Consider the following 56,210-nt stretch of genomic DNA (forward strand, 5'->3'; position numbering starts at 1 on the left):
GAGGAACTCGCTCAGACGGGCGGCGAGATCGGGGGTGAAGAACCGGCGGTCGTCGACGACGAGCATCGAGGTGAACACCCGGAACGGATTGCGTGCCAGCTCGTCTCGATCCACCGGCCGGAACGCGGTGGAGACCACCGGCACCGCCGCGGCCGTCTCGCGCAGATCGTAGAACCCCACGGGATACATGCCGAGGGCGCCGAAGACGGTGGCCACGGCGGCGAGCTCGGCCGGAGTGCCCACCCGGATCGCCCCGTGGCGCTCGGCCGTGACCCGCTCGATCGACCCGAGCCGCTGCGCCTCCGGGCCGCGGGCGGCCAGAACGTCGGCGTTGACCTCGCGGGCGACGTCGACCAGCGTGGTGTACGCGGGCACCTCCCGCCCGTACAGCGCGGAGAGCCGGGCGGCGAACGCGGTGCGCAGCGCGCTCGCGTCGTACCGGTCGCGGTGCGGCGATCGAACGGTCATGGCCGGCAGCCTGTCACGTCGCCAGCAGTGCCGCCGCGTGATCCATCAGGTCCAGCAGCGGTTGCGGAACGACGCCGAGAAGGACGGTGACGATGGCGGCCGCGCCCACGACCACGATGACGCCCGGCCCGGCGTCGACGGTGGGCGGGGACTCCTCCGCCGGGGTGAAGAAGAGCACCACGATCACCCGCACGTAGAACGACGCGGCGACGGCGCTGGACAGGACACCGACCACCACGAGTGCGGCACCGCCCTCCGACAGCGCGGCCTCGAACACCGCGAACTTGCTGGTGAAACCGCTCGTGAGCGGGATGCCGGCGAAGGCCAGCAGAAACAGGGCGAACGCTCCGGCCAGCAGTGGCGACCGGCTGCCGAGGCCCGCCCAGCGGGAGAGGGTGGTGGCCGGGCCGCCGTCGTCGCGCACGGCGCACACCACCGCGAACGCGCCGAGCGTGCTGACGGAGTACGCCGCCAGGTAGAACAGCGTCGCGGCGATGCCCGCGTTCCCTGCGACGACGCCGGTCAGCAGGAACCCTGCGTGTGCGACGGACGAGTACGCCAGCATGCGCACCACGTCGGTCTGGGTGACGGCGACGACGGCGCCCACCACCATCGTCGCGATCGCCACCGCCCACAGCATCGGCCGGATCTGATCCTCGAGGGCGGGCGCGGCGACGACGAGGACGCGGACGAGGGCGCCGAACGCCGCCACCTTGGTGGCCGCCGCCATGAACGCGGTGACGGGAATCGGCGCGCCCTGGTACACGTCGGGAACCCACGAATGGAACGGCACCGCACCGACTTTGAACAGCAGCCCGACGGCCACGAGCCCGACGCCCATGACCCCGAGCAGTGGGTCGGTGGCGGATCCGGTCGCACTCGCCTCGGCGATGCCCGCGAGATCGACCGTCCCCGCGTACCCGTAGAGCAGGGCCACCCCGAAGAGGAAGAACGCCGACGAGAACGCCCCGAGCAGGAAGTACTTGAGCGACGCCTCCTGGGAGAGCAGCCGTCGTCGCCGCGCCAGTCCGCAGAGCAGGTAGAGAGGCAGCGAGAGCACCTCGAGGGCCACGAACATCGTCAGCAGATCGGCGGAGGCGGGCAGCACCATCATGCCGCCGGCGGCGAAGAGGGTGAGCGGATAGACCTCGGTACGGGTGAGCCGGGCGGTCACCGCGCGCGCCTCGGCGAGGCTGCCGGGGACGACGGACGCCTGCGGTGTGAACGCGTCCACCCGCTCGGCTTCCGGGTGGTCGAGGGTTCGGTGCGCGACCAGCGCGACGGCGCCGGCGGTGACGACCAGGATGATGCCCTGCAGCGCCAGCGTGACGCCGTCCACGGCGAGCGCTCCCGCGACGACGAGGTCTTCGGCTCCGGCCAGCGCGACGACGGCCGCGAGCGCCGCGGCGAGCGCACCGAGGGAGAGGACGAGTTGGGTCCGGCGCCGCGCCTCGGCCGGGACGAAGGCCTCGACGAGCACTGCGATCACCGCAGCGGCGAGCACGATGATCATGGGGGACAGGAGGGCGTACTCGACGGACGGAGTCGGAACGGTCACGGTGCTGCCACTCCTTGCTCCGCCGGCTGGACCGAGGTCCGGTCCACGGCGGGGGTGATGACGTCGAGCATCGGCTTCGGGTAGACGCCGAGTCCCACCACGAGCACGAGAAGCGGTGCGACGACGACGAGTTCACGCGGGACCAGATCGCGGATGCGGCGGTCGGCCTCGGTGGTCGGTCCCGTCATCACCCGTTGGTAGAGCCAGAGGATGTACACCGCGGACAGGACCAGCGCGACGGCGGCGACCACCGCCGCGACCTCGTACCGGGCGTACGTGCCCACCAGGACCAGGAATTCGCTGACGAACGGGGCGAGTCCCGGCAGGGACAGGGTGGCCAGGCCGGCGATCAGGAACGTGCCGGCCAGCACGGGCGCGGTGCGGCCGACCCCGCCGTAGTCGGCGATCTCGGCGGTGCCCCGACGAGCGACCAGGAAGCCGGCCACGAGGAACAGTGCGGCCGTGGCGATGCCGTGGTTGAGCATGTACAGCGTCGACCCGGCCTGGGCCTGCGCGGTGAGGGCGAAGATGCCGAGCACGATGAACCCGAAGTGCGAGATCGACGTGTAGGCGATGAGGCGCATCATGTCCGTCGAGCCGATCGCGAGGATCGCCCCGTAGACGATGCCGATCACCGCGAGCCCGACGATCCACGGTGCGAACGTGGCCGACGCGTCGGGGAAGAGCTGCAGGCAGTACCGCAGCATGCCGAACGTCCCCACCTTGTCGACGATCGCCATCATGAGAACCGCAGTGGCCGGCGTGGATTCGACGGCGGCGCCCGGCAGCCAGGTGTGCAACGGCCAGAGCGGCGCCTTGACGGCGAAGGCGACCAGGAAGCCGAGGAAGATCGCGTTGATCACGGCGGGGCTCGCGCCGAGGTCGCCGGTGGCGGCCGCGTCGGCGATCGCCCGCACGTCGAACGTCCCGGCCGAGAACGGTGATGCCTCGGCGGCGGTGACGGCGTACAGGCCGATGACGGCCGCGAGCATCACCAGACCCCCGGCGAGGTTGTAGAGCAGGAACTTCACCGCCGCTGCGCGTGCAGCACCGACGCGCGGACCGAAGCCGCCGATGAGGAAGTACATCGGCACCAGCATGGCTTCGAAGAACACGTAGAACAGCAGGATGTCGAGGGAGAGCAGGGAGACCAGCACCATCGACTCGACCACGAGGATCAGCGCCACGTAGGTGTGCGGGCGGCGTGACGCCGCGCCGCGGCCTTCGACGTCTCGCCACCCGGCGAGCAGCAGCAGCGGCACCAGAACCGTGGTCAGCAGCACCAGGGTGAGCGCGACACCGTCGACACCGAGGACGTACCCGGCGCCGAATCGCGGTATCCAGGTGGCGGATTCGACGAACTGGTAACCCATGGCGCCGGGGACGAAGCGCACGGCGACGACCACGGACAGGGCGAACGCGGCGAGGGAGGCCAGCAGCGCGACCACCCTGGCCGCGGAGGCGGACCCGCGCGGGGCGATCAGGGCGGCCACGGCGCCGAGCAGGGGCAGGACCCAGAGAGCGGTCAGCATGTCAGGACCCCGATCCGAGTGCGAGCGTGACGGCGAGGACCAGGACGGCGCCGCCGAACATCGACAGGGCGTAGGTGCGGACGAACCCGTTCTGCAGCAGTCGAAGTCGGTCCGAGGCGGAGCGCACTGTGGTCGCCACCGCACCAACCGCCCCGTCCACGCCGACCTCGTCGAGACGGACGATTCCGGCCGTGAGGCGCTGACCGGGGCGCATGGCGATCGCCTCGTTGAGGTCGTCGCCGTAGAGATCCCGTCGTGCCGCGCGGGTGAGGCGGCCTCCGGCCGGGGCCACCAGCGGCACCTCGCGTCGGGCGTACTGCCGGACGGCAAGACCGACGCCGACCGCCACGGTGGCGAGCACGACGGCCGTCACCACCCACACGGGAACGAGATGCGCGGGCTCGTGCTCGCCGACCACCGGGGCCAGCCAGCCCGAGAGCCGATCTCCTACGGCCAGAACGGCTCCCGCGCCGACCGATCCGATCGCGAGGATCACCATCGGCGCGGTCATCGACACCGGCGCCTCGTGCGGATGTACCTCGGCGGCGTCCCAGCGGGGGCGGCCACCGAAGGTGAGGATCATGACCCGCGTCATGTAGAACGCCGTGATGCCGGCGCCGAGGATGGTGGCGCCGCCGAGCAGGACGCCGCGCACCCCGCCCTCGTCCAACGCCGCCTCGATGATGCCGTCCTTCGACCAGAACCCGGCGAACGGGGGCACGCCGATGATGGCGAGGTAGGCCAGACCGAACGTGACCGCGGTGACGGGAAGTACGCGTGCGAGCCCGCCGTACCGTCGCATGTCGGTCTCGTCAGTCATCGCGTGCATCACCGAACCGGCGCCGAGGAACAGTCCTGCTTTGAAGAAGCCGTGCGTCAGCAGGTGCATGATCGCGACGGCGTACCCGGCGGGGCCGAGGCCGGCGGCGAGGACCATGTAGCCGATCTGGCTCATCGTCGACGCCGCGAGCGCCTTCTTGATGTCGTCCTTCGCGCAGCCGATGATCGCGCCGACCAGCAGCGTCACCGCGCCGACGGCCACCACGGCCGTCTGCGCCGCGGGCGCGGCCTCGAAGATCGCGCCGGACCGGACGATCAGGTAAACCCCGGCCGTCACCATCGTGGCCGCGTGGATCAGGGCGGACACCGGGGTGGGGCCCTCCATCGCGTCACCGAGCCAGGACTGCAGTGGAACCTGGGCCGACTTGCCGCACGCGGCGAGGAGCAGCAGCAACCCGAGCGCCGTCGTGGTGCCCTGGCCGAGCTCGGTGCCGGCGGCGGCGAACACCGCGTCGTAGGAGACCGACCCGACCTCGGCCACCATGATCATGAGGGCGACGGCCAGGCCGATGTCGCCGACCCGGTTGACGACGAAGGCCTTCCGCGCCGCCGTGGCCGCCGACGGCTTGTGGGACCAGAACCCGATGAGCAGGTACGACGCGAGCCCGACGCCTTCCCACCCGAGGTAGAGGCCGAGGAAGTTGTCGGCCATGACCAGGACGAGCATGGCCGCGACGAACAGGTTGAGGTAGGCGAAGAAGCGGCGTCGGTGCGGGTCGTCGCGCATGTAGGCCGTGGAGTAGACGTGGACGAGACCGCCGACCCCGGTGATGAGCAGGACGAAGCAGATCGACAGTGGGTCGAGGGCCAGGCCGAAGTCGACCGACAGCTCCGGTGCGGGGACCCAGGAGAACAGGACGGCGCCGACGCGGCGCTCGTCGACCGGTCGGTCCAGCATCGAGACGAACGCGGCCACCGCGACGCCGAAGGAGGCGAACACCAGCGCGGTGGCGAGGACGTGTCCCCACCGGTCCGTCCGACGACCGCCGAGCAGCAGCGCCGCGGCGCCGAGCAGCGGCAGGCCGGGGAGCAGAGCGAGCGTGGTGCCCACGTCAGAACTTCAGCAGACTGTCGTCGTCGACCGAGACGGATCGACGGGATCGGAAGATGGCCATGATGATCGCCAGACCCACCACCACCTCGGCGGCCGCGACCACCATGGTGAAGAAGGCGAAGACCTGACCGTCGACCTCGCTCCGGGTGCGGGCCACCGTGACGAAGGCCAGGTTGGCCGCGTTGAGCATGAGCTCCACGCACATGAACACCACGATGGCGTTGCGCCGCAACAACACTCCGGACGCCCCGATGGTGAAGAGCACTGCGGCGAGGTACAGGTAGTGGTCGGGGTTCACGGCAACCTCCCGTCGGTCTTCTCCGCCGGCGTGTCGGGGGACGTGCGGAACTGGCGTCCCACCGACATGGGAGCCGGAGCGCCGTCGGGCAGCCGCGCGGGCCGATCCACCCCGTTGTGCCGGGCGTAGACGCCGGGGCTCGGCAGGGGCGTCACGCGGTCGCCGCGTCGGAATCGCTCCTGCGACAACTGCTTCTGTGTCTTCGCAGAGCCCACCTGGTCCCGGTGCGTCAGCACCATCGCGCCGATGGTGGCGGTGATCAGCAGGGCGCCGGTCAGCTGGAACGCCCAGACGTAGCGGACGAAGATCAGCTCGGCCAGGGCTTCCACCGTGCCGGCGCCCGCCACGGCGTCCCCGGTGAACCCGGTGAACCCGGTCAACGACGCGTTGCCCAGGCCGCCGATCAGCAAGATCCCGAACCCGAGCCCGATCACCACCGCCGCGGCGCGGTGCCCGCGCAGATTCTCGGTCAACGTGTCCGAGGTGTCGACGCCCACGAGCATGAGCACGAAGAGGAACAGCATCATCACCGCGCCGGTGTAGACGACGATCTGCACCACGCCGAGGAAGACTGCGCCCTGAACGATGTAGAACACCGCGAGCATCACCATGGTCGAGGCCAGGAACAGCGCCGAGTACACCGCCTTCGCGGACGCGACCACTCCGAGCGCGGCGATCACGGTGAGGGGAGCCAGAATCCAGAAGACCACCGCCTCGCCGGTCACCGCACGGTCCCGCGGTAGTAGTCGTCGTCGGTGGCACCGTCGGCCATCGGGTGCGGCGGTGCCTCCATGCCGTCGGCGAGCGGGGCGAGGAGCTTGTCCTTGCCGTAGATCAGGTCCTCGCGGTTGTCGTCCGCCATCTCGTAGTCGTTGGTCATCGTCAACGCGCGGGTGGGGCAGGCCTCGATGCAGAGGCCGCAGCCGATGCACCGGAGGTAGTTGATCTGGTACACCCGCCCGTACCGCTCACCGGGTGAGAAGCGTTGCGCCTCGGTGTTGTCCGCGCCCTCGACGTGGATTGCATCGGCCGGACACGCCCAGGCACAGAGCTCGCACCCGATGCACTTCTCGAGTCCGTCCGCGTAGCGGTTCAGCTGGTGCCGCCCGTGATAGCGCGTGGCGGTGGGGCGCTTCTCCTCCGGGTAGGACTCGGTGTGCGCCTTCTTGAACATCGTCGAGAAGGTCACGCCGAATCCGGCGAGCGGGCCGGGTCCGTCAGGGGGCATCTGCTCGCTCCTCGGGTCGGGATGCGGTGGGTCGGGACGTGGTGGTTCGAGACGCCGTGGTTCGAGACGCCGTGGTTCGAGACGCCGGCTCACGGGCGATCCGTGAGGGCAGGGGCGGCACCGGGAAACCCCCGTCGGCGAGGTGCGTGTCCTCGACGGCGCCGGGCTCGGCCACCGTCCGGGGCAGCCGCGCCCGGCGCAGCCGCGTGCGAAGCACCAGAGCTAGGGCGAGCGTGAAGACGAGCGACACCACGACGGTCGCCGGCCGCACGTGCGGCGAGTCCACGAGCAGGACCCGCACCGCGGCGACCACCATCACCCAGAGCAGGGCGGCCGGGATGAGGACCTTCCAGCCGAAGGCCATGAACTGGTCGTAACGCAGGCGCGGAAGGGTGCTGCGCAGCCAGATGAAGACGAACAGGAACATCCAGACCTTGATCGTGAACCACAGCACCGGCCACCAGCCCTGGTTCGCCCCCTCCCACCAGCTGACGGGGAACGGCGCGCGCCACCCGCCGAGGAAGAGGGTGGTGGCCAGGGCGGAGACGGTGACCATGTTGACGTACTCGGCGAGCATGAACATCGCGAAGCGCAAGGAGGAGTACTCGGTGTGGAAGCCGCCCACCAGTTCGCCCTCCGCCTCCGGCAGGTCGAACGGGGCGCGGTTGGTCTCGCCGACCATCGACACCACGTAGATGAGGAACGACGGCAGCAGCATCACCACGAACCACAGGCGCTCCTGAGCGGAGACGATGCCGGACGTGGACATGGTGCCGGCCAGCAGGAACACCGCCGCGAAGCTCAGACCCATCGCGACCTCGTAGGAGATCACCTGCGCGGTCGAGCGCAGGGCCCCGAGCAGCGGGTAGGTCGACCCCGACGACCACCCGGCGAGCACGATGCCGTAGACCCCGATCGACGTCACCGCGAGCACGTAGAGCACCGCAACCGGCATGTCGGTCAACTGCAGCGGCGTGACATGGCCGAACACCGACACCGTCGGACCGAAGGGGATGACGGCGAACGCCATGAAGGCCGGGACCACCGAGATCACCGGCGCCAGCAGGTAGATCGGGCGATCGACGCCGGCGGGCACCAGGCCTTCCTTCAGCGCCAGTTTGATGCCGTCGGCCAGGGACTGCAGCAGCCCGAACGGCCCGGTGCGGTTGGGCCCCAACCGCATCTGCATCCACGCCATGACCTTGCGCTCGGCGAGGATACACAGCAGCGGGGTCAGCACGAGGAACACGAAGACCGCCAGCGCCTTCGCGACGATCAGCCAGATCGGGTCCGTTCCGAACAGCGCCAGGTCGGGAGCCTCGGGGGTCATCGGGCGCCTCCCGCCACCCGAACCGTCGCACCCGGGCCGACGCCGAGATGGTCCTGCAGCGCCGCCCCGGGGGCGTGCAGCGGCGCCCACACCACGCGGTCCGGCAGGTCCGCGATCTCGAGGGGGAAGGTCACCGCACCGTGATCGGTGGACAGCGTCACCGGATCGCCGTCGGCGACGCCGACCTCGGCGGCCGTGGCCTCCGACAGCCGCACGACCGGGGTGCGCGCCGTCCCGGCGAGGGCGTCCTCCCCGTCCTGCAGGCTGCCGCCGTCGAGCAGCATCCGCCACCCGTCGAGCACGGCGGTGCCGGCAGCGGCGGTCGGACGCGGGGGCGACACCGGGGCGACCATCGGCCGGTCCGTCGGATCCGACCCCAGCCGATCGAGTTCGGCGAGCGTCGTCACCGGATCGCTCGTCCCCAGCGCGTGGCCCATCGCGTCCGCCAGCGCGTCGAGCACGCGGCCGTCGGGGAGCAGCGACGCCGTGGGCAGCGCCGCGGGGAAGGTGCGCCGTCGTCCCTCCCAGTCGACGTAGGTGCCCGCTTTCCCCGTCACCGCCGCGACGGGGAAGACGACGTCGGCCCGATCGGTCAGCTCGGAGCGGCGGATGTTCAGCGCCACCACGAAGTTCGCACGATCCACCGCACCGCGGAGGGCGTCGGGATCGGGTGCGTCGACGGCGTCCACCCCGCCCACGACCAGGGCGGCGTACGACACGTCCGCCATCGCGGCGACGTCCCGGCCGGGAGCCGACGGCAGGTCCGCCACTCCCCACGCCTCGGCCACCGCTCGACGCGCGTCGTCGTCGTCGACCCGTCGCCCACCGGGCAGCAGGGTGGGCAGCGCGCCCGCGTCGAGTGCGCCGCGATCACCGGCCCGACGGGGGACCCAGGCCGACGACGCCCCGGTGGCGTCGGCCGTCTCGGCGGCCGCGGTCAGCAGGCCGGGACGGCCGGCGGCGCGCTCGCCGATCAGGATCACCGCATCCGGTGTCGCCAGCAGCGCCCGGACGTCGTCGGGAAGCGACCGCAGGGCGTCGGCCTCGGACCCGGGCACGGCCTGCACGACGTCGGCGGACAGTTTGCGCGCCCCGTCGGACCGGTGCGACGCCACGGCGACGACGCGAGTTCGGCCGGTGCGCACCGCTTTCCGCAGGCGGAGGAAGATCATCGGGCTCTCCTCCTCGGGTTCGAGTGCGAGGAGGAGGACGATCGGCGCGGCGGCGAGGTCGGCGTAGGTGACTCCGAGCCCGCGCCCCGCGACGCGGGCGGCGAGGAAGTCCGATTCCTCCTCCGAGACCGCGCGCATTCGGAAGTCGACGTCGTTGGTATCCAACGCGACCCGCGCGAACTTCGCGTACGCGTAGGCGTCCTCGACGGTGGAGCGTCCGCCCACCAGCACGCCCGCGTTGCCGCGGGCCGCGGTCAGGCCGCGTGCGGCGACGGCCAGGGCCTCGGGCCACGACGCGGGGACGAGCTCACCCTCCGGCCCGCGTATCAGCGGGGTGGTGAGACGGTCGGGCTCGGTGAGGTAGGCGAACGCCCACCGGCCCTTGTCGCAGTTCCACTCCTCGTTGACCTCGGGATCGTCGCCCGCGAGGCGACGCAGGACCACCCCGCGACGGTGGTCCGTGCGCTGCGCGCAGCCTCCGGCGCAGTGCTCGCACGCACTGGGCGTGGACACCAGATCGAACGGCCGCGCCCGGAACCGGTACGCGGTGTTGGTGAGCGCCCCGACTGGGCAGATCTGCACGGTGTTGCCCGAGAAGTAGGATCGGAACGGCTCCGCGCCGTAGATGCCGACCTGTTGCAGCGCACCGCGTTCGAGTAGATCGATGAACGGATCGCCCGCCACCTGCTCTGAGAACCGCGTGCAGCGCGCGCAGAGCACGCACCGCTCGCGGTCGAGCAGGACCTCGGTGGAGAGCGGGATCGGCTTGGGGTACGTCCGCTTGGTCTCGGTGAAGCGGGACTCCGTGCGGCCGGTCGACATCGCCTGGTTCTGCAGGGGGCACTCGCCGCCCTTGTCGCAGACCGGACAGTCCAGCGGGTGGTTGATGAGCAGGAGTTCCATCACGCCGCGCTGTGCCTTCTCGGCGACCTCGGAGCTGTGCTGGGTCCGGACGACCATGCCGTCGCTGACCGTGGTGGTGCAGGAGGCCAACGGCTTTCGCTGTCCTTCGACGTCCACGAGGCACTGTCGGCACGCCCCGACCGGGTCGAGCAGCGGGTGGTCGCAGAACCGCGGCACGGTGATGCCCAGCATCTCGGCGGCGCGGATGACGAGGGTGCCCGCGGGGACACTGATCGGGATCCCGTCGATGGTCAGGTCCACCGTCCGGGTCTCCGGCGCGGCCGTCATGCGAGCGCTCCGGCCATCAGAGTCGAGGCGTGGGGGTCGAACGGGCACCCACCGCCGCGCACGTGCTCGAGGTACTCCTCCCGGAAGAACCTCACCGACGACACGATGGGGCTGGACGCGCCGTCGCCCAACGCGCAGAACGATTTTCCGAGGATGCTGTCGGCCACGTCCAGCAGCTTCTGCAGGTCGTCCTCGGACGCCGTTCCCTCCTCCATCCGGGCGAGGATCTGCACCAGCCAGTAGGTGCCTTCCCGGCACGGAGTGCACTTGCCGCACGATTCGTGCGCGTAGAACTCGCTCCACCGACGGACCGCGCGGACGACGCAGGTGGTCTCGTCGAAGATCTGCAGTGCCTTGGTGCCCAGCATCGACCCGGCCGCGGCGACCCCTTCGTAGTCGAGCGGGACGTCGAGGTGCTCCGCGGTGAAGATCGGCGTCGACGACCCGCCGGGCGTCCAGAACTTCAACTCGTGGCCGGCGCGCACTCCCCCGGCGTAAGTCAGCAACTCGCGCAGGGTGATACCGAGCGGCGCCTCGTACTGGCCGGGCCGTTCGACGTGTCCCGAGAGGGAGTAGAGGGTGAACCCGGGCGACTTCTCGCTGCCCATCGAGCGGAACCAGTCCACGCCGTTCGCCAGGATCGACGGCACGCTCGCGATGGACTCGACGTTGTTGACCACCGTCGGTCCGGCGTACAGGCCGGCGACCGCGGGAAACGGTGGGCGCAACCTCGGCTGGCCGCGTCGACCCTCGAGCGAGTCGAGCAGCGCGGTCTCCTCACCGCAGATGTAGGCGCCCGCGCCCGCATGGACCACGAGCTCGAGATCGAACCCGGATCCGAGGACGTCGGTGCCCAGGTACCCGGCGTCGTACGCCTCCGCCACGGCGGTCTGCAGGCGACGCAGGACCGGCACCACCTCGCCGCGCAGGTACACGAACGCGCGGGCGCACCGGATGGCGTACGCCGCGATGATCATGCCCTCGACCAGTGCGTGCGGCGTCGCCATGAGCAGCGGCATGTCCTTGCAGGTCCCGGGCTCGGACTCGTCGGCGTTCACCACCAGGTAGTGGGGCACCGACTGGTCCGCCGGCGTCGGTCCGTCCTGCGGGATGAAGCTCCACTTGACGCCGGTGGGGAACCCCGCCCCGCCGCGACCCCGTAGTCCGGCGTCCTTCACGAGCCCGATCACCTCGTCGGGCGTCCGTGCGAGAGCCGCGGCCAGCCCGTCGTAGCCGCCGTGGTCGCGGTAGGTCTCGAGCGTCCAGGACCGGGGGTGGTCCCAGTACCGGCTGAGCACCGGAGTGAGCGTCATCGCGGTTCCTTCCCGGGAACGTCGGCGGACGGCGCGGGCGCCGGCTCGTCGGGAGTGGAGTCGGTCGGGACGTCGGGGACCCCGGTCGTCGTCTCCTCGGCCGAGCTCGGATCGGGTGCCGTGGAGCCGGTTTCGCGTGCGGCGCGCAGACCGGCCAGCGTCGCGTCGCCCGCCGTGGCGGCGTCGTTGGCACCCGGCCGGGGGTCCGGGAATCCGGCCAGGATGCGCGAGGTCTCGCGGAACGTGCACAGTGTGGTGCCGCGGGTGGGAGTGACCGGGTGTCCGGACCGCAGGTCGTCGACCAGGGTGCGCGCCGATTCCGGCGTCTGGTTGTCGAAGAACTCCCAGTTGACCATGACCACCGGCGCGTAGTCGCAGGCCGCGTTGCACTCGATGTGTTCGAGGGTGACCGACCCCGGATCGTCGGCCAGATGCTCGGTGAGCGCGGCGTGGATCGCGTCGCCGCCCATCACCGCACACAGGGTGTTGGTGCACACGCCCACCAGGTAGTCGCCCGTGGGCTCGCGTCGGTACATCGAGTAGAACGTGGCGACGGCGGCCACCTCGGCTCCGGTGAGATCGAGGGTGTGCGAGACGAAGTCGACGGCGGCGGGGGTGAGGTAGCCGTCCTCCGCCTGGAGAAGATGCAGGAGCGGGATGATGGCCGAGCGGGGCCGCGGGTAGCGGGCGACGACGGTGGCCGCGTCTCGTTCGAGCCGCTCCCGGACCTCGGCCGGGTACGTCCGACGAGCACCGGGCTGCACCAGCTGGACCCGCTCCTCGGGGGCCGGGCCGAACGGCACCAGCACCGGTTCGCGCGCGCTCATCGGTCCACCCCGCCCATGACGGGATCGATGCTCGCCACCGCGGCGATCACGTCGGAGACCATGCCGCCTTCGCACATGGCCGCGACCGCCTGCAGGTTGGTGAACGACGGATCGCGGAAATGCACTCGGTAGGGCCGGGTTCCGCCGTCGGACAGCAGATGTACCCCAAGCTCGCCCCGCGGTGACTCCACCGCGGAGTACACCTGGCCGGCCGGGACGCGGATGCCCTCCGTCACCAGCTTGAAGTGGTGGATCAGCGATTCCATGGAGCCGGCCATGATGGTGCGGACGTGATCGCGGGACTGACCCAGCCCGTCCGCCTCGGACACCAGGTTCGCCGGCCAGGCCATCTTGCGATCGGCGATCGTCACCGGCCCCGGGTGCAGCGCGTCCAGACACTGCTCGACGATCTTCAGCGACTCCGCCATCTCGTCGACGCGGATGAGATAGCGGGCGTAGCAGTCGGACTCGGTCTCGGTGATCACGTCGAACTCGTAGTTCTCGTAGCCGCAGTAGGGTTCCGCCCGACGCAGGTCGTGCGGCAGACCCGTCGCGCGCAGGCACGGCCCGGTGACCCCCAGCGCCACGCATCCGGTGAGGTCGAGGAAGCCGATCCCGCGGGTGCGGCCCTTCCAGATGGGGTTGTCGTCGAGCATGGCGCTCATGTCGCGGAGCCGAACCGGCAACAGCTGGAGCAGTTCTCGGATCTTCGGGACGGCGTCGCTCGGCAGGTCCATCGCGACACCGCCGGGGCGAATGTACGCGTGGTTCATGCGCAGGCCGGTGATGGTCTCGAAGATGTCGAGGATCAGCTCGCGCTCGCGGAATCCGAAGAGCATGGCCGTGACCGCGCCGAGTTCCATACCGCCCGTGGCGAGGGCGACGAGGTGCGAGGAGATCCTGTTCAGCTCCATCAACAGAACGCGGATCACCGACGCCCGCTCGGGGATGTCGTCGGTGATGCCGAGCAATTTCTCGACCCCGAGGCAGTAGGCCGTCTCGTTGAAGAACGGGGACAGATAGTCCATGCGCGTGACGAAGGTGACCGCCTGCGTCCAGGTGCGGAACTCGAGGTTCTTCTCGATACCGGTGTGCAGGTAGCCGATTCCGCACCGGGCCTCGGTCACCGTCTCGCCCTCGATCTCGAGGATCAGGCGGAGCACGCCGTGCGTGGAGGGGTGCTGCGGGCCCATGTTGACGATGATGCGTTCGTCCCCGGCGGCACTCGCAAGGTCCGCGATCTCGTCCCAGTCCTGCCCGCCCGCGGTGTAGACCCGGGGTTCGACGGGCGCGTCGGTGACCTGCTGGTGCGGTGTCATCAGGAGTAGGACCTCCGCTGGTCGGGGGGTGGAATGGTGGCGCCGTGGAACTGAACGGGGATGCCGCCCAACGGATAGTCCTTGCGCTGGGGATGCCCCTCCCAGTCGTCGGGCATCTCGATGCGGGTCAGCGACGGATGACCGTCGAACAGGATCCCGAAAAAGTCGTACGTCTCGCGCTCGTGCCAGTCGTTGGTCGGGTAGATACCGCACGACGACGGCACGTGCGGATCGGAATCCGGGACCGAGACCTCCACGCGGATCCGCCGTCCGTGGGTGAGGGAGGACAGGTGGTACACCGCGTGCAGCTCGCGACCCGTGTCGGCGGGCACGTGCACTCCGCTGACGCCGAGGCAGAGCTCGAAGCGCAGGGACTCGGTGTCCCGCAGCGCCGACAGCACCGCCGGCAGGTGGTTCCGGGCGACGTGGACGGTGAGTTCGCCGCGGTGGGTCACCACCCGTTCGACGGCGTCGGTCGTGGTGGGCCCCAGCGCGTCCTCGAGGGCGTCCATCACGGTGTCGAACGGCTCGCCGTACGGCCGGGACGCGGTGTCGGACCGGGCTATCGGTGGGGCGAAGCGGCCGTACCCGGACGTGTCGCCGGAACCGCGCACGCCGAACATGCCGCGGGGCATCGTGGGGTCGGTCGGCCCGGTCACCGCGGCACCGCCGGCAGGTCGAGGAACGTCGGGTCCGCGCTGGGCGCCGCGGTCGACACGGCGGCGCCGGGCGCCGCCAAAGCCGCAGCTTCCGCCTCCCGCACGGCACGCTCGCGGTCGACGCCCAGGGGCATGCGGGCGATCGACGCGTGCAGGGTGAGAATCGCGTTGATGAGCATCTCCGGACGCGGCGGGCAGCCGGGGAGATAGATGTCCACGGGCACCACGTGGTCGACACCCTGCACCACGGCGTAGTTGTTGAACATCCCGCCGGAGGACGCGCAGACCCCCATGGCCAGAACCCATTTCGGCTCCGCCATCTGGTCGTACACCTGCCGCAGCACCGGCGCCATCTTCTGACTGACGCGTCCGGCCACGATCATGAGGTCCGCCTGCCGCGGCGACGCGCGGAACGCCTCCATGCCGAACCGCGCGAGGTCGAACCGGCCCGAGGTGGTCGACATCATCTCGATGGCGCAGCAGGCGAGTCCGAAGGTCGCGGGCCACAGCGAGCCCTTGCGAGCGAAGCCCGCCAGCCCCTCGACGGTGGTCAGCAGAAAGCCGCTCGGCAGCTTCTCCTCGACGCCCATGCGCACCTCACCTCTCGCGGGTCGTCGGGACCCGCGTCCGGTCGATCACTCCCAGCTGAGCCCTCCGCGTCGCCACTCGTACGCGTAGGCGACGGAGACGTTGACGATGAACAGCCCCATGGCGAGCAGCCCGAACACGCCGAGCGCCTCGTAGTGCACCGCCCAGGGGTAGAGAAAGACGATCTCGATGTCGAAGATGATGAAAAGCATTGCGGTCAGGTAGAACTTGACCGGAAAGCGGCCGCCACCGGGGCGCTGCGGGGTGGGCGCGACGCCGCATTCGTACGCCTCGAGCTTCGCTCGGTTGTAGCGCCTCGGGCCCACCGCGGACGCCACGAATACCGAGAACACCGCGAACGCAACGGCTATCGCACCGAGAACCAGAATCGGAACGTATGCGTCGGCGTTCACCGCTCACTCCTGCCCGTGTCGAAGGTGGTGACCTCTTCTCACGTGATCCGAGTCACACACTAGGACGTTCCCGTCGCGGGCGGTCCGGTTTCGACACTCGGGTTCGCGGCGGTGTCGGATCGTGATCCCCGCGCGACCTCGCGGGTCAGCTGTGCTGTCGCAGGAGCGCGGTGACCGCGCGGCCGAGCTCGAACGGGTCGATGGGGTGCGAGACGATCGCGTCCGCCCGCGACCAGTCCGCCAGCCAGGCGTCCTGCGGCCGACCGGTGAGGACCAGGAGCGGCGGGCAGACCTCGACCTCGTCGCGCACCTGCTTGGCCAGGCCCATGCCGCCCACCGGGGCCGCCTCACCGTCGAGGATCGCGAGGTCCACGGTGCCGGCGTCGAGATGGCGGACCACCATGGGGCCCGTCGCGACGTCGAGATACGTCACGGGCGGCAGGTCGGGATGCGGACGGGTGCCGAGGGCGGCGTGCACGAGGGCGCGCGTGTCGGCGCGACTGCTGTAGACCAGCACCGTCACCGACTCGTCCGTCACCCGCCCGACGCTAGCGGACCGGCCGGCATTTTCGGTGCAGTTCTCCACGCTCACGGGGGATTTCTGCACCGAACCGTGATTGGATTCGTGGTGTGACGCACGAAATCTGGCCTGCGCTCGAGGTGGAGTCCTGGCAGGACACCCGTGACACCCTGCATCTCTGGACGCAGATCGTCGGCAAGGTGCGGATGGCGCTCGCGCCGCCGGTCAATCACTGGTGGGGCGTCACGCTCTACGTCGACGCCACGGGCTTGACGACGTCGCTGATGCCCTACCGGGACGGCGGCCTCGAGATCCGGTTCGACTTCGTCGAGCACGCCCTGATCGCCACGACGACGCGCGGCGACACCCACCGCGTCGATCTGCGGCCCATGTCCGTGGCCGACTTCCATCGAGAGTTCGACGCGATGCTGGGGGCACTCGACGTCCGGGTGACGTATCTGCCCGTGCCCGTCGAACTGGAGACCGCGATTCCGTTCGCCGACGACACCGTCCACGCGAGTTACGACGCCGAGGCGGCGCACCGCTTCTGGCGATCCCTGGTCTCCGCGGATCGGGTCTTCTCCCGGTTCCGCGCCGAGTTCGACGGCAAGTCCAGCCCGTCGCACTTCTTCTGGGGTGCTTTCGATCTGGCGGTCACGCGGTTCTCGGGGCGGCCGGCGCCGACCCATCCCGGCGGCATCCCGAACTGCCCCGACTGGGTGATGCACGAGGCCTACCGCGCCGAACTCTCGAGCGCCGGCTACTGGCCCGGCGGCGCGTCGGAAGGGGTGTTCTACTCCTACGCCTATCCGCAGCCCGAGGGGTTCGCCGAGGCCGCCGTGACCCCGGCCGCCGCCCACTGGGACGCGGCGCTGGGCGAGTTCGTCCTGCCCTACGCCGACGTCCGTCGGGCCGAGGATCCCGACGCACTGCTGCTGGAGTTCCTGCGCAGCACCGCGGCCGTCGCCGCGGATCTCGCCGACTGGCCTCGCGCCTGACGGGGTGGGCCCGACGATGGCGTAGGTCACCGTGACACCGGTGCCCGCCGCCTCCCCGTCGTAGCCGCGGGAGCGTTGACGTGGCGAGCCAACGCGCACTCAACGCAGACTGGGACAAATCGCCCACTTCGTCGCAGCTGTTGCCGACGTGCACCCCGTCTCGTAGCGTGTGGTCTGTACTTACCGACACGAACTGTCATCGCACGGTGATCTCGGATGCGCGCTCTTGCGCCAAGTTTCGACACATTCACCTGAGCGGACGAACCGGCTTCGATCTCGCCGTCACCGTATTCGAGTCGGGCAATGTGAGGAGATGGTGCCGTGAACCACGGTGACGAAGTGTTGTTGGCTGTCGAGTCCGTATCGAAAGCCTACAGCGGCACAACAGTTTTCGACAACGTGAGCTTCGATCTCGAGTCGGCATCGGTGACATGGCTGCGGGGCCACAACGGATCCGGGAAGTCCACGTTGCTCAACTGCATCCTCGGTGCCGACGAAGTCGACACCGGAACCATCTCGTGGAAAGGCCACCCCCGTCGCGAGACCGACGCCGCATTCCGTGGCGCGGTCTCTGCCGCGGTGGACTCCAACTCGTACTTCTCCGATGTCAGCGTCATCGAGCACCTTCGACTGATCGCCGTGTGCAACGGGGTGCGGGGCAGTGACGAGGCGGCGCTGCACTGGTGCGACCGGTCCGGTCTCGCCGCCGTCTCAGATGCCCTCCCGGGAGCGTTGTCCAGTGGCCAACGGCAACGGATGGCACTGGCGATGGCGATGATCCGACCGTTCGAGCTGCTGGTACTCGACGAACCCGAACGGCATCTCGATACCGAAGGATGTGCGTGGCTCGCGGACACCCTCGCCGAGTTCGTCGCGGCCGGACGTGCCGTCCTCGCTGCCACCCACGACAGCGCACTGGCCGACTCCATCGCCGGCACGACGATCGAGCTGGGTCAGTGATCGTCGCGTCCACCGTCGAACCCGACACGGCACCCGCGCCGACACCACCGAGCGCCGCGCTCCGACGTGCCCGCCGCCGAAGCGCGGGGCGCCCCGCGACACGGCCGCTGACGACGATCGGGGAGAACGCCGTTGTGTTCGTCGTCCTCATCGGCGTCGCGATCCAGGGGTACCGGGGCTTCGTTCATCTGATGACGCACCGCGCGGTCACCGTCGGTGTCCTTCCGGAGCTTCTCGTGCTCGCCGCACTCCTGACCGTGATGCTGACGTCGTTCGCGGTCGTCGGGCCTCTCGCCGCCAGCAAGCCGTTCTCGGATCTGATCGTCTCGACGGCCGCGGGCCGCGGCCTAGTCCTGAGGCGCCGCTTCGTCGGCTTGGTCGCTGCCGTCTTCGTTTCTACGTCGGGCCCCACCTGGCTCGCAGCGACGACTCCGCTGAGCGTCCTCGCGTCCCTGACGGCGGTAATCGTCGGCTGCGCGTCGATGATCGTCGTAGCAGCCGCGGTGATCATCCAGTCGTTGCCGGTCTCCGGCGACAGTGTCGTCAGGTGGTCGTCGATCGGGGGGTCTCTGACGACCGTGGCCGCAGCGATCGCGGCTCACCACCCGTCGCCGTTGTCCGTGCCCGCGGCAGCGGACCCCGGGGTCTGGTTGGTGAGCGTTGCGCTCGCGGTCCTGGCGCTTGCAGTGAGTGCCGTCGCAGGTTCGCGTCTGCACTGCATCACCCGCCGTGCTCTCGACGATTCGGGATCGGCTGCGGCGGCCGTAGGGGCGAGCCTGCAGTGGATGGACGGATCGCTGCTCTTCGGGGTCATCGAGGATCGGTGGTGGCGGCGGGTCGGTTGCGTCCGCAGTGTCCGGTTGCCCGAGTCCACTGCTCTTGCACTCGTGCGACTCGACCTCGCGCGGCCGCTGCGCCGACCCGGTTGGGTGTTTGGTTGGGTCATCGTCGCCGCCGGCGCCCATGCCTTGTGGTTCGGGGTCTCCCCGCTATTGGGACTGCTCGCCGCGGTCGGGTTCGGGTACACCGCCGTCTCGCCGTTCGCTCGGGGGCTCCGGCAGGTCCACACGAGCCCGGCGCTGCGCAGGTTATTCGCGCACTCGAACCGCTACCTGTATCTCGTGCATTCGGTCGTCCCCACCTTCGCCGCCATCGTCTGGGCTGCGCTCATGTGCCTGGTGACACCCATCACGGTGGGGATGGCAATGCTCATCGCGGCGGGGCTCGCGGGATCCGCGCTACGCGCCGCGACCCGGCCGCCGGTCGACTTCGGCGGCCCCGTCGTGGACAGCCCATTCGGCCTGCTACCGGTCTCGCTCATCGCAAGCGTCACCCGAGGTCTCGACCTGTGGTTGGTGACGATGGCCGTCGTCACCGCCCTGGCTCTGACGACGGGATTGGCATGAGTGAATTGCTCATCTCGAAACGGGACTCACGGCTGATCGACGAATCCAATGAGATCCTGGCGTTGCTGAACCACCTCTCGTAGAGCGGGCCTCGCGGGTCGGTGCGGCCGCGATGACCGTTGCCGGGTTCTGGCTGGGTGTTCTGCTCAATGGTCGTCCGTGCCGGACTGGAATGTGGCAAGTTCGTCCATCGGTGGGGCGTCCTGTTGTCCGAGAGCATGGAGCATCCATCGGCCGTCGCGGTGGTGCATGACCAGCGGGACGATGAAGCTCAATTGGTTCGGATGCCACACGCCGTCGGCAAGGGCGGAGGTGTCGTGCAGAAAGAGTGCTTCCAGGCTCGGTCCGAGGAGGCGGGTGTGCGCTCCGATTCCCCAGTCGTCCGGATCCGGCAGTGCGGCGCGAAAGCCGCGAACATGCACTCGCTCGAAATGAACCCAGAGTGGGTGTGCAGGGGTCGGTTCGGCCAGCGCGCGGGCGACGGCATCATGGTCCCACCCATCGGCCGTCAGGGCCGCTGCGTTGTCGTTTATCCAGCGAGTAGCCAGGGTCATCCGATAGTCGGGATCGACACTCGGCCACGCAGCACGGAGGTCGCCGTCTCTGCAGGCGGTATACAGGAAGTCCCACGCGGCGTTGACCAGGGGAATGTGCCCGAGAAAGCGGGCCCGTTCCGCCGGGTCCTTGTCGCGTAGGTGCAGGTACGCGGCACGCTGATCCTCGGGCATCGCACCGATCTGTTCGTCTGACAGTTCCGGTGGATCCGCACCGTTCTCGATACTGATTGCGGGACCGTCCGGTCGGAGCATGTCGAGTAGGGCGGCGGTGAACTGCGGCGTCTGATCCCTTAGGGAATCGATCAGCTCGACCAAGTCTCGGGGAGGTATGCGGTTGCGTTCCAACATTACGTTCAGGGCGTGAAGCACGGTGTCGGGATCCAGGTCGAGCTGGTCGCACAGAAACTCGTCAGGGCCGAGGATCTCGATGTCGAACGGGTCTGCCGCGGCGGCGGGGAAGTCGTCGAGGTTCGAGGTCACGATCACTGCGGCGTTGGCGCGCACCGCGGCGGCCAGGACGTGCCGGTCCTTGGGGTCGTTGGACATGGCTGCGATCAACTCGGTGTAGCCCCGTGTCTCCTCCTCTGCCAGTGGGAAGGCGGCGCGCATCGCTGCTACGCGGTAGGCCGCTTGCGTGGGCGTCTTCCGGAACCGGGGTCCGGAGAGGTTGCGCTCGACCTCGTCGAGGAGGTCGGGGGACCACAGCGGCCGAAACAAGTCTTCGTCGGCGATGCTGAGGAGAACATCACACAGCGTCTGCGGCAGCAGAACGCATGCATCGAGGACAACACGGAACGTCGCCATCGGTAGCGAGTCCTGAATCAGCGAGTGGTGATCGGGCCCCGGACAGCGTCCTGTGGGTCCGGTGTTGCCTGGTCTGCCATCGCGTCGAGTACCTGCCGCCGTGTCACCTTCTGGTCATCGCGGTAGGCGAGCACGTCCGCGAGTTCGACACGGCGGTGCCTCCCGGGCGTGGTGAACGGGATCCTCCCTGCATCGAGAAGCCGCACGAACGTCGGACGAGTGATGCCCAGCAGGTCCGCAGCTTCCTGCGTGGTCAGAACCGTGCGGTGAGGCTCGACAGTGACGGCGTTGCCTCGTGCCAATGCGGCCACCGCGTCGACGAGGACGGCACGCAGCTCGTCAGGGAGACGTACGCCGGCGGACTCGCCTTCTGCGGACACGTAGACCTCGTGATCGCCGGACAGTGCTACGCCGAGAGCATCGAGAACATCTCGGTCACCCGCAGGGGAGGGCAGAACGGTGCGTGTCATCAATGCGGTCATGACTCAGCATAAATCGAAAGAAACGAAAGCGGCAACCCGGGTTCAGCGTCCCGCGCGGGTGCCCGAAAGATCCCGTCCGGTGACGAGAGCTGTTCCGCCGGTGTAATCGATCGTGACGGTCACGGTCGCGTGAACAGCATGGGCACGTGGTCCATGCCCGCCTCGAGGTAGTTCTCCCCCGTCCGGACGAACCCGAAGCGCCCGTACCAACCCTCGAGGTAGGCCTGCGCGGAGATGGCGACGTCGGTCCCTGCGTGATCGAGTGCGGCCCGCACCAGGTCGGCCGCGAGACCGCGGCCGCGGGCCTGCTGCGCCGTCGCCACGCGGCCGACATGCGCCGGCACGTCGTCCTGGAGCAGTCGCAGGGTGGCCAGGACCTCCCCGTTCTCCTCCACCCAGAACAAGGTGGTGGTGTCCTCGAGGTCCCGACCGTCGATCTCCTCCTCGTCAACGATGCGCTGCTCGTGGACGAACACCTGTGTCCGCAGACGCAGAATGCGGTACAGCACAGCAGGATCGGCGTCCCGGACCGTCGCCCGGCCGATGGTGACCACGTCAGTCGGTGCCTTCGCGCGCTTCGGTCTCGGCCACCTCGGGCGCGTTCTCCCGGGTCGCCATGCCGCCGGCGCCGCCCTGGTCCGCCGGACCCGGACGGCCGCCCTTGGGTTCGGACGACGTGGGCTCGGACGACGCAGTTGAGGAAGAATTCTCGTTCTCGGCCATGACGCCAGGCTAGTCCGCGCTCACGACGCGCCGGAGAACTCGCCCGTGGCGAGGAATCGGTCGATGCGGTCGTGCTCGGCGGCGAGGTCCCACCCACGCTCGGCCACCCAGTCGTCGTCGTAGTAGGTGTGCTCGTACCGTTCTCCGCCGTCGCAGAGCAGGGTGACGATGCTGCCGCGCTCCCCCGCCGCGCGCATCTCCGAGATCAGGCGGAACGCGCCGATCAGGTTGGTTCCCGTCGACCCGCCCGCGTGCAGTCCGGTGACGCGACCGAGCATGCGCGCGGCGGCGACCGACGCGGCGTCCGGCACGCGCTCCATCCGTTCGATGACCGCGGGGACGAACGACGGCTCGACGCGCGGGCGACCGATGCCCTCGATGCGGGATCCGGTGCCGACGACGTCGCGACGGCCGGTGAGCCAGGCGTCGTGGAAGGCCGAGCCCTCGGGATCGACGACGCAGACGCGCGTCGGGACGCGGCGGTAGCGCACGTACCGGCCGATGGTGGCCGACGTGCCGCCGGTGCCCGCGCCGACCACCACCCACGACGGCACGGGGAACCGCTCCAGGGACATCTGATCGAAGATGGAGGCGGCGATGGAATTGTTGCCGCGCCAGTCGGTGACCACCGAGGCGTTGGTGAACTGATCGAGGTACAACCAGTTCTCCTGTGCGCCCAGCTCTTCCGCGACGTCGTACACCGCGCCCGAGGACTCGACCAGGCGACAGATGCCGCCGTACCGCTCTATGAGGGCGATCTTGGCGGGCGAGGTGGACGCCGGCATCACGGCGACGAACTCGAGCCCGATCAGGCGCGCGAAGTAGGCCTCGGACACCGCGGTCGACCCGGACGACGCCTCCACGAGGGTGGTGCGGGGGCCGATATCGCCGTTCGCCAGCCCGAACAGGAACAGCGAGCGCGCCAGGCGGTGCTTGAGCGAACCGGTGGGGTGCACCGACTCGTCCTTGAGGTAGAGGTCGATCCCCCACGACGCGGGCAGGGGGAACGGGTGCAGGTGGGTGTCCGCGCTGCGGTTGGCGTCGGCCTCGACGATCCGCAGCGCGTTCTCCACCCAGTCACGATCTTCGATGCGCATGCCCGCCATTGTCGCGGTGGTTGGCGATGCGGTGGGCGGGAACCCCGGTGGGGTGAGTCCCACCACCGCCTACGTCAACGCGATCTCCACCGCGGTACCCGAGTACGACGTGCACGACGACTTCGTCGAGTACGCCCAGAACTCCTTCGACGAGCGGCGCAAGCATCTGCTCTTCCGTCGGATGGCCGAGCGTGCCCAGATCTCGCACCGGTGGGCGGCGTTCCCGTCCGTCGCGAGTTTCTACGGCGACGATCCCAATGCCGTCGACACCGAGACGCGCATGATCGAGTTCGAGCGCAGCGCACCGGACCTGGCGGTGCGCGCGGTGGACGGGCTGGGACTGGGCACCGGCGCCGCGGACATTACCCACCTGATCGTGCTGACCTGTACCGGATTCTACTCTCCCGGAATCGATTTCGAGATCATGCGTCGCTGCGGCGTCCCGACCACCGTCGAGCGCACCCAGGTGGGCTTCATGGGCTGCTTCGCCGGCATCAACGGTCTCAAGCTGGCGCACCACATCGTCCGGTCCGAGCCGACCGCGCGTGTCCTGGTGGTCAGTGTGGAGCTGTGCTCGCTGCACATGCAGTCCACGCAGGACCTCGAGACGATGCTCTCGTTCCTCGTCTTCGGCGACGGCGCGGCGGCGGTGCTGGTGACGGCCGACGAGCAGGGTCTCGCCCTCGAGTCGTTCCAGGCGCTGATGATCGAGGATTCCCGCGAGCTGATCACGTGGCGGATCGGCGGGATGGGCTTCGACATGGTGCTGTCCGGCAAGGCGCCGGGCTCCCTGTCACGCGCGCTCGACGCACCCACGATGAAGACGGTGCTCGCGGGCGCGGAGCCGTCGTCGATCGACCTCTGGGCGATCCACCCCGGGGGACGGTCCATTCTCGACGCGGTGGAGGGCGCCCTGGAGCTGACACCGGACCGGTTGTCGGCGTCCCGGACGGTCCTGGACGACTACGGCAACATGTCCTCGGCCACCGTGCTCTTCGTGCTGAAGGAGATGATGGACCGCGGCGACACCGGGCGGGGGTGCGCGATGGCGTTCGGTCCCGGCCTCACGGCCGAGACCATGCTCTTCCGAGCTTGACGAGTCCCGACTACCGCGCGAACCGCTCCCGCAGCTCCACCTTGCGCACCTTGCCGGTCACGGTCATCGGGAACTCGTCGAGCACCTCGACGTACCGCGGAATCTTGTAGTGCGCCAACTTGCCTCGGCAGAACTCCCGCAGGTCGTCCGCGGTGAGGTTTGCCGCCCCGTCGCGCAGCCGCACGCAGGCCAGCAGCTCCTCGCCGTACTTCGCGTCGGGAATGCCGACCACCTGCGCGTCGAGGATGTCGGGATGGGTGTAGAGGAACTCCTCGATCTCGCGCGGGTAGATGTTCTCCCCGCCCCGGATCACCATGTCCTTGATGCGCCCGGTGACCGCGACGTAGCCGTCGTCGTCCATGACGCCGATGTCGCCGGTGTGCATCCACCGCTCGTCGTCGATGGCCTCGGCGGTCTTCTCCGGGTTGTTCCAGTAGCCGAGCATCACGGAGTAGCCGCGGGTGCACAGCTCGCCCGGCTCGCCGCGCGGCACCGTCTCCCCGGTGACGGGATCGACGATCTTCACCTCGAGGTGCGGGCCGACGCGGCCGACCGTGGACACCCGCTGCTCGAGGGTGTCGTCGGAGCGAGTCTGCAGGGAGACCGGTGACGTCTCCGTCATTCCGTACGCGATGGACACCTCGGTCATCCCGAGGACCTCGATCACCTGCTTCATCACCTCGGTGGGGCACGGCGAGCCGGCCATGATGCCGGTGCGGAGGGTGCCGAGGTCGTAGCCCGCGGCGGTGCCGCTCTCGTCCTCGGCGGCACTGTCGCCGAGGGCCGCGAGGACGGCGATGAACATGGTCGGCACGCCGTAGAGCGAGGTGCATCGCTCCGCCGACACGGCCCGCAGCACCGCCGCGGGGTCGAACGACGGGCCCGGAATCACCATGGCCGCACCGTGCGAGGTGCAGGCGAGATTGCCCATCACCATGCCGAAGCAGTGATAGAACGGCACCGGAATGCAGACGCGATCCTGCTCCGTGTAATGGCAGAGCTCACCGACGAAATAGCCGTTGTTGAGGATGTTCCGGTGGCTCAGGGTGGCGCCCTTCGGGAACCCGGTGGTGCCCGAGGTGTACTGGATGTTGATCGGGTCGTCCGCTGTCAGCTCGGCCGAGCGGGCCGCCAACTCCTCGGCCGACACCGTCTCCCCCGCCTGCGCGACCGAGGCCCAGTCGTCGGTGTCCATGAACACCACGCGGCGCAGCTCGGGGCAGTCGCCGCGGACCTCCTCGATCATCGCGGCGTAGTCACTGGACGCGTGGGCGGTGACGGCCACCAGGATCGACACCTGCGCCTGCGTCAGCACGTACTGCAGCTCTCGCGCGCGGTAGGCCGGGTTGACGGTGACCAGCACCGCGCCGATCTTGGCGGTGGCGTACTGCAGGATCGTCCACTCGGGCCGGTTGGGTGCCCAGACGGCGACGCGGTCCCCCACCGCGACCCCGTCGACCATCAGTCCGCGGGCGACGGCGTCGACGTCGCGACGCAGCTCGTCGTACGTCCAGCGGCGTCCCGACGCGACGTCGATCAGTGCGTCGTTCGACCCGACGCGGGCGACGGTGCGGTCGAAGTCGTCACCGATCGTGTCGGTGAGCAGCGGTGTGGTGGTCTCACCGGCGGACAGGGACGGCTCGGGCACGGGATCCTCCGGGGTGGGTGGGCGGTCGGTGCGCCCGACGCTAACGCAGCGCACCCCACAGCGGGCCGGTTTCGGTTAATCGTCATTCATCGAAATGCTCGTCGCGCGCCGGCCGCCTAGAGTGACCGCCGTGCCGCTCGCGAGACGACTCGGAACGTTCGACGCGGTGGCCATCGGGGTGGGATCGATGATCGGGGCGGGGATCTTCGCCGCGCTGGGTCCGGCCGCGGCGGCTGCCGGGTCCTGGTTGCTGCCCGCCCTGGCGGTTGCCGCCGTGGTGGCCTTCTGCAACGCGACGTCCACGGCCCAATTGGCCGCGCAGCATCCGACGTCGGGCGGTGTGTACGCCTACGGCCGGGCCGAACTGGACGACTGGTGGGGGTTCGCCGCGGGCTGGTGCTTCCTGGTGGGCAAGACCGCGAGCTGCGCCGCGATGGCCTGGACCGTCGGCGCCTACGCCTGGCCCGACCACGCGCGGCCGGTCGCCGTCCTGGTGGTCGTCGTGGTGACCGCCATCGACCTCGCCGGCATCACACGCACGGCCTTCGCCACACGCGTCGTGGTGGCGGTGGTGGGCGCCGTCCTGCTGGCCGCGGTGGTGGCCGGAGCGTCGTCGTCACCCGACCTGGCCGCCGTCGTCCCGACGGGCGGCCCGAGCCCCGCCGGGCTGCTGGGGGCGGCAGGGATTCTGTTCTTCGCCTTCGCGGGATACGCCCGCATCGCCACCCTCGGTGAGGAGGTGCGTGATCCGGCGCGAACCATCCCGCGGGCCGTCGTGATCGCCTTCGTGGTCGTGATCATCGCGTACACGGCCGTCGCGGTGACCGTGCTCGGCATTCTCGGGGCCGACGGTGTGGCCGGGTCCCCGGCTCCGCTCGCGGCCGCCGTCGCCGAGCTCGGCCACCCGGCGCTGGACGCGGCGGTGCGGGGCGCCGCGGTCCTCGCGTCCTCGGGTGCGTTGCTGGCGCTGCTCGCCGGACTCTCCCGGACCACCCTGGCCATGGCGCGCGAGGGCGATCTCCCGGCACGACTCGCGCGCATCGACGACGCGCGATCGACACCGCGGGCGGCCACCCTGGCGATCGCAGCGGTGATCGTGATTCTCGCGGCGACGGTCGATATTCGCGAGATGATCGGATTCTCGTCGTTCGGGGTGCTGCTCTACTACGCGGTGGCCAATATCGCTGCGGCGCGGCAACGCGGCACCGCGCGGCGGTATCCCCGCATTCTCCAGGGGGTGGGGCTGCTCGGCTGCGGTGCGCTGGTGGTGACGTTGCCGCCGGCCTCCGTCGCGACGGGCACGGCCGTGGTCACCCTCGGGCTGATCGGACGCGTCCTCGTTCTGCGGCACCGGCGGGGTCGCCGAGGTTACTGAGCCGCGTTGTAGGCCTCTTCGACGTCGGCGGGAATGCGGCCGCGTGCCGAGACGGTGTATCCGTTCTGGCTCGCCCATTCCCGGATGGCCTTGGTCTGCAACGGATCTCGGGTCGACGTGGTGGACGCCGCCTTCTTCGCGCTCGCCTTCTTCGTGCGCCCGTTCAACTTGGTGGCGTAGCCGGTCCAGTAATCGAGCTGCTTCCGGAATTCCTTGGCATTCTTGGTGCCGAGATCGATTTCGTAATCGACGCCGTCGACGGCGAATCCGATGGTTTCCCCTTTGCCTGATTTGATGGGCGAACCGTCGATGTCGTCGACCAATTCCACGTAGACCTGCTTCGCCATGACGGCCTTTCTGTTCGACGTGATGGAAACTCCCCGACCGAGACCGACCACGACGGGCCGACAGGTCGGACGGGTCGGGTGGAATACGGTTCCGACCCGGAGTTTATCCATGCTGCCCGGAACAATGCGAGAGCGGGTTTGTCGTCGGCGATTCGGGCGCGTCGGAACCGAGCGGTAGGTCCGGGGAACAACGGAGACACCCCCGCGGTTGCAACCCCGAGAAGTCGCTATCGAAAGGTGTATCGCCGTGGTCGTGTCGCTGTCCGTTCTGGATCTCGCCCATATCGCCGAGGGCCGTACGGCCGCCGACAGTTTCGCGGCCAGCGTGGCGTTGGCGCAGGCGGCGGAGGAATCGGGTTATCGCCGGGTCTGGTACGCCGAGCACCACAACATGCCCTCGATCGCCTCGTCGGCGACGTCGGTGGTCATCGCACACGTCGCCGCGTACACGTCGACCATCCGCCTGGGCGCCGGCGGTGTGATGCTGCCGAATCATTCCCCGCTGACCATCGCCGAGCAGTTCGGGACTCTGGAGACTCTGCATCCCGGCCGCATCGACCTCGGTCTCGGCCGCGCACCGGGATCGGACCAGAACACCATGCGGGCGTTGCGCCGGGATCCCTCGTCGGCCGACACCTTCCCGCAGGACGTCCTCGAACTCCAGGCGTACCTCGCGGGCACGAGCCGGGTCCCGGGCGTCGCGGCCGTCCCCGGAGCCGGGACGAACGTACCCCTCTACATCCTCGGCTCGTCGTTGTTCGGCGCGCAGCTCGCGGCTCACCTCGGCCTCCCCTACGCCAACGCGTCGCACTTCGCACCGGATTCTCTGGGCGAGGCCGTCTCGGTGTACCGGGAGACGTTCCGCCCCTCGGCGAGCCTGGCCGAGCCCTACGTCATCGCCGGCGTCAACGCCGTGGTCTCCGAGAGCGCCGCGCGGGCCCACGAGTTGCTCGAGCAGGGCATCCGCCGACGCGTGGTGCAGATGGTCGGCCGCGGGCAGACCTTCACGCCGGAGGAGGTCGACCTCATCATGGACTCGCCCGCCGGGCGGCAGATCCAGGGGATGACCAAGTTCACCGCCGTCGGTACGCCGGCCGAGGCGTCGAGCTACATCACGCAGTTCGCGGACCGCTACGGAGTGGACGAGGTCATCGTGGCCAGCGGCATCGACGACACCGAGGAGCGTCTCGCCTCGTACCGCCTGCTCGCGCAGGAGCATCTGCACGCCGCAGTGGCCTGAGACCCGGGTCCGACGGTCAGCCCGGGTAGGTGGCGGGCAGCCCGAAACGCTCGAACAGGTCGAGGTCGAAGAAGCACGTCACGTGCGCGACCTGCCCGTCGACGATCTCGAGGACGTGCAGCTGGAACGCGCGGTGGACCCCGTCCTCGCCGAGCATGTAGAGCCCGAAGGCCGGCTGACCGTTGGCGACGGTCTCGACCATGCGCATCGACTCGGGCCCCGTGGCCGGGCACTTGGTGGAGATGAGTCCGCCGATGTCGGTCGGCCCGCGGTACCAGCCCGTGAACGGCGGCATCTCCCAGACCGCCTCGGCGGCGAAGAGCTTCACGATGCCGTCGATGTCGTAGGTCTCGAAGCCCTCGACGTAGCGCTGCAGGAGTTCGCGCGTCTCCGGTGATTCCGGCTCGTCGACGTCGTCCTCGCTGGGCATGATCTGCTCGATCTGACCGCGGGCACGCTGGAGCAGGCTGTTGACCGCCGCGGTGGACGTGCCCAGCAGCTCGGCCACCTCCGCCGCCTTCCACTGCAGCACCTCGCGCAGCACCAGCACCGCGCGCTGTCGAGCCGAGAGGTGTTGCAGCGCAGCGACGAACGCCAGGCGCACGGAGTCGCGGGTGACGGCCGTCGTCGCCGGGTCGTCGTCGGAATCCCGGCTGGGGAACGGCTCGAGCCAGGCGATCTCGTGACGCTCGACCAACTCGTCCGAGGGGTCGGACGAGGGCGCGCCCAGTCCGGACGGCAGGGGACGGCGGGAGCGACCCTCGAGCGACGTCAAACAGGTGTTGGTGGCGATGCGGTACAGCCAGGTGCGTAGCGACGAGTCGCCCTTGAAGTTTCCGTACGCCTTCCACCCGCGGACGAACGTGTCCTGCACCAGATCCTCGGCGTCGTGGATCGACCCGGTCATGCGGTAGCAGTGCGCCAGCAGCTCGCGCCGGTGCGGCTCGGCGAGGGTCATGAACTCGTCGGCTCGGCCGGGTGTCGCCGCTCGCCGCGCACCGTCCTGCATCACGGTCATGCGCGAGAGACTAGTCCGGTTCGATGCCCTCCGCCGGGGGAACGGACCGCTCCGTCACCGCGGACCGGAATCGGCGCAGGCGCAGCGAATTGGTCACCACGAACACGGAACTCAGTGCCATGGCCGCACCGGCGAACATGGGATTCAACATGCCCGCCGCGGCCAGCGGAATCGCGGCGACGTTGTAGGCGAACGCCCAGAACAGGTTGGTCCTGATGGTCCGCAGGGTCGCGCGGGACAGGCGGACGGCGTCGACGGCGGTGCGCAGATCGCCGCGCACCAGCGTGAGATCCCCCGCTTCGATGGCGGCGTCGGTGCCGGTGCCCATCGACAACCCCAGATCCGCCGTCGCCAGAGCCGCCGCGTCGTTGACGCCGTCGCCGACCATCGCGACGACCCGGCCTTCGCGCTGCAGATCGGCGATCGCCGACACCTTGCCCTCCGGCAGAACCCCTGCCAGCACGCGGTCGATGCCCACGCGCGTGGCGACGTCCTGTGCGGCGGCCGCGTTGTCGCCGGTCAGCAGGATCGGCTCGAGGCCGAGATCCCGCAGTCCGCGGATCGCGTCGGCCGAGGTGTCCTTCACCGTGTCGGCCACGGCGACGACGGCCGTCGGCCGATCGTCCACCGCGACGACGACAGCCGTCGCGCCGGCGGTCTCGGCTGCGGCGACGGCGTCGGCGAGGGTCGAGGGCAGCCCGCCGACCAGGTCGGGCCGACCGACGGTGACTCGGCGACCGTCCACCGTCGCGCGGACACCGAGGCCGGGCAGGTTCTCCACGTTCGTCGCGGCCGGCACGGTCCGGGCGGCGCGCACGATCGCACGCGCCACGGGATGCTCGGAGCGCGACTCGGCTCCGGCGGCCAGGCGCAGGGCCGCCGCCGAGTCGAGGCCGAGGGAGTCGTCCGTGACCACCGACCGCACCGTCATGACGCCCGTGGTGACCGTGCCGGTCTTGTCGAGCACCACGGTGTCCACCCGGCGCGTCTGCTCGAGGACCTCCGGACCCTTGATGAGCACGCCGAGCTGGGCACCGCGCCCAGTGCCGACGAGCAGGGCGGTCGGCGTCGCCAGACCCAGGGCACACGGGCACGCGATGATCAGCACCGCGACGGCCGCGGTGAACGCGGCGGACCAGCTGCCGTCCAGCAGCATCCACCCGAGCAGCGTGGCCGCGGCGATCGCGATGACGACGGGAACGAACACGGCGGAGACCCGGTCGGCCAACCGTTGCGCGTCGGCCTTCCCGTTCTGGGCGTCCTCGACGATGCGCGCCATGTGGGCCAGGGCCGTGTCGGCTCCGACGCGGGTGGCCGTGACCTCGAGCGCGTTGCCCACGTTGACGGTGCCGCCGGTGACGGCGTCGCCGGGCTCGACCGTCACGGGGACGGACTCGCCGGTGATCGCCGACGCGTCGATCGACGACGTGCCCACCGCGACGACGCCGTCGGCCGCGATCTTCTCGCCGGGACGCACCACCAGGACGTCGCCGACCACCAGGTCGTCGGCGCGGACGGTGGTCTCGCGCCCGTCACGCAGGACGGTGGCGTTCTTGGACCCGACGTCGAGCAGGGCGCGCAGGGCCGCGCCGGCGCTGCGCTTCGAGCGCGCCTCCAGGTAGCGACCGGCGAGCAGGAAGGTGGTCACGCCCGCGGCGGCCTCGAGGTAGATGTTGCCCGCACCGTCGGACCGCTCGACGGTGAACCGGAAGGCGTGGGTCATCCCCGGCATCCCGGCGTGTCCGAGGAACAGCGCGTAGAGAGACCAGCCGAAGGCGGCGAGAGTGCCCACCGACACCAGGGTGTCCATGGTGGTGGCGCCGTGGCGGAGGTTGGTCCAGGCGGCGCGGTGGAACGGCAGGCCGCCCCACACGACGACGGGTGCGGCCAACGTCAGCGACAGCCACTGCCAGTACTCGAATTGCAGCGCGGGAACCATCGCCATGGCGACGACGGGCACGGTGAGCCAGGTGGAGACCACCAGGCGAGTCCGCAGCGGGTCGGCCGCCGGCGGGGACGCGGATTCGGACTCGGCGTCCGGCTCGGGATCGGGCGACGGCACGGTCGCCGTGTAACCGGCCTTCTCGACGGTGGCGACCAACTCGTCGGTGGTCGCGGTGGCGGTCTCGACGACGGCCTGCTCGGTGGCGTAGTTGACCGTCGCCGTCACGCCGTCGAGTCGGTTGAGCTTCTTCTCGATCCGAGCGGCGCAGGACGCGCAGGTCATGCCGCCGATGTCGAGGCGGATCACGGGCGCGACGGCCGGGGACGTCGGCGTCGTCGTCACGACGGCGCGATCTCGTACCCGGCCTCGTCGACGGCGGCGGCGAGTGCGTCGGCCGGCACGGGGGCGGCGGACTCGACGTCGACCCGGCCGGTGGCGAGATCGACGGTGACTCCGGTGACGCCGTCGAGGGCGCCGACCTCCTCGGTCACGGCGTTCACGCAGTGTTGGCAGGTCATGCCGGTGACGGTGATGCTCGTGGTGGTCATGCCTCCAGGGTACCCCCCAGGGGTATCACGTCAACCCGGCCGATCAGCGTGTGCTGAGCTGCCCCAACGCGTCCTGCACCCGCCGCAGGTGCCGGCTCATCGCGGCCGAGGCGGTGTCGGCCGACCCCGCCTCGATGGCGTCGACGATGTCGCGGTGTTCGGCGTTCGAGGCGGTCACCCGGTCGGGGAGCAGGTTGACGCGCTCGGACTGGCCCGCGAGTGCCTCGCGGATCTCGGCGAGCACGGCGGAGAAGACGTCGTTCCCGCTCGCGGTGGCGATGCGCAGGTGCAGCTCGCCGTCGAGGCGCACCCACTCCTTGGGGTCGGCCTCACGTTCCATGCGCCGCAGCAGTTCGCGCAACGCGTCGACGTCGTCGTCCGAGCGACGTTCGGCGGCCAGCGCGGCGGCGGGGATCTCGATGTGCGGGCGAGCCTCGCGCAGGGATTCGGCGGAGTGATTGCCGAAGACGGCGTCCGCCTCGACACGCGTCGAGACCACGAATGTGCCCTTGCCGGTATGGGTTTCGGTCAGCCCGAGGGCGGTGGTGGAGCGCAGTGCCTCGCGCACGACCGAGCGGCTGACGCCGAACCGGGTGGCCAGGGAGGCCTCCGACGGCAGGCGGGTGCCGACACCGAGCTCACCGCCCTCGATGGCCGAGCGCAGCTCGCGCAGCACGGCCTCGGCGGCCCCCACTCGGGTGACCGTGGCCTGTTTGCTGGCCCAACTGTCCGACAGCGTCATGGCGCCACTGTAGTCGGGGCCCCGGGGTCTGTCGGGCCGTATATCGGACTCTAGTCCTCGTCCGAGAAATAGATATATCGACCTGTGGTCTTGCCCGACCCACCGCATCGAGTCTTTAGGATGGCGTCCGTGAACGGCCCGCCCGAGCCCTGCCCCTGCACCTCGGGCCGAGCGATGTCCGCGTGCTGCGGTCCGGTCCTCGCCGACCCGCGCGCGGCACCGACGGCCAAGCGGCTCATGCGCTCACGCTTCACCGCCTTCGCGACGGGGAACGTCGCGCACCTGCTGGCGACGTGGCATCCGTCGACCCGGCCGAGAACGCTGGATCTCGACGACGGTCGGGTGTGGACGTCGCTCGACGTCCTGTCAACGACGGCCGGGGGCCCGTTCCACACCGAGGGTACGGTGCAGTTCGAGGCCGGCTTTCGCGACGGCCGGCGGACCGGCCGGCTGACGGAGACCAGTACCTTCACCCGCGTCGACGGGCGGTGGGTCTACGTCGACGGGACCTAGCGGGAGGCGAGTCTCGCCGGCGCCGCCCCGCGACCGGCGGTCGATGCGCTCTCGACACTGTCGACGAACGTGGTGGTGATGCGGGCGATGTCTCGCGGGTGGGAGAGCGGCGACCAGTGGCCGGCGTCGAGGTCCGTGCGGGAGAGGTCGCGGACCCAGAGATGGGTGTCGTCGTAATGGAACGGGCGCACGGCGGCGTCCCGCGTGTTCACGATCAGGTGGACCGGGACGTCGACGTAGCGACGCCGCGGGCGTAGCAGGCGTGGGATCAGGTTGGCGCGGTAGCGACGCAGCCCGTTCCAGGCGTCGTCGAGCAGGGTCGGTGACTCGACCGCCATCGACGCCGGCACGCCGGAGAACTCTCCGATGAACCTGGTCCAGCCCTTGCGCTTCATCCGCCACATGCGCACCCGTGCCAGCGGCGGCACGTGGAAGGTGGCCGTGTACCAGGAGGCGCGGATCTGGGCGAGGACCTGCAGGACGCCGCGGGGGCGAGGCCTGCGCAGCCGGGATCGCGTCCATCGGCCGAGGTGGTCCAGATTGGGTCCGGATACAGAGGTGTACGACGCGATGCGGGTCGGCGCGTCCGCCTCGGCCACGGCTTCCCAGGCCTCGACGGCGCCCCAGTCGTGCGCCAGGACGTGCACGGGGGCGGTCGGGGAGACGTGGTCGATCACGGCCCGGAGGTCGGCGGCGAGTTCGGGCAGGCGGAAGTCGCGCGTGCGCGTCGGGGTGGTCGACGCACCGGCGCCGCGGGCGTCGTACGTGACGACGCGGAACCGATCGGCGAGCAACGGAACGACGTGCGTCCACAACTCGTGGGTGTCCGGCCACCCGTGCATGAGGACGACGGTCGGGGCGTCGCGGCGGCCGGTGACGAACACCGCCAGGTCGACGCCGGGGCGGGAGACGGTCGATCGCTCGGTGGGCGGCATCGCGGAACCCTTCCGTGGACTGCGGGCGTCGGACTCGGTGCGTCGGACCCTCGGTCGTCGATCAATTTCTATGACAAACGGTAACAGTAATCGACCGGGCAGCGTGTGCGACTCCACAGTACGCGGGAGGACTGCACACCGAACGGAGGGGGAACACCGAAGAAAAGGTAGAGGCGGCTCGGGGGTCGGCGGAGGGGAAGGGAACCACCAGTGAGCGACATGCAGAAGCGCAGGAGCCGACAGATGCGCCCGGTGCACGCCGCCGACAATCCTCTGGTCCGGCCCGTGGACCGAGCCGAGGCCCGCGTGCACCGCACGACGCTGACGTTGTTCCTGCTGGTCGTGCCGTTCGCCGTCGTTCTCGGTGTCTTCGGCTTCGGCCAGCTGGCTCGGTCGGCCGACGCCGCCGCCGCGAACCTGCGCACCGTCGAGGCCACCACCACCGCGGAAGCGCCGTCGGCAACGACCGCAGCCGACGTCACCTCGGGCGCCTCGAGTTCGCTCGCGACGCCCGCGACGTGGACGCTCGACGGCCGCGAGCACGAGGGCACGGTCGCGGTGCCGCCCCGGACGCCGACCGGCACCGGCGTCTCCATCACGGTCGACGCCGCCGGCAACCGCGTGGCCCCGCCCCCGAGCCACGCCGACACCGTCGTCGCCGGGGCGTTCCTGACCGTGCTCGTGCTCACCGCCGCCGGCATCGTCCTTCTCACGATCCGCGGGGCCGCGACCCGCCGCTACGCCGAACGCCGAGATCGCGAGTGGGACGAGGCTCTCGCTCGACTGTTCGCCGAGGGGTGCTGAGAACTACGCCGTCGGGCTCCGAGAACTACGCCGTCAGGTTGGCGGCCGCGACGAGAGCGCGGGCCGTGGACTCCGCTGCGTCCGCTCCTGTGCCGGTGGCCCACTCCGTGCGGCGATCCTGCTGGGCGCGCAGATCGGTGACGACGCCGGCCGCCGTGGTGCGCTGGTGGAATTCGTGGATCTCGAGTCGGATACCGGCGCGGTACAGCAGTGTGGTGACGGCGTCGGCCGGCCCGTGGGTCCGCACGGTGTCCCGCAGGATGGCGTCGCCGACGGCGAGAGTCAGGGTGTAGTCGGCGCGGCCGGCGCGGCGATCGGAGATCTGCAGCGAGCCGAAACGGACGGCCGTGGGGGCGGTCGGGGCAGCCCCCGAGTGGGACGACGTGGCGAAGGCGATGCCGGGGATGTCTGCGCTGATGCTCATGGGAATCGGTTCACTTCCGAGGGAGGGAGGTGGACCGACCGGGCGCTCGTTCGACCCGCAGCGAGGGGTCGGTCCGAATCAGACCCCGCTGCGGCGGCGAACTACGAGCATGCGCGACATACCCCGATGGTAGGTGTGACGCGGGATGGACGGCAAGGGAAATTCGTCGGAACATCGTGCCGCGACGGAAGAGGGCCCACCCGTCGGCCCGGCGGCGACTGGGCCGCTTGCCGACTATCGATGGTTCTAGGACACGCGCTAGAAAGAGCGATAAAGACCTGACGAGGTTGCTACCGTCACGCCATGGACCCCGTGCGGAACCCCTACGCCCCCGGTGCCGGCCAGCGCCCGCCCGAGCTCGCCGGGCGCGGGAAGCAACTCGACGCATTCGACGTGGTGCTCGAACGCATCGCGCGGGGCCGCCCCGAACGCAGCGTGATGCTCACCGGACTGCGTGGTGTCGGAAAGACCGTGCTGCTCAACCATCTTCGGTCCGCGGCGATCTCGCGGCGGTGGGGGACGGGCAAGATCGAGGCGCGGCCGGACCAGGAGCTGCGCCGTCCGCTCTCGTCCGCGCTGCACATGGCCGTCCGGGAAATCGCCGTCGCGCATCGGGATCCGGACCGCGTCGAGCAGTTCCTCGGTGTCCTCAAGTCGTTCGCTCTGCGGGCCTCGCAGGACAAGGGCATGCGCGACAAGTGGCAGCCCGGCATCGACGCGCCGGCGGTGAAGGGGCGCGCGGACACCGGGGACATCGAGATCGACCTCGTCGAACTCCTGCTCGACGCGGCATCGCTGGCCCGGGACGTCGGCGTCGGCATCGCGATCTTCATCGACGAGATGCAGGACCTCGGCGCCGCCGACATCTCCGCCATCTGCGGCGCGTGCCACGAACTCAGTCAGGACGCGGCCCCGTTGATCGTCGTCGGGGCCGGGCTGCCGCATCTGCCCGCCGTGCTGTCGGCGTCGAAGAGCTACTCCGAGAGGCTGTTCGGGTACCACCGCATCGATCGACTCGATCGCGCGTCCGCCGATCTGGCCCTGATCGCGCCGGCCGAGCGCGAGGACGTCGAGTACACCGCGGAGGCACTCGACGCGCTCTACGCCGCGGCCGACGGCTACCCCTACTTCGTGCAGGCCTACGGCAAGGCCACCTGGGATCACGCCGCGGACAGTCCCATCACCGCCGACGACGTCCGCGTGGCCGCCCCGACCGCGGAGGACGAGCTGGCCGTCGGATTCTTCGGGTCGCGCTACGAGCGCGCGACGCCCGCCGAGCGCGAGTACATGCGGGCGATGGCCGAACTCTCCGGCGACGACGGGCCGGTGTCGACGGCGAGCATCGCCGTCGAACTCGGTCGCAAACCGGCGTCGCTGTCCCCCGCGCGCGACGGGTTGATCAAGAAGGGCCTGATCTACTCCGCCGAGCGGGGGTCCATCGGGTTCACTGTCCCGCACTTCGGCCGTTACCTGCGGGGTCAGTCGGAGGACTAGTCCCCCGGCCCGACCCCGCAGGGGGCGTCAGTTGCCGGGGACGCGGAGGATCAGGGCGTCGCCCTGGCCGCCGCCGCCGCAGAGTGCGGCCGCGCCGGTGCCGCCGCCGCGGCGCTGCAGCTCGAGGGCGAGGTGCAGGGCGATGCGGGCACCGGAGGCGCCGAGGGGGTGTCCGATGGCGATGGCGCCGCCGTTGACGTTGACCTTCTCCGGGTCGAGGCCCAGTTCGCGGGTGGAGGCGATGCCCACGGCGGCGAAGGCCTCGTTGATCTCGACGAGGTCGAGGTCGGTGGGGGCGATGCCGTCCTTGGCGCAGGCAGCGGCGATGGCGTTGGCCGGCTGGGACTGCAGCGAGGAATCGGGGCCGGCGACGACACCGTGGGCGCCGATCTCGGCGAGCCAGGTCAGGCCGAGCTCCTCGGCCTTGGCGCGGCTCATCACCACGACGGCGGCGGCGCCGTCGGAGATCTGCGAGGCGGACCCGGCGGTGATGGTCCCGTTCCGGTCGAACGACGGCTTCAGGCGCGCCAGGGACTCGGCGGAGGTGTCGGGGCGGATGCCCTCGTCCTCGGTGACGACGATCGGATCGCCCTTGCGCTGGGGGATGGTGACGGGGACGACCTCGTCGTCGAAGACGCCGTTCTTCCACGCGGCGGCCGCGCGCTGGTGCGAGGCAGCGGCGAAGGCGTCCTGGTCCTCGCGGGAGACGAACTTCTCGTCGGCGTTGCGGTCCTCGGTGAGGGCGCCCATGGCCTGGTCGGTGAAGATGTCGTGCAGTCCGTCGTAGGCCATGTGGTCGGCGAGGGTGACGTCGCCGTACTTGAAGCCGGTGCGGCTCTTGGACAGCATGTGCGGGGCCTGCGACATCGACTCCTGACCACCGGCGACGACGATGTCGAACTCGCCGGCGCGGATGAGCTGGTCGGCGAGGGCGATGGCGTCGACGCCGGACAGGCACACCTTGTTGATGGTCAGGGCAGGCACGGTGAGCGGAATGCCGCCGGCGTGGGCGGCCTGGCGGGCGGGGATCTGGCCGGCGCCGGCGGTGAGGACCTGGCCCATGATCACGTACTGCACCTGATCGCCGGAGATGCCGGCCTTCTCGAGCGCGCCCGCGATGGCGACGCCGCCGAGGTCGGACCCGGAGAGGGTGGACAGCGATCCGAGCAGCCGACCGACCGGCGTGCGGGCGCCCGCCACGATGACGGAGGTGGGGGAAGTCGGTGCGGTCATGGCGTGGTCCTCGCTTCTGATGGGGGTGGGGCGGTGGGGTGCGCGGTGGCCGGGGGCGTGGTGCCGTGCACGCCCAGGGCTGTCAACGACATGGTGGACAGGGTCTGTTCCAGGACCGGGGTCGGGACGCGACCCACGGAATGCGGGGTGGAGTTGAGCAGGCCGAACGCGGCGTGCGCGCGGATGCGGGCGTCCTCTTCGGACCGCGACGGGTCGAGGTCGCGGAGCGCGCCGACCCACGTCTCGACGTAGGCGCGCTGGAGGGAGCGCACGCGATGCCGCGCGTCGTCGGGCAGGTTGGCGAGGTCGCGGAACTGGATCTCGATCAGGCGCGGTGAGGTGAGCGCGAACTCCAGGTGGAAGTCGACGAGGGCGCGGACGCGCGCGGCCGGATCGGGCTCGTCGACGGCCTGTCGGCCACCGTGGTGCAGGTACTCGGACACCCCGACCAGCAGCTCGACCAGGACGGCTTCCTTGTTGGGGAAATGGCGGTACACGGCCGGCCCGCTGATGCCGACGGCGGCGCCCAGGTCCTCGAGGCGGAGCCCGTGGTAGCCGCGGGCCGCGACCAACTCGGCGGCCGCGTCGAGCAGGTTGCTGCGGCGTTCGGCCTTGAGGCGAGAACGCTCGGTCTCGGTGCCGCCGCTCCTCTGGCCCACCCGCGTCGCCCTCTCGTTCGATGCCCGATCCGCAGCGTACCGTATTCGGTTAACGACGGTTCACCAACTTCGGTGGGGCCGATACGTGCGGAACGGGCGGTTCGTGGTGACAATGAACGAGTCGGAGGTCACGGGAAGGCAGCACTGCTCGGTGCCGGGAGGTGGTCCATGACGTCGTTCTGGTCCACACGCGTCCTGATCGGGGGCGCCGTCGTCGTGCTCTCGTACGGCCTCCTCGCCCCCGGCCCGGTGGCCAGCGCCGTCTATGCCCTCGTCGCCGCGTCGTCCGTGATCGCCGTGGTCCTCGGCATCCGGGCGGGCTTCAAGAAGGACACCACACCGTGGTGGTTCCTGGCGGCCGGGTTGACCGCCTGGACCGCGGGTGACGTCTACACCGGGATTCTCGAGAACACGCAGGGCGGTGCCCCCTTCCCGTCGTGGGCGGATGCCGGCTACGTCGTGGGGTACGTGCTGGTCGTGGCGGCGCTGCTGGTCGCGCGTGACCTGTTCGGCCGTCTCGTCGCCCCCGTCGACGTGCTCGACGCCGCCATGATGACCGCCGGCATCGGCCTCGCATCCTGGGTCGTCGTGTCGGCGCAGTTCGGGGACACTCCCACGTCGGTCTGGCTCGGGCTCTTCTACACCGAGATCGACGTCTTCGTGCTCGTCGTCGTTCTGTCGATCTTCCTGCGTCGACGAGCCACCACCGTCACCCTCGTCCTGCTCGGTGTCGGTCTGGCGATCATGGTGATCGCCGACTACGGCTCCTACGTGTGGAGCGCCGGACCGGCGCTGAACCTGGTGTTGAACATGCTGTGGCTGACGGCGTACGTGCTCTTCGCCGCCGCGGCGGTGCGGCCGGAGAGCCCTCCGCCCGAGCCCACCTTCTCGCGGCGCAGCACGGGACTGTCACGACTCGCGCTGATGACCCTCGCCGTGGCCCTCACTCCGGTCGCGATGACCGTGCAGCTCGCCCGCGGGGTACCGGCGTCGGACTGGGGCTCGGTCGCGGTGGTGGCCACCGGGATCATGGTGGCGATCGGCGCCGTGCGGGTGTGGATGTTCCTGCAGTTGCTGGGCCGCCAGGCCCAGGCCCTGCGCGAATCCGCGACCACCGACCGGGTGACGGGCCTGGCGACGCGCAACGAGCTCGAGCGGCGGCTGTCCCGCCGTCTCGCGACCGACCCGTGGGTTGGACTGGTGCTCGTCGATCTGCACGGGTTCGCCGACGTCAACGCCACGTTCGGCTACACCGACGGGGACCGCATGCTGAAGATCATCGGTGCGCGACTGTCGGACGCCGTGCCGCCCGGGTCGGTGGTCGGTCGTCTCGGTGGCGACGAGTTCGCCGTCGTCGCCGGCCCGCTCGACGAACGGTCCGCGACCCGACTCGCCGCCGTCGTGCGCGCGGCGGTGACCGCGCCGATCGAGATGCGCGACATGCGGGTCACCGTCGACTGCAGTATCGGCGTCGCACTCCGTGCGTGCGACGGGTCGGGGACCGGCGGGGCAGGAATCACAACGGCGGAGGGCATGATCCAGCGCGCGCACGCCGCGGTCGGGGAGGCGCAACGTCGACACCCGCGCGTCGCCGTGTACGACCGGACCATGGAGACCGACCAGGCCAACCGGGTCCGCCGGCTCGGCGAGCTCGAGGTGGCGATGCGGTCGGGCCAGCTCGAGTTGTTCTACCAACCGCGCCTCGATCTACGGTCGGGTCGGGTGTCGGGTCTCGAGGCGTTGCTGCGGTGGCGTCATCCGGTCGACGGCCTCCTGGGACCCGCCGATTTTCTCGCGGGGGCCGAAGCGACCTCGGTCATCGGGGTGTTGACGTCGTTCGTCCTCGACAGGGCTCTCGAGGACTGCGCGGGGTGGCGGTCGGCGGGGCTGGATGTCGACGTCGCGATCAATCTCTCCGTGCGGAACCTGGTGGATTCGACTCTGCCGGAACAGGTCTCGGAGGCCTTGGCGAGGCACGCCGTGCCGCCGTCGGCGGTGGTTCTGGAGGTAACCGAAACCTCCGCCATGACCGACCCGACGCGTTCGGTGATCACGATGACGGCTCTGCGCGCCCTCGGCGTGACGCTGTCCATCGACGACTTCGGCACCGGCTACAGCTCCCTGGCGTACCTGTCGCGGCTGCCGGTCCAGCAACTGAAACTCGACCGGTCGTTGGTGGCCTCGATCGTCGACGACGAGGTCGACCGGGCGATCGTGGCCTCCACCGTCGACCTCGCGCGGCGGATGCGTCTGCACCTGGTGGCCGAGGGCGTCGAGAACGCCGAGTCGTTGGAGATGCTGCGGCAGTGGGGATGCGACGCGGTGCAGGGCTTCTTCGTCAGCCGACCGGTCCCGGTCGACGAGGTGGTGCCGGTGGTGCGGGCGCTCGACGCGGCGCGCGTGTGACGCTCGGCACGCGTGTGGTTGTCTGAGGGCGTAGAGCAGTTCCCGACGAAAGGACCCACGGCGTGCGCGCAGTACAGGTGACCACTCTCGACGGGCCGGACGCGGTGTCCGTCGCCGACATCGCGGAACCGACCGGCGACGGCGTGCTGATCGACGTGCACGCGGCCGGCGTCGCGTTTCCCGACGCGTTGCTCACCCGGGGGCTCTACCAGTACAAGCCCGACCTGCCGTTCGTGCCCGGCAGCGAGGTGGCCGGCGTGGTCCGCTCCGCTCCGGAGGGATCCGGTCTCGCCGCGGGCGACCGCGTGGCCGCGCTCACCGGCATCGGCGGCGGCATGGCCGAGGTGGTGCTCGCGACGCCGGATCTGGTGTTCCCGCTGCCGGACCGGGTCTCGTTCGAGGCCGGCGCCGGGGTGCTCTTCAACGACCTCACCGTGCACTTCTCGCTCCGCGAGCGAGGACGTCTCGCCGAGGGCGAGACCGTGCTGGTGCACGGCGCCGCCGGCGGCATCGGCACCTCCGCGCTGCGTTTGGCCCCGGTGCTCGGTGCGTCCCGCACCATCGCCGTCGTCAGCACCGAGGAGAAGGCCGCGGTCGCGCGCGCCGCGGGAGCGACGGACGTCGTGCTCGTCGACGGGTGGCGTGACCAGGTCAAGGAGCTGACGGGTGGCCGGGGCGTCGATGTGGTGATCGACCCCGTCGGCGGCGACCGATTCACCGACAGCATCCGCTCGCTCGCCCCCGCGGGACGCCTGGTGGTCATCGGCTTCACCGGCGGCGAGATCCCGACGGTCAAGGTCAACCGCCTCCTGCTGAACAACGTCGAGGTCGTCGGCGCCGGGTGGGGTGCGTGGTGGATGTCCCGGCCGGGATACACCAAGACCCAGTGGGACGAACTGGCGCCGCTCTTCGCGGACGGCCGGCTCTCGGCGCCCGAGCCGTCGGTCCATCCACTGGAGGAGGCCGGGACGGCCATCGCGTCGCTGGAAAACCGCACCGCCATCGGGAAGGTCGTGGTCCGGCTGCGCTGACCGATCGCGTCGGTGCCCGTCGGTAGGGTCGACGCATGCGCATCGGGGCACACGTCAGGTCGGATTCACCGCTGGACGAGGCGACGTCCCTGGACGTCGATCTCGTCCAGCTTTTCGTCACCGACCCGCAGAAGTGGAACAAGCCGGTGGTCGACGAGTCCCTCGCGGCCGTGCGGGACTCGTCCGTCGACGTCGTCGTCCACTCGTCGTACGTCATCAACGTCGCCAGTCTCAACAACCGCATTCGCATTCCGTCGCGCAAGGCGTTGGCGCAGCAGGCTACCGTCGCCGCCGAGCTCGGAGCGCTGGGCATGGTGGTCCACGGCGGCCACGTCCGCGACGGCGAGGATCCGGCCGAGGGTGTGGCCAACTGGCGCAAGCTCTTCGAGCGCCAGGCCGAGACGGGCGGGTTCGAGGTGCCCATCTGGATCGAGAACACCGCAGGCGGTGACCGTGCGATGGCACGGCGCTTCGACGCCATTGCCCGGCTGTGGGACGCGGTCGGGGAGTTCGGTGCCGGATTCTGCCTGGACACCTGTCACGCGTGGGCGGGCGGCGAGGAGCTCGTCGACGTCATCGAGCGGGTCAAGGCGATCACCGGCCGCGTCGATCTGGTGCACCTCAACAACTCCCGCGACGAGTTCGACTCGGCCCGCGACCGCCACGCGAACCTCGCATCCGGATCCATCGATCCCGAGATTCTCGCGGCGGTGGCGGCCGAGTCGGGCGCCCCGATCATTCTGGAGACGCCGGGCGAGGGCATCGCCGACGACGTGGCGTACCTACGCGGTCGCTGACCCGTCGACCGGGGTCTCGGTGGCCGACGCGTCGACCACGGTCTCCGGCCGGTCGCGGTCGGGGCGGGCGTAGGCCAGCGCGGCCAAGGCAACCAGCGCACCGCCGGTCATCGTCACGGCCATGGCGGGTCCGTCGTTGCCCAGGGCGCCCACCAGCGGGGCGATCAGGGCGCCCAGCCCGAACTGTGCGGCGCCCAGCAGAGCCGCGGCCGTGCCGGCCGCCTCGCCGTGTCGGGACAGTGCCAGAGCCGGGGAGTTGGGCATGACGAAGCCCGCGGAGGCGAGCACGCAGAGCACCGGGATCATGAAGCCGACGACGCCGCCGGCTTCCGTCGTCGTGGTCACGATCAGCGCGGTCCCGGAGATCGCCATGGCCACGAGAGCCACCGTCACGATGCGGGCGGGCGAGTACCGCTGCAGCGCCAGCACGTTCAACTGCGAGGCCCCGATGAGCGCGACGGCGCCGATGCCGAACACCAGCGCGAACTGCTGCTCGCCGAGACCGTATCCGTCCTGCAGCACGAACGAGCTGCCGGAGATGTAGGCGAACAGCGCCGACATGCCCAGCCCGGCGACGAGCACGAGGACGACGAAGCTGCGGTCCCGCAGCAGGCTTCCGTAGGTTCGGAGCACCGGCACCACCTCGGGGGCGCGGCGCCGCTCGGTGGGTAGCGTTTCCCGGAGGAAGACGAGGGCGACGAGCATCAGCAGGACACCCGCAACGGCCAGACCGGCGAAGATTCCGCGCCAGGATCCCTGCAGCAGAACGATGCCGCCGAGGCTCGGGGCCACGATCGGCGCGACGCCCATCACCAGCACCAGGCGGGACAGGACGGTGGCGGCGGCGCGGCCCTCGTAGAGATCGCGCACGATGGCGAGGGCGATCACCATCGTGGCGGCGGCGCCGAAGCCCTGCAGTGCCCGCGTGACCCCGAGCACCGCGACGGACGGGGCGATCATGCAGAGCAACGACGCGACGATGTGGACGGCCGTGCCGGCGACCAACGGGCGGCGCCGGCCGAGAGCGTCGGACAGTGGGCCGATGACCAACTGGCCGACGGCGAGGCCGATGAGGGTGCCGGTGAGGGTGAACTGCACCGCGGCGTCGGTGGAGTTCAGGTCGTCGGTGATGGCGGGCAGTGCCGGCAGATAGACGTCGATGGTCAGGGGACCCAGGGCGACGAGGGCGCCGAGGACCAGGATCATGCGTAGTCGCGAGGGTGGCGACTGATCGCGGGTCGTGGTGGGGGCAGCGACCGATGCGGGTTTCGTCGTCACCCGGGCTGCAGCACCCGGGACGTCGGATCTGTTCCCGCCTCGGTGCGACATGCGGTCAGGGGGAGGTGAGCCGGGGAGGTGCGGGCACCTCCGACGAGCCGTGGTCGAGGGCGGCGATCACGGTGTCGGCCCAGCCCACGAGGCCGACAACATCCACCCCGTGTGGGGGCGCGGCGCGGTAGGGGGTGAGGCGGTCTCGCCCACGAGTGATCAGCGTCACAGCACCTGCGGCGTTGCCGCGGAGCAGGTGGGTGAGACCGACGGCCAGTTGCGCGAGGCCCTGCCAGAGTTCGCGATCGTCGCCGGTGGTCGCCTTCCACGTGCCTTCGAGGACGTCGTGAGCGTGGAACGGCATCCCGTCGTCCAGGTAGCGCTGAGCCAACGGCAGCGACTCGTGCGGGGGAAGCTGGAGATCGTCCGGCACGCGCGGAACGCCGACGGAGCCGGGCGGCAGCGGCCGCCCCAGGACGTCCCGGGGTCGGGCGTTCTGGGGTCGGCCGTCGGCGAGGCGGTCGCGCGCGGTCGGGGTTCGGTTCCCGGTGTCGACGTCGCTCGGGTCGTCTCCGTCCATACCCTCCGTTCTACTCGGGCCGGTCGACCCGGTGTCGAGGCGCCGCCCGGTCAGAACGGGGGTGGTGCGTCGTCGGGTTCGGGTGGTCGGATCCCGTTCAGGTTGTTGCGCAGTCGGTTTCGGTTGCGTTCCTGCCGGCGGCGGGCGTGTTTCTGCTCGGTGCGTGGGGCGGGTCGGGTGGGTTCGGTGCCGGGTGACGGCGGCCGGGTGGCGGGTGGGTCGCCGAAGACGATCATGTCGAGGCCGGGGTGGGTGTCGAACCCGGTGTACGCCGGGCCGAGGACGGTGCGGCCTTCGGGGATGGTGACCGTGCGGACGATGCGGCCCGGGTGGTCGGGGTCGGGGTATTGGTCGTCGACGAAGTCGCCGAACGTCTTGAGCAGGTGGTGGAACCGGCACTTGGCGCCGAGTCCGGTCGCGCTGGTCTTCCCGCCCCGCTCGGGGTGGGTGTGGTCGTATTCGGTGATGTGGTCGAGGTCGCCGTCCCACGCCGGCTTGTTGCAGCCGGGCCAGGTGCAGTACCGGTCTCGGGCGCGGATGTAGGTGTCCAGTGCCGCGGACGGTCGGTAGGGGTCGGCCGGTTGGGTCGCGGGCAACGGAGTGTCGGTGCCGTCGCCCAACGGGCGGATGATCGCGTCGGGGTCGGCGGCGAGGTCGCGGACGTGGGCTCCGGAGATGACGCCGAGTCCGGCGACGAATCCGACACCGTCGACCATCTCGGGCTCGGGCTCGGGCTCGGGCTCCGCCGTAGCCGCCTCGACCGCCGCTGCCTCCTCGGCCGCACGCTCCTCGGTAGGGACCGTCCCGGCCGCAACGGCATCGCCCGTAGTTTCCTCGGTCGTAGTCTTCTCGACCACGACCTCATCGACTACGACCTCGTCGACTACGACCTCGTCGGCGACGACCTGCTCTGCCGCAGCTGCGGCCGTGTCGACGTCTCGAGCTTGTGCGTGCGCTTCCGACTGGGCATTCTCAGCGGCGTTCTTGGCGGGGGTGGTGTTCGCGGGGACGGGTCCGGTGAGGGTGGTGGTGTCGGTGACCACGTGGATCACGATCCGCGCCGCGGTCGCCGCCACCTCGTCCGCATCGAGCACCGTGAACGCACACTCGGGGCGGCCGCAGTCGCAGCCGAACGGGGCGTGCTTGACCAACGCGAACAACGCATCGGATGCCCGCGCACCCGTGCTGCGACTGTCGTGCTTGCACACCTGCGCGGCGAGGCGTTCGACGACGCGGGCGACGATGGCGGCGCGTTCGGCGGACATCGTCGCCCCCACCGTCGCCATGCCGTCGAGACCGGCCTCGGTGAAGAAGCACCGCCCTTTCAGTGCTTCCTCGCGTCGTTCGCGGACGGCGTCGGGATCACGGCGGTAGACCATCTGGTCGCACAGGTCCCGCACGCGCGCCGTCGACCACGATCCCGGCTTCCGCAATGCGGCAGCGATGTCGGCGTCCACCTGCTCCTGGTACGGGCGACCGTGGATGAGTTCGGTGCGGGAGACGATGGTGCGAATGAAAGTCGGGGAGACCACTCCGTCGCGCAGGCACTCGAACACCCGCGGGAGCCGGTCGCGGAGGGCGACGGCGTTGTCGAGGAGTCGTTCGGCGACGTACTGCGAGACCGACAGGGCGGTGGCGATGCGGGCGGCGCACTGGGCGTACGCATCGACCGCCCGCTCGTCGCGGTCCTCCTCCGGCACCACCAACTCGGTGTGCAGGGCGGCGGCGTGCCGGTAGCGGCGCCACTCCAGACACCCCACCCCCGCAGCGAGGTCGGCCAGGGCATCGAGATGCCCATCGACGGGGAGGTCGAACGACGGAGGCAGGCCCAGAGTGGCAGGGTCACGCTCAGGCCACGGCACACCCCCCACCTGCGCCGCGCCCACCGCGCCGACCCCCCGATCGCTCATGTGTTCGATTGTAAAGAGACCCACCGACACCCGCCACGACAGCGACCGGAAACCGGGACACCGATCGAAGGGTGGGCGGCCGGAGTCTTACTCCCCGACGGCGTCCGAGGCCTTGGTGAGCCGAGCGACCTCGTCGTCCGTCAGGCTCAGGCCGGGCGCCTCGGTCAACGACGGGAGCTGCCCGATCCGGCTCGCGCTGGCGATCGGTGCGACGATGCCCGGCCGGGTCAGGAGCCAGGCGAGCGCCACGGTCGGAATGGCGGTGTCGTGGGCGTCCGCGATCTCGGCGAGCGCGTCGACGACGGCGAGCCCCGAGTCGCTCAGGTATCCCGATGCCATCTTCCCGCGCATGCTGTCCCCGAGGTCGTCCTTCGTGCGGTACTTCCCGGTGAGGAAGCCCGACGCGAGCGCGAAGTACGGGAACACGCCGAGGTGGTTCTCGGTCGCGAGCTCCTGCAGCGCGGGCTCGTAGGACTGCCGGTGCACCAGGTTGTAGTGCGGCTGCAGCGCGACGGGCTTGTCGAAGCCCTCCCGGTCGGCGATGTCGAGCCAGGCCTGCGCGCGATCGGGGGAGTAGTTCGAGATTCCGACGTAGCGGACCTTGCCGGCCTTCACGAGGGCATCGAACGCGGCGACGGTCTCCTCGAGCGGGGTGTTTTCGTCGTCGAAATGCGCGTAGTACAGGTCGATGTGGTCGCTCTGAAGACGCGCCAGCGACGCGTCAGCGGCGGCGGCGATATTCGAGGCGGACAAACCGAGGAAGTCCGGGTGCCGACTCACCTTGGTCGCGAGGACGACGTCGTCTCGCCGACCGGTTCGGGCGAACCAGTTGCCGATGACGGTCTCGGACTCCCCACCCGAATTGCCCGGTGCGAACGCCGAATACGAGTCGGCCGTGTCGATCAACGACCCGCCGGCCCCGAGGAACGCGTCGATGATGTCGTGCGAGGCGGCCTCGTCGGAGGTCCATCCGAAGGTGTTGGCGCCGAGCGCAAGCGGGAAGACGTCCAGGTCCGAGTGTCCGATGCGAGTCATACCGAGAACAACTCGTGAGCCGAGCTCACTGTTCCCGGCTCAGGCCCGCACGCTGATGCCGATGCCGCCGAGTGTGTCCGCGCCGAACCGTGCGATCTCGGCGTCGAGGTCGAGCGGACGAATGGTGGTCTTGGCCTGGAGGATCGCGTCGTCGATGCGATCGGCCGGGATCAGCCAGACGATCTCGAACTCGAGGCCGTCGGGGTCCTGCCCGTAGAGGCTCTTGGTGGTGCCGTGATCGGAAGCGCCCACGAGAGCTCCCGCCGCGGTGAGGTCGTCGCGCACCGTGGCCAGGTCGGCGAGAGTCCGCACCTCCCAGGCCAGGTGATAGAGGCCCACGGACGCGCGCCCGGCGGGGCTGGCGGCGGCCGCATCACCGATCGAGAACAGACCGAGATCGTGGTCGTTGGTGCTGTCGGGCGCCTGCAGGAAGACGGCGCGGCCACCCATTGCCATCACGACGCGGAAACCGAGCACGTCGCGGTAGAAGGCGGCGCTGCGCTCGGCGTCCCGCACGTAGAGCACGGCGTGGTTGAGGCGTGAGATGGCCATCGCGGAATCCCTTCGGGTCGGTGTTGAAGCTTCAACAACAACCTTACGCCACCTGTTCCCTCAATGGAATCGGTGATCGGTGATCGCCGTCCGCGGCCCGAACTTCGGCCGCACGGCCATCCCGCTCACTTCGAGCAGGCGCACCGCCCGGTATCGGTGCGGTCGGAGCGGCTCGAGGTACGCCACCATCTCGTCGTCCGTCATCGGGGCGCCGACGAGGCTCCACCCGATCACCGCCGCAAGGTGGTAGTCCCCGACGGACAGCGCGTCGGCGTCGCCCAGGGCTCGCTGGCACACCTCCGCCGCCGTCCACTCGCCGATACCGGGGACCAGCCGCAGGCGTCGATACGCATCGTCGTGGTTCATGCCCACGATCGGGGTGAGCTTGTCCGCGACCCGTGCGGCCTCCACGATCGTGCGCGCCCGTTTCGGATCGACGTTGGCACGGTGGAACTCCCACGACGGAATACGACGCCAGACGTCCGGTGGCGGCGACACCGCCATGCCCGACGGCGCCGGGCCGGGTGCGGGAGTGCCGAAGCGCGTCACCAGGCGACGCCACGACGCGAACGCGGCGACGCCGTGAACCTTCTGTTCGAGGACGGCGGGAACGAGCGCCTCGAACACCTGCCCCGTCCGACCGAGGTGGAGGTGGGTCAGGCGTCGGGCGGCCTCGACGAGGATGCGGTGCTCGGGTGCGAATCCCGTGGCGTCGTCCAACATTCCGATCAGTCCGGGCACCGTGGCGACGAACTCCTCCGCACCCTCGCCCCACACGTCGGCGACGACCTCGGTGCGCGACGGCTGGCGGAGTCGGTAGGTCACGGCCCCGCTCGCGAACAGCGATGTCCGCCAGATGGTTCCGTCGGGCGACGTGCGGTGCGTCGGGTCGCTCCGACCCCGTCGATGGGGCGAGAGCGTGTGGCGCAGGCTCAGTGGACGATCCGAGTGGATCGTCCGCCGCAGAACAGGACCCTCGCTACCGGACACGGACGAGCGCACGCCCGGTGTTCGCGCCGTCGCGCAGCGCGTCGATCACGCCCTGCACACCGTCCAGGCCCACCTCGGTGGTGACCTCGGCCAGTCGGCTCGGCCGCAGATCGTCGGCCAACCGTGCCCACAGCGCGCACCGGGCGTCGATCGGCCACTGGACGGAATCGATGCCCAGCAGGGCGATTCCGCGCAGGATGAACGGCAGGACGGTGGTGGACACGGCCGGTCCGCCCGTGAGTCCGCTCGCCGCCACGGCGCCGCCGTACCGGACGGTGGAGAGCACGTCGGCAAGCGTCGCGCCGCCCACGCAGTCGACCGCGCCGGCCCAGCGCGCCTTGCCGAGCGGGCGGGGCTTCGCGTCGGGGTCCTCCGGAAGCCGGCCGACGATCTCGGCGGCACCGAGGGTGCGCAGCAGATCGTGCGCCGACGACTTGCCGGTGGACGCGACCACCTCGAAACCCCTGCGGGAGAGCAGGTCCACCGCGACCGTGCCCACACCGCCGCTGGCGCCGGTGACCACGATCGGTCCGTCCTCGGGCCCGATCCCGTGCCGTTCCAGGGCCTGCACGCTCATCGCCGCCGTGAACCCGGCGGTGCCGATGGCGGCGGCGTCCGCCGTCGACAGACCATCGGCCAACGGCACCACCCATTCCGCCGGAACGCGGGCGAACTCGGCGTACCCGCCGTGGCGTCCCGTCCCGATCTCGTAGCCGTGGGCGACGACGCGGGTCCCGACGGCGACGTCCGCCGAGTCCGACTCGACCACGGTCCCGGCCAGGTCGATGCCCGGCACGATCGGGTAGTTCCGGACGACGCCACCCTTCGGTGTGACCGCCAGCGCGTCCTTGTAGTTGATCGACGAGTACTCGACGGCCACCGTGACTTCGCCGGCGGGCAGGAACGACGCGTCGACGGTCTCGTCGGCCAGCGTGATCCCGTCGTCCGTCTCGCGGGCGACGAGTGCGCGGAAGCTGTCGGTGGATGCGGTCACGGGAGTGCTCCTTCGCGGCGACGGCTGTCCCATCCGGGGACGAGGTCAGGATCGAGGGTAGGGGACCGCCGACGGGCGGCGTCGGCGCGGGAACCGGACCGTGTCGGTGGGTGCGGATACTGTCGCGGACGTGATCATCGTGAGTACGGACGGGTCCTGCCTGAAGAACCCGGGCGGCGCCATCGGCTGGGCCTGGGTCGACCACACCGGGCCCAGCGCCTCGGGTGGGGCGGCGTCCGGAACCAACCAGATTGCCGAGCTCAGAGCGCTGCTCGAGGCCGTGCTCGCACACCCGGGTGCAGAGCCGCTGCTGATCGAGGCGGACAGCCAGTACGCCATCAAGTGCGCGTCGGAATGGTTGCCCGGTTGGAAGCGCAAGGGCTGGCGGACGTCCACCGGCACCGCGGTGCGGAATCTCGACCTGGTGCGGGCCATCGATCGAGCGATCACCGAGCGGGAGGGCCCCGTGCGGTTCCGGTGGGTCCGGGGACACGTCGGCAACGAGTACAACGAGATGGCGGACCAGCTCGCCGGCGAGGCCGCGCGCGGTGTCCGGGACGGCACGTTCCCCGAATCGCCTCCCGCCGGGGCTGCGGTGGTGATGGCCGCCGCGGACCCGGTCACCCTGTTCTGACCACGACGCCGCGCTGCCGGTTCTACTCCGAGCGCGTCGTCTGCTTGTCGTCCTTGTCGCCCGGCGTGACGTCCTCGGGATCCGGGGCACCCAGCGTCTTGCCCTCGTCGACCACGGCCTCGCTACGGTCGAGGGTGTCCGGGCCGCCGGTCTCCGCGTGATGGTCGAATTCGCGGATCGCCTCGTCGCGCTCGGAGTCGGACTGCGCGGAGTCGGCGCCCGTGCCCTTGGTGGCCTCACGCGGATCGAGGCTGGTGGTGTCGACGGGAGTGTTCGCGGCATCGCTCATGAGACGGGAATGCCCGGTCGACGGGGTCGTCAACCGGGCAATCGCGTCACAGCTGGGATCAGGGCGACGGTGTCCAGGGCGGCGGTATCTAGGGCGACGGCGTGATGGTCACGGAGAGGCTCTCCTCGAAATTGCTTGTGAAGTCCTTTTGGCACTGTTCGATCTGCGCCTGGTCACCACCCGCGTTATTCACGCATTCCAACAGGTCGCGACCGCCCACCTCCTCGAAGAGGCGGAATCCGAAAAAGGTCAAAGCAGCGGCCACGACGATACTGAGCACACCGAGCACGATTCCGGCGGTCGCCATCCCCTTGTTGGTGGCCACCAGCTTCTTTACGCGACTGCGCCCGATGATGCCGAGGATCACCGCCGCGATGCCGAGCAGGATTCCGCCGAAGATGGTGAACGAGGTCAGCAGCGCCAGGATGCCGACGATCAGCGCGGCGATACCCATGCCGTTCTTGGGGCTGGCCGGGGGCTGCTGCTGGTAGCCGCCCGCGTACTGCGGGGCGGCCTCGTACTGCCCGCCGGGCGGGGGCGGGTACTGCCCGCCCTGCGGGGTGGAGCCGTACTGCCCGCCCTGCGGGGTCTGGCCGTACTGCCCGCCCTGCGGGGTCTGGCCGTACTGCCCGGGGGGTGGGTACTGGCCCGGATCACGGGGCGTGTCGTCGGGTCCGGGCTGGCCGGGGTACTGGGGACCGGTCATGGCTCTCCTCGGGGTCGAGCCGGGATCCGTCACATCTCGGCTGGTGACCGCGACTCTAATCGGACACCGGACCCCGGCGGGGAGGCGTGACCGCACCGTTATCGCGCAGCGTGATTCGGGTACGGGGTACCGATGAGCACCGTGACGGTCGGCGACGGCACCACCCTCCACTACACCGAACAGGGAGAGGGGCGACCGCTGATCCTGCTGCACGGGTGGGGATTCAGCGGCGAGTTCTTCTCCGGCGTGATGCCCGGCCTCGCCGAGCATGCCCGTGTGATCGCCGTCGACCTCCGCGCCCACGGCCGGTCGGAGGACCCGGGCCACGGCTATCGCGTGTCCCGCCTGGCCGCCGACCTGCGCGACCTGATCGTCGCCCTCGATCTGCACGACGTCACCGTGCTCGGCTGGTCGCTCGGGTGCCCGGTGATCTGGAGCTACCAGGAGTTGTTCGGCACCGACCGCCTGCGGCAGGCCGTCTACGTCGCCCAGACGCCCAAGCAGTACCGCGCACCCGACTGGACTCTCGCGCACAACTCGATCTTCGACGACGCCACTCTCGCCGCGGTGCAGGGGCGCGTCACCTACGACCGGTCCGCCTTCGATCGGGAGCAACTCGACGAGATCACCGCGACGGACCTGCCCGAGGAGCGAGCGGACGTCCTGTTCGACGAGATGTCGCGCATGGCGTCGTCGGCCCGCAACGCGGTGATGGCCGATCACACGCACCACGACTGGCGTGATCTGCTGCCCGGGCTCACCCTGCCGTCGTTGATCGTAGTGGGACGTCATGATCGCGCATTCCCCTGGGAGGCAGCACGATTCGTGGCGGATACGGTGCCAGACTCCCGGTTCGAGCTGTTCGAGAACAGTTCCCACGCCGTCTTCCTCGACGAGCCGGAGAAGTTCGTGTCGGTGGTCGTCGACTTCCTCGTCTCCTGACTCCCGCTCTCGCCCCGAGGGTTTGCCTCCGGTCCCGGGCGGACACCCGACAGGCATGAGCCAGGACCTGTACACCGCCACCGTCACCGCGACCGACGGATCCGTCGCCTCGAACGACGACGTGTTGACTCTCGACGTGCACGAGCCCACCGATCTCGGTGGTCCCGGCGGCGCCACCAACCCCGAGCAGTTGATGGCGGCCGCGCTGTCGTCCTGCCTCCTCGAATCGCTGCGGATCGCCGTCGGCACCGCGGGCGGCAGTATCGAGGGCGCCTCGGTCGAGGGAACCGTGACCCTCGCGGCCGCCGACGGTGCCGGATACGACGCGACCTACCGCCTGGCGGTCACGTTGCCGGGTGTGGACAACGCGGGCGACGTGCTCGAGCAGGCGCGGTCGATCTGCCCGTTCCTGAAGTCCGTCACCGGGGTCGACGTCGCGCTGAGCAGCTGATTCGGCGGCGTTCTTACGCCCCCAGCGAACGGGGGTCCACCGGGGAACAGCGTGGTCGGCCGCGAGGTTGAGCCGAGCACGCTGAACCCTGGAGGACCTCATGAGCGAACCCACTCGCTTGCCCGTGCTTTTCCTCGACGATCCCGTGGTGCTGCCCGGCATGGTGGTGCCCGTCGAGCTGGACGACGCCACCCGCGCCGCCATCGACGCCGCCCGCACGTCGGCGGACGGCAAGTTGCTCGTCGCGCCCCGGCTCGACGATCGCTACCCCGCGTACGGCGTCGTGGCGACCATCGTGCAGGTCGGGCGTCTCGCCACCGGGGCACCGGCGGCGGTGCTCGAAGCACGCACGCGGGCACACCTCGGCGTCGGCGTCAGCGGGCCCGGCACCGCGTTGTGGGTCGAGGCGGAGACCGTGTCCGCCGACGAGCCCACCGACGCCGTGCGTGAATCGGCCGCGGAGTACAAGAAGCTGGTGCTTGCTCTGCTCCAGCGCCGCGAGGCGTGGCAGGCCATCGACTCGGTCACCAAGCTCACCGATCCCTCCGCCCTCGCCGATACCGCCGGCTACGCGTCGTGGCTGACCGACGTGCAGAAGCGTGAACTGCTCGAAACCCCGGACGCCGCAACCCGTCTCGCCACGCTCATCCGGTGGACCACCGATCACCTCGCCGAGATGGAGGTGACCGACAAGATCGCCGGCGACGTGCGCGAGGGCATGGAGAAGACGCAGAAGGACTTCCTGCTGCGCCAACAGCTCGCCGCCATCCGCAAGGAACTGGGCGAGACCGAGCCCGACGGCGCGGACGACTACCGCACGCGCGTCGAGTCCGCACCGCTGCCGGACGCGGTGCGGTCGGCCGCGCTGCGCGAGGTGGATCGGCTGGAGCGCTCCAGCGACCCGAGTCCCGAAACCGGGTGGATCCGAACGTGGTTGGACACCGTGCTCGGTCTGCCCTGGTCGATCATCACGGACGACACCATCGACACCGAGTCCGCTCGCGCGGTGCTCGACGCGGATCATCACGGTCTCGACGACGTCAAGGACCGCATCGTCGAACACCTCGCCGTGCGGGCGCGACGCGCGTCCCGCGGGTTGTCCGTCGTCGGTGGGCGTGGTTCCGGCGCCGTGATGGTGCTGGCCGGGCCTCCCGGCGTCGGCAAGACCTCGCTGGGCGAATCCGTGGCCCGGGCTCTGGGCCGGAACTTCGTTCGTGTCGCACTCGGTGGCGTGCGCGACGAGGCCGAGATCCGTGGTCACCGCCGGACGTACGTCGGGGCCCTGCCCGGCCGCATCGTCCGCGCGATCGCGGAAGCGGGATCCATGAACCCCGTCGTCCTGCTCGACGAGATCGACAAGGTGGGGTCCGACTTCCGGGGAGACCCGGCCGCCGCCCTGCTCGAGGTACTGGATCCGGCACAGAACCACACGTTCCGTGACCACTACCTCGACCTGGATCTCGACCTGTCGGACGTGCTGTTCCTCGCGACCGCCAACGTTGTCGAGCAGATCCCGGCGGCGCTGATCGACCGCATGGAACTGGTGACGGTCGACGGCTACACCGAGGACGACAAGGTCGCCATCGCGCGCGACTACCTGGTCCCGCGTCAGCTGGACCGCGCCGCGATGACCGGCGACGACGTCGGGTTCACCGAGGTAGCGCTCCGCCGCATCGCCGCCGAGTACACCCGCGAGCCGGGCGTGCGACAGGTCGAACGTCTGGTGGCGAAGACGCTGCGCAAGATCGCCGCGGCGGGGACCGTGCCGGTCACCGTCGACGCCGACGACCTGACGGGCTACCTGGGCCGACCCCGGTTCACCCCGGAGGCGCACGAGCGCACCGAGGTGCCCGGCGTCGCGACGGGGTTGGCGGTGACAGGCCTCGGCGGCGACGTCCTCTTCGTGGAGGCGAGCAGCACCGGCACGGAGCCGGGTCTCACGCTCACCGGCCAACTGGGCGACGTCATGAAGGAGTCCGCGCAGATCGCCCTGTCCTACGTGCGGGCGCACGCCGAGCAGCTCGGGGTGAACCCCGCGGCGCTCGACCGCACAATCCACGTGCACGTGCCTGCCGGTGCGGTGCCCAAGGACGGACCGTCCGCGGGCGTCACGTTGGTCACCGCCCTGGTGTCGATGGCGACGGGACGGCCCGTGCGCTCGGACGTCGGCATGACCGGTGAGGTCTCGTTGAACGGCCGCGTGCTGCCCATCGGCGGGGTGAAGCAGAAGCTGCTCGCCGCCCAGCGCGCGGGACTGAGCACGGTG

Annotated in this window: 56 protein-coding genes (2 of these 56 running past the window's edge); 16 read left to right on the forward strand and 40 right to left on the reverse strand. The window is 70.2% G+C overall.

Features of this window, described 5'->3' with window-relative positions:
* The 16 genes from hglS to A3Q40_RS18980 all read right to left on the reverse strand — a co-directional run.
* Positions 1–468, reverse strand: partial view of a 2-oxoadipate dioxygenase/decarboxylase gene (gene hglS / locus A3Q40_RS18905; protein ID WP_068104553.1) — the 5' end (the start) only. The gene continues 906 nt to the left of window position 1, outside the view; the window shows 468 of its 1,374 coding nt (coding positions 1–468); the start codon lies at positions 466–468; its stop codon lies beyond the left edge, outside the window.
* 13 nt (positions 469–481) lie between these two features.
* Positions 482–1,981 carry an NADH-quinone oxidoreductase subunit NuoN gene (gene nuoN / locus A3Q40_RS18910; protein WP_235606616.1) on the reverse strand — a complete coding sequence of 500 codons (1,500 nt, stop codon included), beginning with the start codon at positions 1,979–1,981 and terminating at the stop codon, positions 482–484.
* A 41-nt stretch (positions 1,982–2,022) separates the two neighbouring features.
* Positions 2,023–3,558, reverse strand: coding sequence for an NADH-quinone oxidoreductase subunit M (locus A3Q40_RS18915; RefSeq protein ID WP_068104557.1), 1,536 nt, complete (start codon positions 3,556–3,558; stop codon positions 2,023–2,025).
* A gap of 1 nt (position 3,559) precedes the next feature.
* Entirely contained in the window at positions 3,560–5,449 is a 1,890-nt protein-coding gene (gene nuoL / locus A3Q40_RS18920; protein WP_068104559.1) for an NADH-quinone oxidoreductase subunit L, read from the reverse strand.
* Position 5,450: 1 nt separating this feature from the next.
* On the reverse strand, positions 5,451–5,750 hold the full coding sequence (gene nuoK / locus A3Q40_RS18925) for an NADH-quinone oxidoreductase subunit NuoK (protein ID WP_068104561.1): 300 nt from the start codon (positions 5,748–5,750) through the stop codon (positions 5,451–5,453).
* A complete protein-coding gene (locus tag A3Q40_RS18930) occupies positions 5,747–6,475 on the reverse strand; it encodes an NADH-quinone oxidoreductase subunit J (RefSeq protein WP_068104563.1) in 729 nt (242 codons plus the stop codon). Before A3Q40_RS18930 ends, nuoK begins: the two co-directional genes overlap by 4 nt.
* Complete coding sequence (gene nuoI / locus A3Q40_RS18935; protein WP_068104565.1) at positions 6,472–6,978, reverse strand: NADH-quinone oxidoreductase subunit NuoI; 507 nt, start codon at positions 6,976–6,978, stop codon at positions 6,472–6,474. The genes A3Q40_RS18930 and nuoI overlap by 4 nt, the downstream gene beginning before the upstream one ends.
* On the reverse strand, positions 6,968–8,308 hold the full coding sequence (gene nuoH / locus A3Q40_RS18940) for an NADH-quinone oxidoreductase subunit NuoH (protein WP_068104567.1): 1,341 nt from the start codon (positions 8,306–8,308) through the stop codon (positions 6,968–6,970). The genes nuoI and nuoH overlap by 11 nt, the downstream gene beginning before the upstream one ends.
* Entirely contained in the window at positions 8,305–10,671 is a 2,367-nt protein-coding gene (locus tag A3Q40_RS18945) for an NADH-quinone oxidoreductase subunit G (protein ID WP_068104569.1), read from the reverse strand. The genes nuoH and A3Q40_RS18945 overlap by 4 nt, the downstream gene beginning before the upstream one ends.
* Entirely contained in the window at positions 10,668–11,984 is a 1,317-nt protein-coding gene (nuoF, locus tag A3Q40_RS18950; RefSeq protein ID WP_068104570.1) for an NADH-quinone oxidoreductase subunit NuoF, read from the reverse strand. The genes A3Q40_RS18945 and nuoF overlap by 4 nt, the downstream gene beginning before the upstream one ends.
* Positions 11,981–12,811 carry an NADH-quinone oxidoreductase subunit NuoE gene (gene nuoE / locus A3Q40_RS18955; RefSeq protein ID WP_069972993.1) on the reverse strand — a complete coding sequence of 277 codons (831 nt, stop codon included), beginning with the start codon at positions 12,809–12,811 and terminating at the stop codon, positions 11,981–11,983. The genes nuoF and nuoE overlap by 4 nt, the downstream gene beginning before the upstream one ends.
* Complete coding sequence (gene nuoD, locus A3Q40_RS18960; RefSeq protein WP_068104572.1) at positions 12,808–14,130, reverse strand: NADH dehydrogenase (quinone) subunit D; 1,323 nt, start codon at positions 14,128–14,130, stop codon at positions 12,808–12,810. Before nuoD ends, nuoE begins: the two co-directional genes overlap by 4 nt.
* Positions 14,130–14,765 (reverse strand): NADH-quinone oxidoreductase subunit C, encoded by a 636-nt coding sequence (locus A3Q40_RS18965; protein WP_068106696.1) that lies wholly within the window; start codon positions 14,763–14,765, stop codon positions 14,130–14,132. The genes nuoD and A3Q40_RS18965 overlap by 1 nt, the downstream gene beginning before the upstream one ends.
* Before the next feature lie 20 nt (positions 14,766–14,785).
* Positions 14,786–15,379, reverse strand: coding sequence for a NuoB/complex I 20 kDa subunit family protein (locus A3Q40_RS18970; protein ID WP_082834209.1), 594 nt, complete (start codon positions 15,377–15,379; stop codon positions 14,786–14,788).
* Between the two features lie 45 nt (positions 15,380–15,424).
* A complete protein-coding gene (locus A3Q40_RS18975; RefSeq protein ID WP_068104574.1) occupies positions 15,425–15,790 on the reverse strand; it encodes an NADH-quinone oxidoreductase subunit A in 366 nt (121 codons plus the stop codon).
* Positions 15,791–15,935: 145 nt separating this feature from the next.
* Complete coding sequence (locus A3Q40_RS18980) at positions 15,936–16,328, reverse strand: response regulator transcription factor (RefSeq protein ID WP_082834018.1); 393 nt, start codon at positions 16,326–16,328, stop codon at positions 15,936–15,938.
* Between the two features lie 92 nt (positions 16,329–16,420).
* Between A3Q40_RS18980 and A3Q40_RS18985 the strand changes: the two genes are divergently transcribed.
* The 3 genes from A3Q40_RS18985 (at position 16,421) to A3Q40_RS18995 (ending at position 19,674) form a co-directional block, all read left to right on the forward strand.
* The gene (locus tag A3Q40_RS18985) at positions 16,421–17,308 is read left to right on the forward strand and encodes a DUF5996 family protein (protein WP_068104577.1); all 888 of its coding nucleotides are present in this window, start codon (positions 16,421–16,423) and stop codon (positions 17,306–17,308) included.
* Between the two features lie 399 nt (positions 17,309–17,707).
* Positions 17,708–18,268 (forward strand): ABC transporter ATP-binding protein, encoded by a 561-nt coding sequence (locus A3Q40_RS18990; protein WP_157889678.1) that lies wholly within the window; start codon positions 17,708–17,710, stop codon positions 18,266–18,268.
* A complete protein-coding gene (locus tag A3Q40_RS18995) occupies positions 18,265–19,674 on the forward strand; it encodes a DUF6297 family protein (protein WP_068104581.1) in 1,410 nt (469 codons plus the stop codon). The genes A3Q40_RS18990 and A3Q40_RS18995 overlap by 4 nt, the downstream gene beginning before the upstream one ends.
* 146 nt (positions 19,675–19,820) lie before the next feature.
* Here A3Q40_RS18995 and A3Q40_RS19000 read toward each other — a convergent pair whose 3' ends face one another.
* From A3Q40_RS19000 to A3Q40_RS19015, 5 genes are all read right to left on the reverse strand, one after another.
* Positions 19,821–21,035 carry a PIN domain-containing protein gene (locus A3Q40_RS19000; protein ID WP_068104582.1) on the reverse strand — a complete coding sequence of 405 codons (1,215 nt, stop codon included), beginning with the start codon at positions 21,033–21,035 and terminating at the stop codon, positions 19,821–19,823.
* Between the two features lie 17 nt (positions 21,036–21,052).
* The gene (locus A3Q40_RS19005; RefSeq protein ID WP_068104584.1) at positions 21,053–21,517 is read right to left on the reverse strand and encodes a helix-turn-helix domain-containing protein; all 465 of its coding nucleotides are present in this window, start codon (positions 21,515–21,517) and stop codon (positions 21,053–21,055) included.
* Between the two features lie 119 nt (positions 21,518–21,636).
* Positions 21,637–22,071 carry a GNAT family N-acetyltransferase gene (locus A3Q40_RS19010; protein ID WP_068104586.1) on the reverse strand — a complete coding sequence of 145 codons (435 nt, stop codon included), beginning with the start codon at positions 22,069–22,071 and terminating at the stop codon, positions 21,637–21,639.
* Position 22,072: 1 nt separating this feature from the next.
* Positions 22,073–22,240, reverse strand: a complete 168-nt coding sequence (locus A3Q40_RS20665) for a hypothetical protein (RefSeq protein WP_167322373.1) — start codon at positions 22,238–22,240, stop codon at positions 22,073–22,075.
* 20 nt (positions 22,241–22,260) lie between these two features.
* On the reverse strand, positions 22,261–23,337 hold the full coding sequence (locus A3Q40_RS19015) for a PLP-dependent cysteine synthase family protein (RefSeq protein ID WP_068106698.1): 1,077 nt from the start codon (positions 23,335–23,337) through the stop codon (positions 22,261–22,263).
* Between A3Q40_RS19015 and A3Q40_RS19020 the strand changes: the two genes are divergently transcribed.
* Positions 23,336–24,433: a type III polyketide synthase gene (locus tag A3Q40_RS19020; RefSeq protein WP_082834020.1), complete on the forward strand. Its 1,098-nt coding sequence runs from the start codon at positions 23,336–23,338 to the stop codon at positions 24,431–24,433. The two genes, A3Q40_RS19015 and A3Q40_RS19020, sit on opposite strands and share 2 nt — an antisense overlap.
* 10 nt (positions 24,434–24,443) lie before the next feature.
* Here A3Q40_RS19020 and A3Q40_RS19025 read toward each other — a convergent pair whose 3' ends face one another.
* Positions 24,444–26,081 (reverse strand): AMP-binding protein, encoded by a 1,638-nt coding sequence (locus tag A3Q40_RS19025; RefSeq protein ID WP_068104587.1) that lies wholly within the window; start codon positions 26,079–26,081, stop codon positions 24,444–24,446.
* A gap of 130 nt (positions 26,082–26,211) precedes the next feature.
* On the opposite strand from A3Q40_RS19025, the gene A3Q40_RS19030 reads away from it, so the two are divergent.
* Positions 26,212–27,456 carry an APC family permease gene (locus A3Q40_RS19030; RefSeq protein WP_308125014.1) on the forward strand — a complete coding sequence of 415 codons (1,245 nt, stop codon included), beginning with the start codon at positions 26,212–26,214 and terminating at the stop codon, positions 27,454–27,456.
* Here A3Q40_RS19030 and A3Q40_RS19035 read toward each other — a convergent pair.
* Positions 27,450–27,803, reverse strand: a complete 354-nt coding sequence (locus A3Q40_RS19035) for a histone-like nucleoid-structuring protein Lsr2 (protein ID WP_068104591.1) — start codon at positions 27,801–27,803, stop codon at positions 27,450–27,452. The genes A3Q40_RS19030 and A3Q40_RS19035 overlap by 7 nt on opposite strands.
* Positions 27,804–28,050: 247 nt before the next feature.
* Between A3Q40_RS19035 and A3Q40_RS19040 the strand changes: the two genes are divergently transcribed.
* Complete coding sequence (locus A3Q40_RS19040; RefSeq protein WP_068104593.1) at positions 28,051–29,043, forward strand: LLM class flavin-dependent oxidoreductase; 993 nt, start codon at positions 28,051–28,053, stop codon at positions 29,041–29,043.
* Positions 29,044–29,059: 16 nt separating this feature from the next.
* On the opposite strand, the gene A3Q40_RS19045 is transcribed toward A3Q40_RS19040, so the two are convergent.
* The 4 genes from A3Q40_RS19045 to A3Q40_RS19060 are packed head-to-tail and all read right to left on the reverse strand — an operon-like array spanning position 29,060 to position 33,296.
* Positions 29,060–30,052, reverse strand: a complete 993-nt coding sequence (locus A3Q40_RS19045) for a sigma-70 family RNA polymerase sigma factor (RefSeq protein ID WP_261775209.1) — start codon at positions 30,050–30,052, stop codon at positions 29,060–29,062.
* Between the two features lie 19 nt (positions 30,053–30,071).
* Positions 30,072–32,348, reverse strand: a complete 2,277-nt coding sequence (locus A3Q40_RS19050) for a heavy metal translocating P-type ATPase (RefSeq protein WP_256365887.1) — start codon at positions 32,346–32,348, stop codon at positions 30,072–30,074.
* Complete coding sequence (locus A3Q40_RS19055; RefSeq protein ID WP_068104596.1) at positions 32,345–32,554, reverse strand: heavy-metal-associated domain-containing protein; 210 nt, start codon at positions 32,552–32,554, stop codon at positions 32,345–32,347. The genes A3Q40_RS19050 and A3Q40_RS19055 overlap by 4 nt, the downstream gene beginning before the upstream one ends.
* A gap of 43 nt (positions 32,555–32,597) precedes the next feature.
* Positions 32,598–33,296, reverse strand: coding sequence for a FadR/GntR family transcriptional regulator (locus A3Q40_RS19060; RefSeq protein WP_068104597.1), 699 nt, complete (start codon positions 33,294–33,296; stop codon positions 32,598–32,600).
* Positions 33,297–33,416: 120 nt separating this feature from the next.
* Here A3Q40_RS19060 and A3Q40_RS19065 point away from each other — a divergent pair, with 120 nt between their 5' ends.
* Positions 33,417–33,809, forward strand: coding sequence for a YchJ family protein (locus A3Q40_RS19065; protein ID WP_068104598.1), 393 nt, complete (start codon positions 33,417–33,419; stop codon positions 33,807–33,809).
* Here A3Q40_RS19065 and A3Q40_RS19070 read toward each other — a convergent pair.
* Positions 33,806–34,744 carry an alpha/beta fold hydrolase gene (locus A3Q40_RS19070; RefSeq protein ID WP_068104599.1) on the reverse strand — a complete coding sequence of 313 codons (939 nt, stop codon included), beginning with the start codon at positions 34,742–34,744 and terminating at the stop codon, positions 33,806–33,808. The two genes, A3Q40_RS19065 and A3Q40_RS19070, sit on opposite strands and share 4 nt — an antisense overlap.
* 219 nt (positions 34,745–34,963) lie before the next feature.
* Between A3Q40_RS19070 and A3Q40_RS19075 the strand changes: the two genes are divergently transcribed.
* Positions 34,964–35,548, forward strand: a complete 585-nt coding sequence (locus tag A3Q40_RS19075; RefSeq protein ID WP_442971302.1) for an Rv1733c family protein — start codon at positions 34,964–34,966, stop codon at positions 35,546–35,548.
* 25 nt (positions 35,549–35,573) lie between these two features.
* Here the strand turns inward: A3Q40_RS19075 and A3Q40_RS19080 are convergent, their stop codons facing one another.
* Positions 35,574–35,972 (reverse strand): alpha-isopropylmalate synthase regulatory domain-containing protein, encoded by a 399-nt coding sequence (locus A3Q40_RS19080; protein ID WP_068104603.1) that lies wholly within the window; start codon positions 35,970–35,972, stop codon positions 35,574–35,576.
* 303 nt (positions 35,973–36,275) lie between these two features.
* Here A3Q40_RS19080 and A3Q40_RS19085 point away from each other — a divergent pair, with 303 nt between their 5' ends.
* On the forward strand, positions 36,276–37,466 hold the full coding sequence (locus tag A3Q40_RS19085; protein WP_068104605.1) for an ATP-binding protein: 1,191 nt from the start codon (positions 36,276–36,278) through the stop codon (positions 37,464–37,466).
* Between the two features lie 27 nt (positions 37,467–37,493).
* Here the strand turns inward: A3Q40_RS19085 and A3Q40_RS19090 are convergent, their stop codons facing one another.
* Positions 37,494–38,699, reverse strand: a complete 1,206-nt coding sequence (locus tag A3Q40_RS19090) for an acetyl-CoA C-acetyltransferase (RefSeq protein WP_068104607.1) — start codon at positions 38,697–38,699, stop codon at positions 37,494–37,496.
* Positions 38,696–39,358, reverse strand: a complete 663-nt coding sequence (locus A3Q40_RS19095) for a TetR/AcrR family transcriptional regulator (RefSeq protein WP_068104609.1) — start codon at positions 39,356–39,358, stop codon at positions 38,696–38,698. The genes A3Q40_RS19090 and A3Q40_RS19095 overlap by 4 nt, the downstream gene beginning before the upstream one ends.
* A 168-nt stretch (positions 39,359–39,526) precedes the next feature.
* Here A3Q40_RS19095 and A3Q40_RS19100 point away from each other — a divergent pair, with 168 nt between their 5' ends.
* From A3Q40_RS19100 to A3Q40_RS19110, 3 genes are all read left to right on the forward strand, one after another.
* Complete coding sequence (locus A3Q40_RS19100; protein WP_068104610.1) at positions 39,527–41,764, forward strand: putative bifunctional diguanylate cyclase/phosphodiesterase; 2,238 nt, start codon at positions 39,527–39,529, stop codon at positions 41,762–41,764.
* Positions 41,765–41,826: 62 nt separating this feature from the next.
* Complete coding sequence (locus A3Q40_RS19105) at positions 41,827–42,795, forward strand: NADPH:quinone oxidoreductase family protein (RefSeq protein WP_068104612.1); 969 nt, start codon at positions 41,827–41,829, stop codon at positions 42,793–42,795.
* Between the two features lie 35 nt (positions 42,796–42,830).
* On the forward strand, positions 42,831–43,592 hold the full coding sequence (locus A3Q40_RS19110; protein ID WP_068104614.1) for a deoxyribonuclease IV: 762 nt from the start codon (positions 42,831–42,833) through the stop codon (positions 43,590–43,592).
* Here the strand turns inward: A3Q40_RS19110 and A3Q40_RS19115 are convergent.
* From A3Q40_RS19115 to A3Q40_RS19145, 7 genes are all read right to left on the reverse strand, one after another.
* Positions 43,578–44,921 carry a multidrug effflux MFS transporter gene (locus A3Q40_RS19115; RefSeq protein ID WP_082834021.1) on the reverse strand — a complete coding sequence of 448 codons (1,344 nt, stop codon included), beginning with the start codon at positions 44,919–44,921 and terminating at the stop codon, positions 43,578–43,580. The two genes, A3Q40_RS19110 and A3Q40_RS19115, sit on opposite strands and share 15 nt — an antisense overlap.
* 4 nt (positions 44,922–44,925) lie before the next feature.
* Positions 44,926–45,441 carry a DUF309 domain-containing protein gene (locus A3Q40_RS19120; RefSeq protein ID WP_068104616.1) on the reverse strand — a complete coding sequence of 172 codons (516 nt, stop codon included), beginning with the start codon at positions 45,439–45,441 and terminating at the stop codon, positions 44,926–44,928.
* Between the two features lie 50 nt (positions 45,442–45,491).
* The gene (locus tag A3Q40_RS19125; protein ID WP_068104618.1) at positions 45,492–47,351 is read right to left on the reverse strand and encodes a DUF222 domain-containing protein; all 1,860 of its coding nucleotides are present in this window, start codon (positions 47,349–47,351) and stop codon (positions 45,492–45,494) included.
* An 87-nt stretch (positions 47,352–47,438) separates the two neighbouring features.
* Positions 47,439–48,386, reverse strand: coding sequence for an aldo/keto reductase (locus tag A3Q40_RS19130; protein WP_068104620.1), 948 nt, complete (start codon positions 48,384–48,386; stop codon positions 47,439–47,441).
* Positions 48,387–48,425: 39 nt separating this feature from the next.
* Positions 48,426–48,938, reverse strand: a complete 513-nt coding sequence (locus A3Q40_RS19135) for a VOC family protein (protein WP_068104621.1) — start codon at positions 48,936–48,938, stop codon at positions 48,426–48,428.
* A 60-nt stretch (positions 48,939–48,998) separates the two neighbouring features.
* The gene (locus A3Q40_RS19140; RefSeq protein WP_082834210.1) at positions 48,999–49,928 is read right to left on the reverse strand and encodes a DNA-3-methyladenine glycosylase family protein; all 930 of its coding nucleotides are present in this window, start codon (positions 49,926–49,928) and stop codon (positions 48,999–49,001) included.
* Complete coding sequence (locus A3Q40_RS19145) at positions 49,918–50,922, reverse strand: oxidoreductase (RefSeq protein ID WP_235606369.1); 1,005 nt, start codon at positions 50,920–50,922, stop codon at positions 49,918–49,920. Before A3Q40_RS19145 ends, A3Q40_RS19140 begins: the two co-directional genes overlap by 11 nt.
* Before the next feature lie 130 nt (positions 50,923–51,052).
* Between A3Q40_RS19145 and A3Q40_RS19150 the strand changes: the two genes are divergently transcribed.
* Entirely contained in the window at positions 51,053–51,556 is a 504-nt protein-coding gene (locus A3Q40_RS19150) for a ribonuclease H family protein (RefSeq protein ID WP_068106708.1), read from the forward strand.
* A gap of 22 nt (positions 51,557–51,578) precedes the next feature.
* Here the strand turns inward: A3Q40_RS19150 and A3Q40_RS19155 are convergent, their stop codons facing one another.
* Positions 51,579–51,845 carry a hypothetical protein gene (locus A3Q40_RS19155; protein ID WP_068104628.1) on the reverse strand — a complete coding sequence of 89 codons (267 nt, stop codon included), beginning with the start codon at positions 51,843–51,845 and terminating at the stop codon, positions 51,579–51,581.
* 88 nt (positions 51,846–51,933) lie between these two features.
* Positions 51,934–52,551 carry a DUF4190 domain-containing protein gene (locus A3Q40_RS19160; RefSeq protein WP_068104631.1) on the reverse strand — a complete coding sequence of 206 codons (618 nt, stop codon included), beginning with the start codon at positions 52,549–52,551 and terminating at the stop codon, positions 51,934–51,936.
* 132 nt (positions 52,552–52,683) lie between these two features.
* Here A3Q40_RS19160 and A3Q40_RS19165 point away from each other — a divergent pair, with 132 nt between their 5' ends.
* The 3 genes from A3Q40_RS19165 to lon all read left to right on the forward strand — a co-directional run.
* Positions 52,684–53,493 carry an alpha/beta fold hydrolase gene (locus tag A3Q40_RS19165; protein WP_068104633.1) on the forward strand — a complete coding sequence of 270 codons (810 nt, stop codon included), beginning with the start codon at positions 52,684–52,686 and terminating at the stop codon, positions 53,491–53,493.
* A 55-nt stretch (positions 53,494–53,548) separates the two neighbouring features.
* Positions 53,549–53,944 carry an OsmC family protein gene (locus tag A3Q40_RS19170; protein WP_068104635.1) on the forward strand — a complete coding sequence of 132 codons (396 nt, stop codon included), beginning with the start codon at positions 53,549–53,551 and terminating at the stop codon, positions 53,942–53,944.
* Positions 53,945–54,044: 100 nt separating this feature from the next.
* Positions 54,045–56,210, forward strand: partial view of an endopeptidase La gene (gene lon / locus A3Q40_RS19175; protein ID WP_068104637.1) — the 5' portion only. The gene runs 165 nt beyond the window's last position; only the first 2,166 of its 2,331 coding nucleotides appear in the window; it begins with the start codon at positions 54,045–54,047; its stop codon lies beyond the right edge, outside the window.

The organism is Rhodococcus sp. PBTS 1 (assembly GCF_001620025.1).
GTDB lineage: Bacteria > Actinomycetota > Actinomycetes > Mycobacteriales > Mycobacteriaceae > Rhodococcoides > Rhodococcoides kroppenstedtii.

Excerpts from the sequence above, each read along its gene's own strand:
- A3Q40_RS19115 (WP_082834021.1), bottom strand. The coding sequence starts at position 44,921 with ATGTCGCACCGAGGCGGGAACAGATCCGACGTCCCGGGTGCTGCAGCC.
- A3Q40_RS19135 (WP_068104621.1), bottom strand. The coding sequence starts at position 48,938 with ATGGCCATCTCACGCCTCAACCACGCCGTGCTCTACGTGCGGGACGCC.
- A3Q40_RS19020 (WP_082834020.1), top strand. The coding sequence starts at position 23,336 with ATGCCCGCCATTGTCGCGGTGGTTGGCGATGCGGTGGGCGGGAACCCC.
- A3Q40_RS19165 (WP_068104633.1), top strand. The coding sequence starts at position 52,684 with ATGAGCACCGTGACGGTCGGCGACGGCACCACCCTCCACTACACCGAA.
- nuoH (WP_068104567.1), bottom strand. The coding sequence starts at position 8,308 with ATGACCCCCGAGGCTCCCGACCTGGCGCTGTTCGGAACGGACCCGATC.
- A3Q40_RS19085 (WP_068104605.1), top strand. The coding sequence starts at position 36,276 with ATGGACCCCGTGCGGAACCCCTACGCCCCCGGTGCCGGCCAGCGCCCG.
- A3Q40_RS18945 (WP_068104569.1), bottom strand. The coding sequence starts at position 10,671 with ATGACGGCCGCGCCGGAGACCCGGACGGTGGACCTGACCATCGACGGG.
- A3Q40_RS19120 (WP_068104616.1), bottom strand. The coding sequence starts at position 45,441 with ATGGACGGAGACGACCCGAGCGACGTCGACACCGGGAACCGAACCCCG.
- A3Q40_RS19065 (WP_068104598.1), top strand. The coding sequence starts at position 33,417 with ATGGCGTCCGTGAACGGCCCGCCCGAGCCCTGCCCCTGCACCTCGGGC.
- A3Q40_RS19055 (WP_068104596.1), bottom strand. The coding sequence starts at position 32,554 with ATGACCACCACGAGCATCACCGTCACCGGCATGACCTGCCAACACTGC.
- A3Q40_RS19070 (WP_068104599.1), bottom strand. The coding sequence starts at position 34,744 with ATGCCGCCCACCGAGCGATCGACCGTCTCCCGCCCCGGCGTCGACCTG.
- A3Q40_RS19035 (WP_068104591.1), bottom strand. The coding sequence starts at position 27,803 with ATGGCGAAGCAGGTCTACGTGGAATTGGTCGACGACATCGACGGTTCG.
- A3Q40_RS18965 (WP_068106696.1), bottom strand. The coding sequence starts at position 14,765 with ATGCCCCGCGGCATGTTCGGCGTGCGCGGTTCCGGCGACACGTCCGGG.
- A3Q40_RS18970 (WP_082834209.1), bottom strand. The coding sequence starts at position 15,379 with ATGGGCGTCGAGGAGAAGCTGCCGAGCGGCTTTCTGCTGACCACCGTC.
- A3Q40_RS19130 (WP_068104620.1), bottom strand. The coding sequence starts at position 48,386 with ATGACTCGCATCGGACACTCGGACCTGGACGTCTTCCCGCTTGCGCTC.
- A3Q40_RS18915 (WP_068104557.1), bottom strand. The coding sequence starts at position 3,558 with ATGCTGACCGCTCTCTGGGTCCTGCCCCTGCTCGGCGCCGTGGCCGCC.
- nuoD (WP_068104572.1), bottom strand. The coding sequence starts at position 14,130 with ATGACACCGCACCAGCAGGTCACCGACGCGCCCGTCGAACCCCGGGTC.
- A3Q40_RS19060 (WP_068104597.1), bottom strand. The coding sequence starts at position 33,296 with ATGACGCTGTCGGACAGTTGGGCCAGCAAACAGGCCACGGTCACCCGA.
- nuoE (WP_069972993.1), bottom strand. The coding sequence starts at position 12,811 with ATGAGCGCGCGCGAACCGGTGCTGGTGCCGTTCGGCCCGGCCCCCGAG.
- A3Q40_RS20665 (WP_167322373.1), bottom strand. The coding sequence starts at position 22,240 with ATGGCCGAGAACGAGAATTCTTCCTCAACTGCGTCGTCCGAGCCCACG.
- A3Q40_RS19000 (WP_068104582.1), bottom strand. The coding sequence starts at position 21,035 with ATGGCGACGTTCCGTGTTGTCCTCGATGCATGCGTTCTGCTGCCGCAG.
- A3Q40_RS19075 (WP_442971302.1), top strand. The coding sequence starts at position 34,964 with ATGCAGAAGCGCAGGAGCCGACAGATGCGCCCGGTGCACGCCGCCGAC.
- A3Q40_RS19045 (WP_261775209.1), bottom strand. The coding sequence starts at position 30,052 with ATGCAGGACGGTGCGCGGCGAGCGGCGACACCCGGCCGAGCCGACGAG.
- A3Q40_RS19015 (WP_068106698.1), bottom strand. The coding sequence starts at position 23,337 with ATGCGCATCGAAGATCGTGACTGGGTGGAGAACGCGCTGCGGATCGTC.
- A3Q40_RS19125 (WP_068104618.1), bottom strand. The coding sequence starts at position 47,351 with ATGAGCGATCGGGGGGTCGGCGCGGTGGGCGCGGCGCAGGTGGGGGGT.
- A3Q40_RS19160 (WP_068104631.1), bottom strand. The coding sequence starts at position 52,551 with ATGACCGGTCCCCAGTACCCCGGCCAGCCCGGACCCGACGACACGCCC.
- nuoF (WP_068104570.1), bottom strand. The coding sequence starts at position 11,984 with ATGACGCTCACTCCGGTGCTCAGCCGGTACTGGGACCACCCCCGGTCC.
- A3Q40_RS19090 (WP_068104607.1), bottom strand. The coding sequence starts at position 38,699 with ATGACCGCACCGACTTCCCCCACCTCCGTCATCGTGGCGGGCGCCCGC.
- A3Q40_RS19155 (WP_068104628.1), bottom strand. The coding sequence starts at position 51,845 with ATGAGCGATGCCGCGAACACTCCCGTCGACACCACCAGCCTCGATCCG.
- nuoI (WP_068104565.1), bottom strand. The coding sequence starts at position 6,978 with ATGCCCCCTGACGGACCCGGCCCGCTCGCCGGATTCGGCGTGACCTTC.
- A3Q40_RS19170 (WP_068104635.1), top strand. The coding sequence starts at position 53,549 with ATGAGCCAGGACCTGTACACCGCCACCGTCACCGCGACCGACGGATCC.
- A3Q40_RS19005 (WP_068104584.1), bottom strand. The coding sequence starts at position 21,517 with ATGACCGCATTGATGACACGCACCGTTCTGCCCTCCCCTGCGGGTGAC.
- A3Q40_RS19080 (WP_068104603.1), bottom strand. The coding sequence starts at position 35,972 with ATGAGCATCAGCGCAGACATCCCCGGCATCGCCTTCGCCACGTCGTCC.
- A3Q40_RS19100 (WP_068104610.1), top strand. The coding sequence starts at position 39,527 with ATGACGTCGTTCTGGTCCACACGCGTCCTGATCGGGGGCGCCGTCGTC.
- A3Q40_RS19110 (WP_068104614.1), top strand. The coding sequence starts at position 42,831 with ATGCGCATCGGGGCACACGTCAGGTCGGATTCACCGCTGGACGAGGCG.
- nuoN (WP_235606616.1), bottom strand. The coding sequence starts at position 1,981 with ATGATCATCGTGCTCGCCGCTGCGGTGATCGCAGTGCTCGTCGAGGCC.